This is a genomic window from Paenibacillus lycopersici (assembly GCF_010119935.1).
GTDB lineage: Bacteria > Bacillota > Bacilli > Paenibacillales > Paenibacillaceae > Paenibacillus_Z > Paenibacillus_Z lycopersici.
In genome coordinates this window covers 6,215,343-6,273,013 of record NZ_CP048209.1, presented here as the reverse complement: position 1 = coordinate 6,273,013, position 57,671 = coordinate 6,215,343, and the positions used below count along the sequence as shown (strand labels likewise).

General features: G+C 55.8%; 56 protein-coding genes and 1 pseudogene (2 of these 57 cut by a window edge). 33 read left to right on the top strand and 24 right to left on the bottom strand.

The window, feature by feature from the left end:
* The 4 genes from GXP70_RS27410 to GXP70_RS27395 form a co-directional block, all read left to right on the top strand.
* A protein-coding gene (locus GXP70_RS27410) for a helix-turn-helix domain-containing protein (protein WP_162359765.1) crosses the window boundary here: on the top strand, positions 1–2,103 show its 3' portion. 237 nt of this gene lie to the left of the window's left edge; the window shows 2,103 of its 2,340 coding nt (coding positions 238–2,340); its start codon lies beyond the left edge, outside the window; the stop codon is at positions 2,101–2,103.
* Positions 2,104–2,348: 245 nt separating this feature from the next.
* A complete protein-coding gene (locus tag GXP70_RS27405; protein WP_162359763.1) occupies positions 2,349–4,022 on the top strand; it encodes an extracellular solute-binding protein in 1,674 nt (557 codons plus the stop codon).
* An 86-nt stretch (positions 4,023–4,108) separates the two neighbouring features.
* Complete coding sequence (locus tag GXP70_RS27400; RefSeq protein WP_225442578.1) at positions 4,109–5,038, top strand: ABC transporter permease; 930 nt, start codon at positions 4,109–4,111, stop codon at positions 5,036–5,038.
* A gap of 13 nt (positions 5,039–5,051) precedes the next feature.
* Positions 5,052–5,942: a carbohydrate ABC transporter permease gene (locus tag GXP70_RS27395; protein WP_162359761.1), complete on the top strand. Its 891-nt coding sequence runs from the start codon at positions 5,052–5,054 to the stop codon at positions 5,940–5,942.
* A 214-nt stretch (positions 5,943–6,156) separates the two neighbouring features.
* Here GXP70_RS27395 and GXP70_RS27390 read toward each other — a convergent pair whose 3' ends face one another.
* The 4 genes from GXP70_RS27390 to GXP70_RS27375 all read right to left on the bottom strand — a co-directional run bounded on the left by GXP70_RS27390 (position 6,157) and on the right by GXP70_RS27375 (position 10,483).
* Positions 6,157–7,197, bottom strand: a complete 1,041-nt coding sequence (locus GXP70_RS27390) for an NAD-dependent epimerase/dehydratase family protein (protein ID WP_162359760.1) — start codon at positions 7,195–7,197, stop codon at positions 6,157–6,159.
* 61 nt (positions 7,198–7,258) lie between these two features.
* Positions 7,259–8,548, bottom strand: coding sequence for a glycoside hydrolase family 140 protein (locus tag GXP70_RS27385; RefSeq protein WP_225442577.1), 1,290 nt, complete (start codon positions 8,546–8,548; stop codon positions 7,259–7,261).
* Positions 8,549–8,561: 13 nt separating this feature from the next.
* Positions 8,562–9,623, bottom strand: a complete 1,062-nt coding sequence (locus tag GXP70_RS27380) for a Gfo/Idh/MocA family protein (protein ID WP_162359759.1) — start codon at positions 9,621–9,623, stop codon at positions 8,562–8,564.
* Positions 9,620–10,483: a phosphogluconate dehydrogenase C-terminal domain-containing protein gene (locus tag GXP70_RS27375; protein WP_162359757.1), complete on the bottom strand. Its 864-nt coding sequence runs from the start codon at positions 10,481–10,483 to the stop codon at positions 9,620–9,622. Before GXP70_RS27375 ends, GXP70_RS27380 begins: the two co-directional genes overlap by 4 nt.
* Before the next feature lie 118 nt (positions 10,484–10,601).
* Between GXP70_RS27375 and GXP70_RS27370 the strand changes: the two genes are divergently transcribed.
* Both GXP70_RS27370 and GXP70_RS27365 read left to right on the top strand, forming a co-directional pair.
* Positions 10,602–11,414 (top strand): sugar phosphate isomerase/epimerase family protein, encoded by an 813-nt coding sequence (locus GXP70_RS27370; RefSeq protein ID WP_162359755.1) that lies wholly within the window; start codon positions 10,602–10,604, stop codon positions 11,412–11,414.
* Between the two features lie 9 nt (positions 11,415–11,423).
* Positions 11,424–12,065: a GntR family transcriptional regulator gene (locus GXP70_RS27365; RefSeq protein WP_162359754.1), complete on the top strand. Its 642-nt coding sequence runs from the start codon at positions 11,424–11,426 to the stop codon at positions 12,063–12,065.
* A 168-nt stretch (positions 12,066–12,233) separates the two neighbouring features.
* On the opposite strand, the gene GXP70_RS27360 is transcribed toward GXP70_RS27365, so the two are convergent.
* The 5 genes from GXP70_RS27360 to GXP70_RS27340 all read right to left on the bottom strand — a co-directional run bounded on the left by GXP70_RS27360 (position 12,234) and on the right by GXP70_RS27340 (position 17,249).
* Entirely contained in the window at positions 12,234–12,977 is a 744-nt protein-coding gene (locus GXP70_RS27360; RefSeq protein WP_162359752.1) for an amidohydrolase family protein, read from the bottom strand.
* A 108-nt stretch (positions 12,978–13,085) separates the two neighbouring features.
* Entirely contained in the window at positions 13,086–14,189 is a 1,104-nt protein-coding gene (locus GXP70_RS27355) for a GerAB/ArcD/ProY family transporter (protein ID WP_162359750.1), read from the bottom strand.
* A 23-nt stretch (positions 14,190–14,212) separates the two neighbouring features.
* Positions 14,213–14,440: a hypothetical protein gene (locus GXP70_RS27350; RefSeq protein WP_162359748.1), complete on the bottom strand. Its 228-nt coding sequence runs from the start codon at positions 14,438–14,440 to the stop codon at positions 14,213–14,215.
* A 1-nt stretch (position 14,441) separates the two neighbouring features.
* The gene (locus GXP70_RS27345) at positions 14,442–15,674 is read right to left on the bottom strand and encodes a Ger(x)C family spore germination protein (RefSeq protein WP_162359747.1); all 1,233 of its coding nucleotides are present in this window, start codon (positions 15,672–15,674) and stop codon (positions 14,442–14,444) included.
* Between the two features lie 15 nt (positions 15,675–15,689).
* Positions 15,690–17,249 (bottom strand): spore germination protein, encoded by a 1,560-nt coding sequence (locus tag GXP70_RS27340; RefSeq protein ID WP_162359745.1) that lies wholly within the window; start codon positions 17,247–17,249, stop codon positions 15,690–15,692.
* 291 nt (positions 17,250–17,540) lie between these two features.
* Between GXP70_RS27340 and GXP70_RS27335 the strand changes: the two genes are divergently transcribed.
* Complete coding sequence (locus tag GXP70_RS27335) at positions 17,541–18,440, top strand: GNAT family N-acetyltransferase (protein ID WP_162359743.1); 900 nt, start codon at positions 17,541–17,543, stop codon at positions 18,438–18,440.
* 71 nt (positions 18,441–18,511) lie between these two features.
* Here the strand turns inward: GXP70_RS27335 and GXP70_RS30390 are convergent, their stop codons facing one another.
* From GXP70_RS30390 to GXP70_RS27315, 4 genes and pseudogenes are all read right to left on the bottom strand, one after another.
* A complete protein-coding gene (locus tag GXP70_RS30390; protein WP_404822372.1) occupies positions 18,512–18,592 on the bottom strand; it encodes an IS3 family transposase in 81 nt (26 codons plus the stop codon).
* A 281-nt stretch (positions 18,593–18,873) separates the two neighbouring features.
* A pseudogene (locus GXP70_RS30385) lies at positions 18,874–18,966 on the bottom strand (hypothetical protein); the annotation flags it as partial.
* Positions 18,967–19,102: 136 nt separating this feature from the next.
* On the bottom strand, positions 19,103–19,543 hold the full coding sequence (locus GXP70_RS27320; RefSeq protein WP_162359739.1) for a helix-turn-helix domain-containing protein: 441 nt from the start codon (positions 19,541–19,543) through the stop codon (positions 19,103–19,105).
* A 213-nt stretch (positions 19,544–19,756) separates the two neighbouring features.
* Entirely contained in the window at positions 19,757–20,230 is a 474-nt protein-coding gene (locus GXP70_RS27315; RefSeq protein ID WP_162359737.1) for an SRPBCC family protein, read from the bottom strand.
* Positions 20,231–20,342: 112 nt separating this feature from the next.
* Between GXP70_RS27315 and GXP70_RS27310 the strand changes: the two genes are divergently transcribed.
* Positions 20,343–20,771, top strand: a complete 429-nt coding sequence (locus GXP70_RS27310) for a winged helix-turn-helix transcriptional regulator (protein WP_162359736.1) — start codon at positions 20,343–20,345, stop codon at positions 20,769–20,771.
* A 103-nt stretch (positions 20,772–20,874) separates the two neighbouring features.
* Here the strand turns inward: GXP70_RS27310 and GXP70_RS27305 are convergent, their stop codons facing one another.
* The gene (locus tag GXP70_RS27305; protein ID WP_162359734.1) at positions 20,875–21,957 is read right to left on the bottom strand and encodes an AraC family transcriptional regulator; all 1,083 of its coding nucleotides are present in this window, start codon (positions 21,955–21,957) and stop codon (positions 20,875–20,877) included.
* A gap of 136 nt (positions 21,958–22,093) precedes the next feature.
* Here GXP70_RS27305 and GXP70_RS27300 point away from each other — a divergent pair, with 136 nt between their 5' ends.
* Both GXP70_RS27300 and GXP70_RS27295 read left to right on the top strand, forming a co-directional pair.
* Entirely contained in the window at positions 22,094–22,342 is a 249-nt protein-coding gene (locus GXP70_RS27300) for a hypothetical protein (RefSeq protein WP_162359732.1), read from the top strand.
* 149 nt (positions 22,343–22,491) lie between these two features.
* Positions 22,492–23,199: a histidine phosphatase family protein gene (locus GXP70_RS27295; RefSeq protein ID WP_162359730.1), complete on the top strand. Its 708-nt coding sequence runs from the start codon at positions 22,492–22,494 to the stop codon at positions 23,197–23,199.
* Positions 23,200–23,427: 228 nt separating this feature from the next.
* Here GXP70_RS27295 and GXP70_RS27290 read toward each other — a convergent pair whose 3' ends face one another.
* Entirely contained in the window at positions 23,428–24,633 is a 1,206-nt protein-coding gene (locus tag GXP70_RS27290; RefSeq protein ID WP_162359728.1) for an RNA polymerase sigma factor, read from the bottom strand.
* Between the two features lie 79 nt (positions 24,634–24,712).
* Positions 24,713–25,360, bottom strand: coding sequence for a class I SAM-dependent methyltransferase (locus tag GXP70_RS27285; RefSeq protein ID WP_225442576.1), 648 nt, complete (start codon positions 25,358–25,360; stop codon positions 24,713–24,715).
* A gap of 371 nt (positions 25,361–25,731) precedes the next feature.
* On the opposite strand from GXP70_RS27285, the gene GXP70_RS27280 reads away from it, so the two are divergent.
* Together GXP70_RS27280 and GXP70_RS27275 are read left to right on the top strand one after the other, a co-directional pair.
* On the top strand, positions 25,732–25,956 hold the full coding sequence (locus GXP70_RS27280; protein ID WP_162359726.1) for a hypothetical protein: 225 nt from the start codon (positions 25,732–25,734) through the stop codon (positions 25,954–25,956).
* A gap of 48 nt (positions 25,957–26,004) precedes the next feature.
* Positions 26,005–26,211 carry a CopG family transcriptional regulator gene (locus GXP70_RS27275; protein ID WP_162359725.1) on the top strand — a complete coding sequence of 69 codons (207 nt, stop codon included), beginning with the start codon at positions 26,005–26,007 and terminating at the stop codon, positions 26,209–26,211.
* Between the two features lie 97 nt (positions 26,212–26,308).
* On the opposite strand, the gene GXP70_RS27270 is transcribed toward GXP70_RS27275, so the two are convergent.
* On the bottom strand, positions 26,309–26,854 hold the full coding sequence (locus tag GXP70_RS27270; protein ID WP_162359723.1) for a DUF6199 family natural product biosynthesis protein: 546 nt from the start codon (positions 26,852–26,854) through the stop codon (positions 26,309–26,311).
* A gap of 112 nt (positions 26,855–26,966) precedes the next feature.
* Positions 26,967–27,233, bottom strand: coding sequence for a hypothetical protein (locus GXP70_RS27265; RefSeq protein ID WP_162359722.1), 267 nt, complete (start codon positions 27,231–27,233; stop codon positions 26,967–26,969).
* A gap of 117 nt (positions 27,234–27,350) precedes the next feature.
* On the opposite strand from GXP70_RS27265, the gene GXP70_RS27260 reads away from it, so the two are divergent.
* The gene (locus GXP70_RS27260) at positions 27,351–27,587 is read left to right on the top strand and encodes a response regulator transcription factor (RefSeq protein WP_162359721.1); all 237 of its coding nucleotides are present in this window, start codon (positions 27,351–27,353) and stop codon (positions 27,585–27,587) included.
* An 18-nt stretch (positions 27,588–27,605) separates the two neighbouring features.
* On the opposite strand, the gene GXP70_RS27255 is transcribed toward GXP70_RS27260, so the two are convergent.
* Together GXP70_RS27255 and GXP70_RS27250 are read right to left on the bottom strand one after the other, a co-directional pair.
* Entirely contained in the window at positions 27,606–28,547 is a 942-nt protein-coding gene (locus GXP70_RS27255) for a hypothetical protein (RefSeq protein ID WP_162359719.1), read from the bottom strand.
* A 264-nt stretch (positions 28,548–28,811) separates the two neighbouring features.
* Positions 28,812–29,456, bottom strand: a complete 645-nt coding sequence (locus GXP70_RS27250) for a TetR/AcrR family transcriptional regulator (RefSeq protein WP_225442575.1) — start codon at positions 29,454–29,456, stop codon at positions 28,812–28,814.
* A 121-nt stretch (positions 29,457–29,577) separates the two neighbouring features.
* Here GXP70_RS27250 and GXP70_RS27245 point away from each other — a divergent pair, with 121 nt between their 5' ends.
* The 3 genes from GXP70_RS27245 to GXP70_RS27235 all read left to right on the top strand — a co-directional run bounded on the left by GXP70_RS27245 (position 29,578) and on the right by GXP70_RS27235 (position 32,625).
* Complete coding sequence (locus GXP70_RS27245; protein ID WP_162359717.1) at positions 29,578–30,150, top strand: cysteine hydrolase family protein; 573 nt, start codon at positions 29,578–29,580, stop codon at positions 30,148–30,150.
* Positions 30,150–31,358 carry a multidrug efflux MFS transporter gene (locus tag GXP70_RS27240; protein ID WP_162359715.1) on the top strand — a complete coding sequence of 403 codons (1,209 nt, stop codon included), beginning with the start codon at positions 30,150–30,152 and terminating at the stop codon, positions 31,356–31,358. The genes GXP70_RS27245 and GXP70_RS27240 overlap by 1 nt, the downstream gene beginning before the upstream one ends.
* A 172-nt stretch (positions 31,359–31,530) precedes the next feature.
* On the top strand, positions 31,531–32,625 hold the full coding sequence (locus tag GXP70_RS27235) for a glycoside hydrolase family 172 protein (RefSeq protein WP_162359714.1): 1,095 nt from the start codon (positions 31,531–31,533) through the stop codon (positions 32,623–32,625).
* Positions 32,626–32,842: 217 nt separating this feature from the next.
* Here GXP70_RS27235 and GXP70_RS27230 read toward each other — a convergent pair whose 3' ends face one another.
* The 3 genes from GXP70_RS27230 to GXP70_RS27220 all read right to left on the bottom strand — a co-directional run bounded on the left by GXP70_RS27230 (position 32,843) and on the right by GXP70_RS27220 (position 35,403).
* Complete coding sequence (locus GXP70_RS27230) at positions 32,843–33,025, bottom strand: twin-arginine translocase TatA/TatE family subunit (RefSeq protein ID WP_162359713.1); 183 nt, start codon at positions 33,023–33,025, stop codon at positions 32,843–32,845.
* 74 nt (positions 33,026–33,099) lie between these two features.
* Positions 33,100–33,657 (bottom strand): RidA family protein, encoded by a 558-nt coding sequence (locus GXP70_RS27225; RefSeq protein WP_162359712.1) that lies wholly within the window; start codon positions 33,655–33,657, stop codon positions 33,100–33,102.
* Between the two features lie 138 nt (positions 33,658–33,795).
* Entirely contained in the window at positions 33,796–35,403 is a 1,608-nt protein-coding gene (locus tag GXP70_RS27220; protein ID WP_162359711.1) for a flavin monoamine oxidase family protein, read from the bottom strand.
* Between the two features lie 369 nt (positions 35,404–35,772).
* Here GXP70_RS27220 and GXP70_RS27215 point away from each other — a divergent pair, with 369 nt between their 5' ends.
* Positions 35,773–36,003, top strand: coding sequence for a MerR family transcriptional regulator (locus GXP70_RS27215; protein WP_162359710.1), 231 nt, complete (start codon positions 35,773–35,775; stop codon positions 36,001–36,003).
* Positions 36,000–36,752: a twin-arginine translocase subunit TatC gene (gene tatC / locus GXP70_RS27210; protein WP_162359709.1), complete on the top strand. Its 753-nt coding sequence runs from the start codon at positions 36,000–36,002 to the stop codon at positions 36,750–36,752. Before GXP70_RS27215 ends, tatC begins: the two co-directional genes overlap by 4 nt.
* Before the next feature lie 2,201 nt (positions 36,753–38,953).
* Here the strand turns inward: tatC and GXP70_RS27205 are convergent.
* Positions 38,954–39,859: an AraC family transcriptional regulator gene (locus GXP70_RS27205; RefSeq protein ID WP_162359708.1), complete on the bottom strand. Its 906-nt coding sequence runs from the start codon at positions 39,857–39,859 to the stop codon at positions 38,954–38,956.
* Positions 39,860–40,493: 634 nt separating this feature from the next.
* On the opposite strand from GXP70_RS27205, the gene GXP70_RS27200 reads away from it, so the two are divergent.
* The 15 genes from GXP70_RS27200 to GXP70_RS27130 form a co-directional block, all read left to right on the top strand.
* The gene (locus tag GXP70_RS27200; protein WP_162359707.1) at positions 40,494–41,336 is read left to right on the top strand and encodes a sugar phosphate isomerase/epimerase family protein; all 843 of its coding nucleotides are present in this window, start codon (positions 40,494–40,496) and stop codon (positions 41,334–41,336) included.
* A gap of 4 nt (positions 41,337–41,340) precedes the next feature.
* Positions 41,341–42,363: a Gfo/Idh/MocA family protein gene (locus GXP70_RS27195; RefSeq protein WP_162359706.1), complete on the top strand. Its 1,023-nt coding sequence runs from the start codon at positions 41,341–41,343 to the stop codon at positions 42,361–42,363.
* 1 nt (position 42,364) lies between these two features.
* A complete protein-coding gene (locus GXP70_RS27190; protein WP_162359705.1) occupies positions 42,365–42,994 on the top strand; it encodes a carbohydrate-binding family 9-like protein in 630 nt (209 codons plus the stop codon).
* Between the two features lie 542 nt (positions 42,995–43,536).
* Positions 43,537–45,207: a DUF4091 domain-containing protein gene (locus tag GXP70_RS27185; RefSeq protein WP_162359704.1), complete on the top strand. Its 1,671-nt coding sequence runs from the start codon at positions 43,537–43,539 to the stop codon at positions 45,205–45,207.
* 967 nt (positions 45,208–46,174) lie between these two features.
* Complete coding sequence (locus GXP70_RS27180) at positions 46,175–47,104, top strand: methylenetetrahydrofolate reductase (protein ID WP_162359703.1); 930 nt, start codon at positions 46,175–46,177, stop codon at positions 47,102–47,104.
* 45 nt (positions 47,105–47,149) lie between these two features.
* The gene (locus GXP70_RS27175; RefSeq protein WP_162359702.1) at positions 47,150–47,431 is read left to right on the top strand and encodes a hypothetical protein; all 282 of its coding nucleotides are present in this window, start codon (positions 47,150–47,152) and stop codon (positions 47,429–47,431) included.
* Between the two features lie 186 nt (positions 47,432–47,617).
* Complete coding sequence (locus tag GXP70_RS27170; protein ID WP_162359701.1) at positions 47,618–48,616, top strand: type I glyceraldehyde-3-phosphate dehydrogenase; 999 nt, start codon at positions 47,618–47,620, stop codon at positions 48,614–48,616.
* Between the two features lie 260 nt (positions 48,617–48,876).
* Positions 48,877–49,923, top strand: a complete 1,047-nt coding sequence (locus GXP70_RS27165; protein WP_162359700.1) for a zinc-dependent alcohol dehydrogenase — start codon at positions 48,877–48,879, stop codon at positions 49,921–49,923.
* Between the two features lie 507 nt (positions 49,924–50,430).
* Positions 50,431–51,234: a ChbG/HpnK family deacetylase gene (locus GXP70_RS27160; protein ID WP_162359699.1), complete on the top strand. Its 804-nt coding sequence runs from the start codon at positions 50,431–50,433 to the stop codon at positions 51,232–51,234.
* Positions 51,235–51,340: 106 nt separating this feature from the next.
* Positions 51,341–52,696: a glycoside hydrolase family 28 protein gene (locus GXP70_RS27155; RefSeq protein ID WP_162359698.1), complete on the top strand. Its 1,356-nt coding sequence runs from the start codon at positions 51,341–51,343 to the stop codon at positions 52,694–52,696.
* Positions 52,697–52,918: 222 nt separating this feature from the next.
* Positions 52,919–54,163 (top strand): MFS transporter, encoded by a 1,245-nt coding sequence (locus tag GXP70_RS27150; protein WP_162359697.1) that lies wholly within the window; start codon positions 52,919–52,921, stop codon positions 54,161–54,163.
* 120 nt (positions 54,164–54,283) lie between these two features.
* A complete protein-coding gene (locus GXP70_RS27145; protein WP_162359696.1) occupies positions 54,284–54,835 on the top strand; it encodes a glutathione peroxidase in 552 nt (183 codons plus the stop codon).
* Positions 54,836–55,197: 362 nt separating this feature from the next.
* Positions 55,198–55,929, top strand: a complete 732-nt coding sequence (locus GXP70_RS27140) for a PEP-utilizing enzyme (protein ID WP_162359695.1) — start codon at positions 55,198–55,200, stop codon at positions 55,927–55,929.
* Positions 55,926–56,840: a PEP/pyruvate-binding domain-containing protein gene (locus GXP70_RS27135; protein ID WP_162359694.1), complete on the top strand. Its 915-nt coding sequence runs from the start codon at positions 55,926–55,928 to the stop codon at positions 56,838–56,840. Before GXP70_RS27140 ends, GXP70_RS27135 begins: the two co-directional genes overlap by 4 nt.
* Before the next feature lie 181 nt (positions 56,841–57,021).
* Positions 57,022–57,671, top strand: partial view of a DUF7507 domain-containing protein gene (locus GXP70_RS27130; protein ID WP_162359693.1) — the start only. It continues 4,240 nt past the right edge of the window; 650 of the gene's 4,890 nt are visible here — the first part of the coding sequence; it begins with the start codon at positions 57,022–57,024; its stop codon lies beyond the right edge, outside the window.

Here is a 57,671-nt window from a genome sequence, read left to right as displayed (position 1 = left end):
AACGTTATCGCACAATGCAATCTTGTCGAGCCTATACAACCGGCTTACCGTTTATCCATGTTGCAAGTAATCAGTACCATTGGGATCTCTAAGGTCACCAATAGCTATATTAAGGATGTCTTCATCTATATTCCTAAAAGAGATCTAATCGTGTCCGACAAAGGGACAAGCAGCGGTATGGAATATTTCAATTCTTATTATCCGAATGAAGTGCATGATAACGATGCATGGATTAATTTCTTGAAAAAGCTGCATAATAGGGATTTTTACCCAATGTCAGCGAGAAATACGGAATACCCGAATTTGGGGGGCGTAGTGCTTCTTCAATCGATACCGTCTTATGGAGTCGAGGAAAGTAATGCAACGCTGGGGATTATTCTTGATCATACATTTCTAGAACAATCATTAAGTAATTTCAATAAAGGCTTAGGAGGGAACTCTATCATTATAAATAGCCGGAATGATGTAGTTACGGCTTTAAGCAATCAGAGCGATCTTAATATTCCCGCTTTGAACCTCATAGGCAATCAAGGTTCGTTAAAATTAAAGCTTGGCAGCTCCAAAGTTGAATTAACGTATATCAAATCCGCGAATGTAGACTGGAGCTACATTAACATTGTGCCGAGATCGGTTTTTTCTAAGCAAGCAAAGGACGTTATTAAAGTCATGGTATTATGCACCTTTCTATGCCTGATTGGAGGGACATTCGTAGCGCTGATATTTGCCAGGAAAAATTATAATCCAATCGATAATATAATGATCATGTTTTCGAAAAAAGGAAAAATTAACTATGATCATCGCTTAAATGAGTTCAAATTGATTGAAAAATCGATGCTGAGCATTATCGATGAAAACGAAAGCATGACAAATACATGGGAACAGCACAAGGAAACGCTTAAGGATAATTTTCTCAACAGATTAGTAAAAGGATATATCAAAAGCAGTTTGCCTCTCGATGATAAATACAGTACTTATGGCATCGATCTCAATGGTGATCATTTTGTGGTAATCGGGTTTTACTTGGAGGATGTAGGAAAAATTCATTTTTCCGAAAATGATGAAAGCGATGACAAATCCATAGAACTTGCACAGTTCATCGTTCGAAATATAATGGAGGAATTGGTTGGCAAGCATTTTAACTGCGTCTTTTTCGAAGTAGATAAATCCATTGTGTGTATAGCGAATATTGATAAAGCTTCTGAGGACACCGTCTTCATTCAGAATGAAATAATCAGCGGGAAAAACTTGATTTTCGATAAATACGGAATCCTTTTAACGGCCTCAATAAGTAATGTACACTCTACGATTAGCGGTATACCGGAAGCATACAAAGAATGTCTTGAAGCTGCGGAATATAAAATTGTCGTAGGCGATAACAATATCATCCTGTATAGCGATATTTATTCTCCTGACAGAATGCACTTTACCAATACGTATCCGATCGAGGTTCAGCAACAATTTATTAATAGCATACGAGCCGGCGACTTTGCACATGCAAAACAAGTCATGCAGCATGTATTCGACCAGAATTTCGCGAATCCCAATATTTCGCTGGATATGGCTAGATGCCTGATGTTTGCTATCGTGAATACAATGATAAATGCATTTAATGATATAGGCTTGATTTATGATAGCAAGTTTATTGAGAACCTTAATCCGTTTAGAAAATTAATTGAATGCAAAACGATTTTTAAAATGGAAAAACAAATGACGGATATCTTATTGAAAATAGAGCAGGCTTACAATGAAAAAAATAAGCTGGTCAATTCCATTAAAAGCAAGGAGATTGTTGCCTATATTGAACGCCATTACAGTGACCACTCCTTAAGCGTTTCGTCTATAGCTTCGGAGTTCGGGCTGACACCTGTTTATATATCGAGATTTTTCAAGAATCAGACAGGAGAAGGTCTCTTGTCTACAATAAACAAAACCAGATTAGAAAAGGCGAAGGGTTACCTATTGGATGATAAATTGAATATCAAGGATATTGCCGAATTGACAGGATTTTTGAACAGCAATATGTTTATTCGAACCTTTAAAAAACATGAAGGGGTAACTCCGGGGAAATACCGTGAACTAAATAATGTTTTGGAACAATGTTAAATTTGGTTGATCGTTTAAAAAGTGACGATTTACTAATTCAGGAGTTCCTTTTTTGCCTGTGAATGTTATGAAAAGTGTTTTAAAAGGGAGATAAACGTCGTTAGTTTGACTATAGGCGATGAAGATTAAAGTGACGATTTACTGTCCCTCCTTACCTGACTTACAGTTTATCCAAGGTAACCGAGTTAGAACGTTATTAACTTGCTGCCCGGATTCGAAACACAATAATCTAAGGGGGATTGGCAATGAAGAAATTGAAGAAAATGAAAAAAGTAAGTCTGACGCTATCTTCAGGGATACTTATGGCTTCTATGGTTCTTTCTCTTGCTGCTTGTGGAAAGGATACAAACACTTCCGAAAACACAACAGACAGCACTGCACCAAAGGGCTCTTTAGCAGAGTTCGCGGATTATCAAGGCACCAAGCTCACTTACTGGCACCCGTTTAGTTCAACTTATATCAAAAGCATAAACGATAACATGGTTGTTCAGGAAATGGAGAAAAGAACGGGGATCAAGATAGATTATATTACTCCGCCTTCCGGTCAAGAAGGAGAAGCGTTTAATTTAATGATAGCCTCCGGGGAGCTACCGGATATTATTCCTGATTGGGGCTATAAAGGCGGCGGACTCAAAGCCGTGCAGGATGGCGTATATTTGAAATTAAATGACCTTATACCGAAGTATGCTCCAAACTATGCGAAGGTGTTGGCTCAGAACCCCGATATTGCTAAACAGGCCAAAGAAGATGATGGTACGATATGGAGCTTCAAAATGCTGCAGGCAGACGAAGAGCCTTCGTGGGCAGGTCCTGCAATCAGAAAAGATTTCCTGGACGAATTGGGACTGCAGATGCCTAAGACGATAGACGATTGGACGAATGTTCTCAGAGCGTTTAAAGAGAAGAAAAAGCTCGAGACGCCAATGCTCCTACAATTCAGCAAGTTTGGTGCTGCAGAAGCTTTTGCGGGTACCTATGGTTCTTCCTATTCCCAATTCTTGAACAAAAACGGGACTGTTGTTTACGGCCCGATCGAGCCTGGGTTTAAAGACTTTCTTACGTTAATGAATCAATGGTATAAAGAGGGGCTAATTGATAAAGATTTTGCAACACGTGATGATAAAAGCAGCGATGCGCAGATTACTTCCGGAAAAGCCGGTTCGGCTGCTGTTGTTTATTACGGAAGTTTTGGTCCGTGGGCTACTGCCGGCAAATCAACAAACCCGAATTACAATTTAGTGCCGACTACATATCCCGTCCTTAAAGAGGGGGATGACCCTGCTAAGACCATACACATCGGAAATAAGAATTGGTATTCAAAAGGAAGCGATATTGCGATATCCGCAAAAAGCAAAAACGTTGAAGCCGCAATGAAATGGCTTGATTACCGATACTCGGAAGAAGGGTTTATGTTATTCAACTATGGAGTTGAAGGCGTATCGTACAACTGGGTTGACGGGCCTGTGGAGCAGAAGGATGGCCCCGGTTTCTTCCCTCCATCCTTGAGCGAAAGAATTAAAACGCAACATCCTGAGTTTACGGAGCTTCTAACGAAGAATCCGGATGGAGTGGATTTCTGGACTGCAATTGATAAATATAAAACCCTGTATGAGGCATCGCTTAGAAATCCTCTATCTTATGTAATGGCTCCTGAAGTTTATGATGCCATGGACAAATGGAGCACCCCCGGAAAGGATTATATCTTGCCTCCTTTGTCCTCAACCGATGAAGAGGTCAAAGTAAATGCTGAAGTGATGACTCAAGTCAATACGTATCGGGAAGAAATGGTATACAAGTTCATAATGGGTGAAGAACCGATTAGTAATTTTGATAAGTATGTCGCGCAAATTAAAAAAATGGGTATCGACAAGATTATAAAAATTACTCAAGATCAGCTTGATCGGTATAACAAGAGATAGCAAAAACACAATTAATTATGTGGGATGGAAATTCAAAAGATAGCCATCCCACATCGTTTTTATTTTGGTAGGAGGGATGATTCGTTTTGATCGCAAAAGCTCATAACAGAAAAAAGAACATCATAAAATCAGACCTTAAAAAAAATAAATACATCTATTTGATGGTTTCCGTAGTTGTTGCATGGTATATGATATTTTGTTATATACCTATGTACGGAGTGATTATTGCTTTCAAGGACTTTTCTCCAGGGCGTGGAATTCTCAATAGTCCATGGGTCGGATTCGACAATTTCAAATCATTTTTCATGGATCCAAACTTTCGGCGTGTCATTACAAATACGTTTCTCATCAATATATATGACATCTTATGGGGGTTTCCCGCCCCAATTATCCTTGCATTGTTAATAAATGAAGTCAAAAGTAAGGTGTTCAAAAAAACGGTTCAAAACTTAACCTATCTGCCGTTTTTTATATCAATTGTAGTTGTATGCGGTATCATTATCGATTTCACCTCTACCAATGGCCTAATCAACCAGCTGCTTTCTCATTTTGGTTTTGAAAAAACGAATTTATTAGCGAGTAAGGAACTATTCAGAACCATATTTATCGGTTCCGGAATTTGGCAAGGCGTCGGTTGGGGGAGCATCATATATCTTGCCGCCTTGACAAACATAGATCAGCAACAATATGAAGCGGCTACGATTGATGGAGCAGGACGTTGGAAACAATTGCTTCATATTACTTTACCGGGCTTATCCTCTACTATCGTGATCCTATTAATCCTTAGAATGGGTTCCATTATGAGCGTAGGGTTCGAAAAAATCATTCTTCTATACAATCCTTTAACCTATGATACGGCCGATGTTATTTCCTCCTATGTCTATAGAAGAGGGCTCTTAAATGCCGATTATAGTTATAGCACGGCAATCGGTCTGCTAAATTCATTGATAAATTTCTTGTTTCTTATTGGGGCCAACTGGCTTTCCAAGAAATATTCGGAAAATAGCTTGTGGTAAAGGGTGTGTTAAAATGGTTCATAAACGTTCAATAAGTGAAAAAACATTCGATTTGTTTAATATCATTTTCTTGGCGGCGCTTTCCATCGTATGTATATATCCTATGCTATATGTTATTTTTGCTTCATTTAGCGATCCGAAGCTGTTGATGCAGCATCAAGGCATATTGCTAAAACCTCTCGGGTTTACCTTGAAAGGCTACTCGTTGGTGTTAAAGAATCCCAATATTAGCATCGGATATTACAATACCGTTTTTTACGTTGTAGTCGGAACATTTATTAGCATGATTTTTACTTGCTTCGGTGGATATGCGTTATCAAGGAAAGGGGTTCTATTTTCAAAATATATATTGATGCTAATAACAATAACGATGTTTTTTAGCGGAGGCCTTATTCCGTTTTACTTGTTAGTCAAAAATTTGGGCATATACGATACGAGATGGGCCATTATTCTCCCGAGCGCAATCAATACATGGAATCTTATTATCATGCGAACATCATTTATGCAGATTCCCGAGAGTCTTGAAGAGTCTGCTAAAATTGACGGTGCAAATGACTTTACGGTATTGTTTAGAATCATCCTTCCATTATCAATGCCAATTATTGCGGTCATGGTGTTATTCTATGGAGTAGCTATGTGGAATTCATGGTTTAATGCGGCGATATTTCTTAGAGATCGAAATACGTTCCCTATTCAACTGATCCTTAGGGAAATACTGATTCAAAATGATAAAGGCAGCATGTTACAAGTACAAAACGGGATCAGTGGTCAAGCGGAGGACATGTATAGAGCACTCATTCAGTATACGACGATTGTAATAGCTACGCTGCCGATTCTCTGCGCATATCCGTTCTTGCAGAAATACTTTGTCAAAGGTATTATGGTAGGCTCATTAAAGGGCTAGCAATAACAGCAAAACATTTCGGCAAAGCTTAGACCAGGACCCCTTTCGGTCCAGCTAAGCTTTATTTGTTGTTACGAAGCGGACGCCGCATTGGATTGACTATGATTGACGATGGCGGATTGCTTCTAAGCGTAAAAAGGAACCATGACGAAATATCGCCATGGTTCCTTCGATTAGTGTCGCATCCTTTAGAACGTGGACGGTAAAGCGCGATTCACGCGCCGCTATCGACGATATCGAATCTATTGATTTCATTAACCATCATGGCAGCATACCGATCCCATGAGGCCAATACGGCATCATAATACGGAAGCTCCTCGCTGCGCTCGATCAACCCTTTGCGATCTAGGTCCCCGATGACTTGCCTTATGCCGTCTTCCCAGCCGATGGTGTAACGGAATCCAAGCTCCCGCTTCGCCTCGCCGTTATCGAAGAGGTTGTTGTAACGGAAGTTCTCGGCGCACCAGCTTGCTTCATTCGGCAGCATCCTCGCCAGCAAATCGGTCGGAATGTGCTCGATTCGCGGTTCCGGTGCACCGAGAGCGCGGGCGACGCAGTGCCAGTAGCGGTCGAACGTCATCCATTCCTCGCCCGTGACGTTGTAGGCTTTACCGATGGCAGCCGGGTTGCCGACGGCGTTGGCAAACGCCCGGGCGACATCGTTCCTATGGCAGGCGCTCCAGATGGACGTCCCGTCTCCGTGCACGATGATGCGCCTTCCTTCCCGGAGCCGCCTCATCTGATAGAAGGGATTCCCGATCGACGGCACGGCGGAGGCTTCCCCGCCATACGTCTGGGCGGGGCGTAGAATCGTAACGGGGAAATCGGAATCGTCATGCGCCTCGAACAGCCGGTTCTCGTAGGCCGCTTTATGATAGGCGTATGGAAAAGAAACAAGAGGGTGCCGGCTATGCCCTTCGTTGATCGGGTAGGAGTCGGCTTGTTTCGAATAGACATCTACGGTGCTGCAGAAGACGTACTGGCCGGCGCGCCCCTTGAAAGCTCTGATCGCGCTCTCGGCCTCGTCTGGCGTAAAGCCGATCATATCGATGACGCAATCGAAATATCCGGCTTCCTCCATTTGGCGCTCGAAAGCGGCAATGTTTCTTCTGTCCCCGATCATCGTCGTTACGCCTTCCGGAACGTCTCCGGTGCCCCGATTATAATGCCAGACTTCCGTTCCTCCATGGGCAAGCAGCTGAGCGGTTATGGCCGTACTAATCGTACCCGTCCCGCCGAGGATCAACACTCTCATGGCAACGCTCCTTAGGCTTCGATCATTCGTAACGCCTGCTTATTCGTTCGCGATTTCCGATCTATCTGCTCTCCAGGATCAGCACCCAATCGCCGTCGCGTCCGGATGAAGGGGGAACGACGCGTTGCACGCCATGGTTGGCCCACTCGCCGGCAGCCGCTCGTTCGCCTGAACGAGGGTCGTACCAGAAGGCGGCGACCCGCTCGCCGTCGATCTTACCCAATGCGACCCGGAACGGAATCCCGTTCGGACTGTAGACAAGCGCATAACGTTGGCCGCGCGTTGCGACCATGTAGTTCGCGGCGGCGAATTGATCCGCGATCAGGCTCTGGTCCGGCACTCGTTCAAGGAATGGGTACGATTCGATCAGCGCTCTGAGGTGCTGCATTTGCGCCGCTCCCGGACGGACGATGGCGTCTTGCCAATGCATGATAAAGTAAGGCCCGGGCTCCGTCGTCATCGACCATATCGAATGATGGCCGTAGGTATGGCCGAAGGCCCCGGAGAATACGCCGTAATACGCGCCGATCCGGACGTCTTTCTCGTCGAAATAGCCGTTCTCGGCGTTGAAGTTAATCGGATGATCCTCGTAGCAGGGCTCGGCGTCGAGGGTGGGCTTCGTTGGCAGTTTGCCGTAGTCCGCGGCAACTTCCTCGTAGTTCTTCCGAATCGTGTCGTGATGGCCGGACTGGATCATGTTGAAGGCGAGCCAAGGCTCGTCGTGCAAGGGCGTCGATGACGAACAATCCCCCGGAGGATGGAACGTGATCAGATGGCTGCCTCGGTCTCCTTCGGACAACCCCGCCGCCATCGCCCGAATGATCTCGAAATGGCGTGCAGTCTGCAATGGCCGGTCCCCGCCCAGCACCCACACGATGTTGGGCCGGTCGCGATAACGTTCCCCGAGCCAGCGTCCGAATGCCTGCGCGTTCTCTTGCGTGAAGATATCCGGACCTTTGCCCCAGACGACATTGTATTTATCCCCCCATGTGGGAAGGAGCGCGATGTAGATTCCGAGCTCTGCTGCGCGATCCACGATGTAATCGACATGCGTCCAGTAGTTGTCGGCGCCATTGGTGTCCGGCAGCGATGGATCGTAGACGCCTTGCGCGTTCTTCAGCAGCGGAAGTCTGCCGTAGGCATTCGGCGACATCACGCCGTCCAACTCGGCCAGCGCGACGGCTTGCACGACATTGAATTTCCGCTCCGCCCGATTGCGAAGATAGAGGTCCGATTCCTCGCGATTCAGCTTATGGAACAGCTCCCACGCCGTATCTCCCAGCCAAAAGAACGGCGACCCGTCCTCCAACGTCAAAAACCGCTTATTATCGCTTATTTTCAAAAGGGACATGTTCACGATCTGCTCACTCTCCATTACGTGATTGAATAGTTATCGGCACATGCAGCGCCGCGCTCTCGTATACGCCGAAGGTCATCCGCAGCGTCACGAGATTGTGTTCTCCGCTCGTTTGGAACGGTTCGCCCGATCGCAGGCAATCGACGAAATGCGATTGTAACCGGAAGTGGCTCTCCTCGTGGTCGAGCCCGCTCGGATCCATGACATGCGATTCGAACGAGCCGTCCTGGTTGACGATCGAGATCGCGCCGGAAGTGTACATTTTCAGCGTGCCAAGCTCTCCGTCGATACTTAGCGTCTCTAGATGAAGGGGACCGACGTTATGGCCGAGCGGCACTTCGAGATTCCGCCGGGTCGCCCAGCTCATGTCGAGCACGCCGTAGAAGTCGTCGTATCCGAGCACGACGATGCCCGAATCCTCGCCCTGAATATACGGGCTGATCCGCTGGGTTTCGGCATACAACCGATGAGGCGTACCGAACAGAAAGCGCCAGGTATCGAACCAATGGACGCCCATTTCGTAAAATAACAGCTTCGGCATCTCTCGGAAGAATGGCTGGGGAAGCTCGGTACCCGGTGTCATTCGCGGCGTGTAATAGTCCGTGTGCGTGTATCTGGCGACGCGCAGCTTGCCAAGCTTGCCTTCGTCGAGGACGCGCTTGATCGTTTGAAACGGCTTCAGCCAACGCCAGTTTTCGGTCACCATGAGACGGACGCCTGCCTCTGCGGCGATGGCGACCATTGCTTCCGCTTCCTCCAGGGAGCGGGCGAATGGTTTCTGGCACATGATGTGTTTGCCCGCCGCGGCCGCCTTGCGAACGAATTCCAAGTGCGTCTCCGGTCCGGTCACGATGTCGACGATATCGATGTCGGCCCGTTCAAGCATGTCATCGATCGAATCGTGCAATCGGTCATGCGGTACGCCGTATTCGGCTGCCTTGGCCTCGAGCTTGGCGCTGCTGCGATTGCACAAGGCCGCGATGTCAACGCCGGGAATGCGCTTCCATGCCTTCAAGTGTTTATCGGACCACCAGCCGGTGCCAACCAAGCCTACCTTCAATGTGTTCATGGTTGACCCTCGAATTTCAGCTTCGACATTTTCTCCGGATGGAGCATGACGTCGATTTGCTCGTGCAGCTTATCCGGGTCGAAGAGCTGCCGCCAATCTTCCTTGATCATTGCCTTGCGCCCGTATTCGATCGCAATTAAGCAGGCGTCGGAGAACGGATTCACCTTCTCGAACACGATGCCAAGCTGAATGTTGATATGTCCCAGCATGAAATCCTTGGCTGCCTCGTAAGGGACGCCGCGGTTCACCGCTTCTTCCATGGCTTCCCCGAGAACGGTCACCATCATCGAGCTGATCGTCTCGGCCATCGCCGGCTCCAGCATCGCCATCTGCTCGACCGTGATCCGGTGAGCGCGCATGACCGGGGCATACATCTCGCGGGCGATTGCTTCTCCCTTGGCGTAATCTTCGTCCGGTCCTTGCATGAGCGCGCACACGATCGCTTGTTTGGCCGCCACGCCGCCGAAGAAGTCGCTCTTGGCTTCCGGCGTCGTCTCATCGTTGAACACGGGAGGGTGGCACGGATGCGCGACGAAATACGTCACGTCGCCGCGCGCGGGCAGCTTTCCGAGGTAAGCCGCGGCGGGGTCGAGCGTGATGAGCATCGCCCCGGGTTTCATGTCCGGCACGACCCGTGCTGCCACTTCGCCGATTGCGACATCCGGCACGGCCAGCACGACCACATCCGCGCTGCTCACCGCGCGCTCTTGGGATGTCGGCTGCACGCCGCGCTCCGCGAGCCGCGCGATGCCTCGCTCGCTAATTTCCACATAGTGGACCCGATTCGTTCCTTTAAGCAAATTGTCCGTGATGCGGCAGCCCATCTTGCCGCCGGCTCCGATCAAAGCGATCGTTGTCATGGATGGCAACCTCTCTTTCTAGTCCGATATATCCCCAGCCTATCACAATCGAGTATTGTATACAATATAAATACAATGTAAAATAAGATTATTATGAACGATAGCGGAGGCGGGCAAAATGAAGGTAGGAATCGGTTCGTATACGCTCACTTGGTCCGTCGGGGTACCAGGCTACGAAACGCCGCAAGAGCCATTGACGGCTCGCGGCTTGCTGCTGCTTGCAAGCGAACGGGGAATCAAACTCGTGCAAATGGCGGACAATATGCCGCTTCATCTGATGGATGACGGCGCATTGCGCGAACTCCGGGACCTGGCCGAAGAACTTCGGATCGAACTGGAGATCGGGACAAGGGGAACCGAACCCGGCCATCTGCTAGACTATCTGCGCATCGCCGATCTGCTCGGCGCGCGTCTCGTACGCACGTTGATCACGATCGCTGATTTGGACGTCGCGGCCGAGCAGCTAAGGGAAGCATTGCCGAAGTTCGAAGCGGCGCAAGTTACGCTTGCGATCGAGAATCACGGGCTGCATACGACGAAGCAGCTCTCCGCGCTATTCGACGTATTGGAGAGCCCGTACGCCGGCTGCTGCCTGGACACCGTTAATTCATTCAGCGCGCTGGACAGTCCGGACACGGTCATAAGGGATTTGTCGCCTTATGTCGTCAATCTCCATGTGAAGGATTTCGATATTACCAGGGTCGATCATCAGATGGGCTTTGCGATCTTGGGCAAACCGGCCGGGCATGGCAAATTGAACATCCCCGGGCTGCTAACCGTTCTGGACTCGCTGGGGAAGAAGCCCAACGCGATTCTGGAGCTATGGACACCGTATGCGGGAACCGTCGAGCAAACGGTCGCCATCGAACGGCAATGGCTTGACCAAAGCCTGGCATACTTGCGTACGCTGCCTTTATTGAACATGGAATAGGAGCATGTCATGGTGGAAACAGCCGTTACATTAAAGGAGAAAGCTTACATTCATCTTCGTAAGCTCATTCTGGAAGGAACGCTGCAGCCGGGCGAAGTGTTGACCGAGCGCATGCTCGTCGAGCGGCTGAACATGAGTCGTACGCCGATACGGGCTGCCCTCGAGCGGCTCGACGTCGAAGGATTAGCGAAGTACACGCCGAATAAGGGGCTCGTCGTAACTGAGCTTTCGGTCAACAAAGCCATCGATTTGTACGACTACAGAATGGCGATGGAATGCTTCGTGGTCAGTAAATTGGCGCAGCGAGCGTGGGGAGAAGGGGATCGGTCATGGTTCGAGGGCAATTTGAAGCGCCAGCTTGCGTGCGCCGAAGCCGACGACCATGCGGGATTCACGGAAGCCGACGCCGAATTTCACCGCAAATTAGCGGAGATATACGGCAACTCCGAGATTCTGCATGCCATGGAACAGCTGCAAGACAAGCTCTATCAAGTGGCGCTAACCGTGCTGCGCAAGGAACGCGCGCGGATTAAGGTTTCATACGAGGACCATTGGCGAATATACGAGGCCATTCAGGCACACAGAGGCGCGGAGGCCGCGATGCTGATGGAAAGGCATCTGGAATTCGGCAAGCGGATCTTAGTGTTCTAGCTTCCCGAATACGACATTGCCGGATATATCGAAACCGGATATATCGGAGCTATCCTCCGTCGCTTAAATAAGCGCTGCCTCGCTAAAAATGCGACACCTTTCGGAACAACGAAAGGTGTCGCATTTTTGGCTGTCTTGGGAGGATCGGGACTGACAAGCCTTGGCTGCTTACGTTGCCAGCTTATACAGCTTTTCGGCGCTTCGACTAAAGATCCACGCTTGATCGTCTTCCGTAAGTCCGCAGGTTTTCACCTTGGCGATTTCCGTCCCTGCATTGTCCGCATGATCCGAGCCGAACAAGAAGCGATGTGCGCCGAACTCTTCGCACCAGTGCCGTAAATTGAAGCCGGCAGTCCAGGTAATATCGGCGTAGAGATTGCCGGCTGCCCGTAATGCGATCGCCGCTTCGCCCGCCATGATCATCATTCCGCAGTGGGCCATTACAATGTTGACGTCCGGGTAGCGTAATGCAATGTCGATCAAGTTGGCCGGATTCGCGAATGGAATGCCGGCCCCCGTGTGCACCATGACCGGAACGCCGAGCTTCCGCGCCAATGCGAACACCTTAAGTCCGTCCCGGCTGGCCGGGTTCACGGCATGGGCGAAGGTGTGAAGCTTGAGGCCGACGAAACCAAGCTCTTCCACGCAGCGCCGAACCTCCGATTCGTACACGGCGTCGGCTAGGTGAGGATTAGGATTGGCCATGCCATAAAATTGACCCGGATAGGCGGCCATCACTTCGCTGATCCGATTATGCTGCGTCGTGACGGTGTCCAAATCGTGACAGGAAGCGGGTTGGAGAATCGTAGCGGTTACCCCGTGCGTAACATGCTTGTCCAATAGTTCAGGCAGTGTGAAATCCTCGTCGAACACGCTGTCCCAGCCTAGATGCGCATGCGCGTCAATGATCATGAATGCTTCCCCCATTCGGAATGTACAAGTGCGCGTTACATTATTGTATACATTTAAAATACAATATAAGGCGTACGATACGCAATGGCTCGGGGGAACGAAATTCCGTCATCTCGGCTGCTTGCCTGCCGACGGCCTGAACCAGGAGATCACGAGCAGCATGAGCGGCAGGAAGAGCCCGAAGGTCATTGCATAGAACGGCCAGATCTCTTCGGCGAACACCCGGAAGTAGACGATATTGGGATAGACGATAATCGACAGTACCGTGATGATGATCCCGCAGGGTACGATCAAGGGACGGTACGAGCTCAGCCGGAACACTTGGGCGAGTCCCAGCACCGCGGCATAGAAGCATAGCGACAGCTTGTAGAAGATGGTCAGGAACCAAATGATCGCCACCAGCACTTCGATCCGCTGCAGAAATTCGCCGACCTGGATTTTCTTCGCCAGCGTATAGCTGGGGAACGTATGCCGCGACGAGAAATCCCAGCCGAGGACGAACACACACAGGATCGTAATGATGACGATAACCAGCCCGCCGAGCACGCCGCCCTTCAGGAAGGCGACGCCGACGTTCTGCGGCCGGTTGACGTAAGGGATGATCATCAGGAAGACGGTCAGCTCCAGATATGGAATGCTGATCACGGACAGACTGGCGCGGACGATGGCTTTCGCCCCCGATTCGAAGATGGGTTGGATGCGGTCGTAATCGATTTGCGGAACCAGGAACACGATGAGTACGAGCAGCAGCAGCGTAACCCAGGGCAGGAAGACTTCCGATGAACGCGCGATCACTTCCAGACCCAGGCTTACGCTCATCAGAATGGCCATGACGAACAGCAAATGCACGATTTGAAGCGGCGTTTCCGGCATGACGATCGTGGTGATGAAGTCTCCGACGTTCCGCAGCACCAGCGAGGCCAGCAGGAGATAGAAGGAGAAATACAGCAGCCCGACCAGCTTTCCGAGCCAGGCGCCGAGCAGAGCTTCCGAGTATTCTACCAAGGATAGACCGGGATACCGGTTGCTAAGCGCAACGTAGAGTCCGATCAGGAGCATGCCGCCCAGGACGCCGAGGATCGCCCCCAGCCATCCGTCCTGCTTGGCAACGCCCGTGAGACCCGAAGGGACGATCAGAATCGAGCTCCCCAAGCTGAACAGCAGCGTCAGGATCGTGAATTGACGCAGGTTGATTTTGCCTTCCTCGATCATCGCTCGTAGGCTCCTTTCTGCGGTTACTTCAGCGTGGATAGAACGGCCCTGCTCATAGGCTTGTAGATGACGGTGAGCCAGTCGAGCGGATTGGGCAGCTGGACATGGAAGCTCTGGAGGAAGGTCAGCGTCACGCCGATAATCAGGAGGCAGGCGGACAGCGCCAGCTCCTTCAGCTGTCCGCCCCTAAGAAGCTTCGGGTATTCGAATCGAACTACGCCTGCCGCCATAATCAACACGATCCAGATCACGCTAGTTCTCCTCCTCTTCCATCCGCTCCAGGAACGACTGCATAACCGAGCCGGTACGGCGAAGCTTCGCATGTACGACGACATGAACGGGAAGATCGACGAACTTCTGCTCCCAACGGTCCTTCATCCGGTTCCAGGCTTTATAGTCGGCACGGTGGATGACCGACCCGAAGCCGAATATATCCGACTGGTAGAACTTCGCCCGCGCGATGGAAGCTTTCATGATATTTTCGATTTGGTCGCTCAGCTCTTTCTCGAGCAGGCTGATCGCCTCGTTGGTGCCGATGTCCATGCCGCATTCCACTTCCCCGATGTTCCCTTCCGCCCTGACTGTCACCGTGACTTGCGGTTCGCCGTTCACGACTTTCCCTTTGATCCGGTGGCTCGTGCGGATGAGCTCGACGTTCAGGTTGCCGCCCGCCGGACAAGGAAGCGAGACGATCGTGCTGCGGATATTGCCGCGGATGAAATTATAGCCCCTGCTTTGTTTGTCGTTCAGCCAGCCTACGAGCTTGTCTTTATGGAATACGGCCATTCCGCGATACTCCAGCAAGGCGGGCGGAGTGACGGAGGTCAAATTTTGACGGGTCATGCCCGCGCGCTTGTCGCCCAGAATGCGAACGCCGGTCAGCACCGGGTCTTTCCCCTGATCGACCAGATCGTAGATCAGCTGATGCAGATCGACCTTCGCCGTGGATCCCCAATTATGCATGGCGGCTTCGAGCGAGAAGAACATTTTGTCCGCCGGCAGCTTGGCGAGCGGCGTGAGCACCTGCAGGACCTCTTGCGCCGTTGCATCCCGGGCGACGATGATGTAGAAGTCCGTTCGCAGCTCATGGTCCCGGGACAGCCAATCGAGCACCTTGGCGATCCCGGCCTTGGCCTGGTCCTCCCCGATCACGAGGAGCCGCAGATGGGAGGCGTACATCTTCCTGGGCGCAGACGTGGTCATGGCGCGCATGGCTTCGAAGATGGAGTTCTTGCCGGTCGCCTGCAGCGTAAGGACAGGAACGCGTCCGCCGCTGCCCTGGGTCGTGGCGATTTCGGTGGCATTGATGATCTGAACGGTTACCTTGTATTGATCGTTCCCCTTATCGAAACCGAACGCGGTCGCGATGGCGAGTTCATTGAGCTCTTTGCGATTCCAGCAGCCCGTCAGCATGAGCGCGAGCAAGAAGACCAGGGAGAGCTTGATGCCTTGTAATGCCGTGATGTCGAATGCATCCCCTTTCAAGGCCTGGAAACACCGCTATGGAGCGGGTTTATGAGGCGGATTGTCCTTCTGCCGCTTCCGGTTACGGGGGCTGACCAGACGCGGGCGGGTCAGCATGGCCCACTGCGGAAGCCGGAATAAGTTGTCCTTCTGGTCCTCGGCGATATAAGGGGCGAACGGTGCCAGGTAGGGAACGCCGAAGGAACGCAGGCTGCATAAATGCAGGACCATTATGATGGTGCCGACGAGTATGCCGTATAAGCCGAACGTAGCGGCCAGCATCATGAACACGAAACGGATCATGCGAATGGAGATGCCAAGGTTGTACGACGGAATCACGAAATTCGAAATCGCCGTGATGGAAACGACGATAACCATGGCCGGACCGACAAGCCCGGCGTCGACGGCCGCCGTCCCGATGACGAGCGCGCCGACGATCGATACGGCTTGGCCGACCGTCCGCGGCATACGGACGCCGGCTTCCCGAAGAATCTCGAAGGTCACTTCCATCAATAACGCCTCGACGAAAGCCGGGAAGGGAATTTCTTCGCGCTGGGCCACGATGCTGATCAGCAGCGGCGTCGGAATCATTTCCTGATGGAAGGTCGTGATCGCAATGTACGCCGATGGTCCGAATATGGCGATGAACAGGCACACATATCGAAGAATGCGAATCAGCGTGCTGATATCCGCACGCTGGTAGTAATCCTCCGGCGTCTGGAGGAAATGGGTGAACAGCGCGGGCACCAAGAGAACGAAGGGGGTCCCGTCCACCAAGATCGCGACGCGGCCTTCCAGCAGCCCGCCGGCGATCGAATCCGGCCGCTCCGAATTGTACACCGTCGGAAACGGCGAATACGTCTCGTCTTGAATGAACTCTTCGATATAGCCGCTTTCCAGGATCGCATCAATATCGATGCGCGCGAGCCGCAAACGGACCTCATCCACGACTTTCTTGTTTACGATGTTCTTGATGTACATGATGGCGACGTCGGTCTGGGTCACCGTGCCGATCTGCATCGTCTCCATCCAGAGATGGGGATCCTTGATCTTCCTGCGGACCAGCGCCGTATTCGTGCGCAGCGATTCGGAGAATCCTTCGCGCGGCCCTCGGACGACCGTCTGCGACATCGGCTCGGTTACGCCTCTTTCCTGCCGATGGCGCGTGGCGGCCGCGATCGCTTCGGGGAAGCCGTCCACGATCACGGCGCTGTCGCCCGATAGAACGGCATGCAGGAGGGTATCCATATCGGAGACGCCGTTGAGGTCGCCGATGTTCAGCATGTAGTCCTGCAATAACCGCAGAGGGGGAAGCTGGCCGGCGGACCGGAGATTCGCCCAGGCTTCGCTATTGTCGTCCAGCAGCGACTCCAGAAGGTCCTTCGGATTGGACAGGCCCTCGATATAGACGACCGCCGCATGGTACGGCCGGCCGTTCGCCCGGATGATAAACCTGCGGATGACCAGATCCGTGCTGCCCCCAAGACGTTTAGTAATGAGAAGCAGGTTTTCCTCCAAACCGGCTTTCAGGCTGCTAGCGGGCGCCGTCCCGGCGGAAACCTGCGATTTGGATTTCAAGGCACTATTAGCGCGCATCTTGCGGAACGCTTTGAAGAAGAACGAGACCATCTGCCATCACCCGGACGCTTTACTTTTTACCACTATCTCCATAACCGGGTGATTTAAAACCCTCTCGCGGCTGCCGGCTGCCTCCTGGTGAACCTTATCGTAAACGGCGGTAAAGCGGAAGATAGCGATTGCGGTTAGCTTGATGATACAATATCGTCAGAATACCCGTGATATGGACTCGTAACGGGGAATCGCAAATAGCGGTAAAGCGGCAATCCATTACAAGGATGCCATTTATGGAGCGTTAGGGGGAATTCAATGAGTAGCCAATTAGACACGTCAAAGCTTTCTATTATTAGTAACTATAAAGACGATGAGATCCTGAGGAAAAGCTTTAATGAATTAGCAAACGATGTTTTCGGAATCAACTTCGAGCATTGGTATCAGAAAGGCTTCTGGGATAGCAATTATATTTGCCACTCCGTTGTAATTCACCAGAAAGTTGTTTCTAATGTTTCGATAAGCAAACTGAACTTAATTATGGGTGGAGTAAAACGCAGAGCAATTCAGATTGGGACCGTTATGACGCACCCCGACTATAGAGGCAGCGGATTGTCTGGCGTATTAATGAAGCATGTTTTAGAAGTTTATCAAGATGAATGTGAACTGTTCTATTTGTTTGCGAACGGCAGCGTGCATCAATTCTATCCGAAATTCGGGTTCACACCTTGTAGCGAAGCGAACTTCAGCATGAAAGCTGCTCCAATCTCAATCGTTAATAACGGTTTGAGACTAATAGATTGCGCTAATGAAGAGGATCTAGCGATAATCCATAAAATTCTTCAAGTCCGCGCTCCTGTTTCAAATCAATTTGGCATTAGCGATAATCAGGGGATCTTTATGTTCTATGCCCTAAATGTGTTTCCGGATTCGATCTATTTATGGGAAGACGAAGAGGCTGTCATCGTTTATCAAAATGAAGGCAATGTGCTCCACCTGTATGATGTGGTAAGTAAGTACAACGTCGATTTAGTAAAGCTGCTTTCTCATATTAGTAAGAGTGATACCGAAACCATTCAATTTCACTTCACGCCTGATCGTTTTACTGAACTTGTGAATTGTGAACGTAAGAGTCAAAGTGACTTATTATTTATTAAGTCGAACAATGAGTTGGACTTAAACTTCGCATTTTGCGCCCCTCTGTTATCGCATGCTTAAGAACATTTCTACTAAAGGCTGCTGGATCTGAACAGCACCCCGTCAAGTAGACAGTACAAATAATTAATCATTTAAGCGGCCTTCGTCCGGAACTCCATTGGACTGAGGCCGTTTAGTTTTTCCTGTAGTCGTTCGTAATTGTAAAAATAAATGTACGCATCGACGTCCTTTTGAAGTGCTTCAAAGGTTGGGTATTTGCAACGATGACGTTATCATGAAGGTCTAATATTGCGCTCAAATAAGCCTTCTGACCGTTGCCGTACTTGAACTCCGTCACATCAGTTAGCCATTTTTCATTGCGCCCCTCAGCATTAAACTCCCGGTTCAGCAGGTTTTCAGCGACTTGTTCCGGAGAGGCATAGAGGTATTTCTTCTTCTTTCTACGGATGACCGACTGGATTCCCTCTATCTTCATCAGGCGCTGTATGCGCTTGTGGTTGATCTGTTTCTTTGCTCGCCTACTCAGGTTGAGGGTCAGCCGACGGTATCCGTAGATGCCATGAACTTCTTCATGCAGAGCAAGCATGTCCTGTGCCAGCTGTCGGTTCTCCATTTCACGAGTGCTAGCGGTATGCTTCAACCATTTGTAATAGCTGGACCTCGCAATATCTGCGATCTCACACAACGTCTGCACAGGAAATAAGCCTTCCTGCCCCACGGCTTTAATAGCAAGGTTCTTCCAGGGGCTTTCTACGCCCACGGCCATCTTTCAGCGCATCTTGGCCGCCTTCTGCATACTTCTTAACCCACTGGTATACCTGATGGTAGGAGACTTGATACTGATCCGCTGCCATCCGGTAGTCAGGGTTATGTGCTTGGCAATAGAGCACAATATCGATTCGCTCTTGCTGAGTGGTGGTTCGCCCCTTAGTGAAATAATTTTGAACTGCCTTAAGCTTGAGCTCTGCGGAATAACTGTTGTTACGCGTGCGGATAGCTAAGCCCTCAACCCCGTATAGCTCATATTGATGACGCCATTTCACCAGTGTGCTTACACTAATGTTATGCTTTCGAGCGACCCCAACCCGGCTCATCTTACCCGACATGAGCGCCTGTACAATAGTGAGCTTCTCCGCAGAGTTGTGTTCATTCTTTTTGGACACAAAAAAACACCCCTTCAAGTAGCGGTTTATTTATTAAACCTGTCTACTTAAAGGGGAGCATATCAATCTGCAGTAGCCTTTTACCTATCAGGTACGATAGTTTATCGAAAGGGCTGCTGATCCGCGGCTCGACGCTCCCGGAAGAGGCGGCGCACGCTCTTGGCACAGCCTCGGATGCTTAAGCGCCGAGCTTCGGTCTGTGGAAGGAGATTTCTACGCGTTCGCTAAGCCGTGTCTGTCTATAATTTGCTCGCTTTGGTTGGGCCGGCCCTTACCCTTGGCGATCAAGTCGCGAAGGCTGCCGTTTATGTAGATGCCCCAGGAGTCCGTGCAGACGGCATAACACTCATACGCGGGAACGAGGCCAACATGCGTAAATCGAACTTCTGTTTTGCCGTCCTTCTTGGCAATGTCAAAGACAATGTCGGTATCCTTCCATTCGCTCTTGTCCTTAACGAAGTTAAAGTAGTTATCCGTAACGCACCAGACCACCTTGTTACCGGGAACAAGCTCGGTGACTTGGATGGTGCAGCGGTGAATATCCTGGTAGCGGTACTTGAATTCGCCGAGCTCGTCGGTCGTGCCCTCAATGTCCTCCGACCACCATCCGCGGACGTTATTGATGGCAGCGAAGACTTCCTCGGGGCTTTGGTCTACCTGAAAAAGAGTGCTGTAACTTTGATTCATGCAAGCGATCTCCCTTCGTGAATGGTTGACTACACACCGAGTATATAGATCATACTTGCATAATGCAAGTATGATCTTGCGAAATGCAAGCACGAATTGTATAATCAGTCTCATGAAAAAGCGATCTTCCACCGTCTGTCCAATCGTATATGCGCTCGATATATGGGGCGATCCCTGGAGCCTGGTCATCCTTCGCGACGTCCTTATTCATAACAAGCGGCATTACCGCGAGTTTCTTGCTTCACGCGAGCGGATCTCGACGAATATTTTGAGCGCCCGGCTCCAATCGCTCGTTGAAGCAGGCCTGCTCGTCAAGATCGAAGGGGACTCAAACCGCGCGCAAACGATGTACCGGCCAACGCAAAAGGCGCTTGACCTGTTTCCGGTCGTCTTTGCCATTATGCACTGGGGCTTGAAATACAACCCCAATACCGATATGACGATTCCGATCATGCAAGAACTCGCGACAGACGACAAAGGGCTGGAGCGGCGCCTATTGCAGAATTTCGACGATGTCACATCAGACGATGTCACATCATAGGCAACGCTTCGCAACGCTATCGGTCAATATAAGCTGGTAACAGTAGGAAGGGCACTCGAATGAGTGCCCTTGTTTGTTTTAGGCCTATCATCGCGTGCTTGGCCTATGAACCATCGCTTTGCATGACCCGTCTGCGGTATTCCTTAGGCGTCACGCCGTACAAGGAATGAAATTTCTTATAGAAGAAGGATAGATTGTTATAGCCGATCTCCTTGGAAATGTCCTCGACGGTTCGATTCGTTAGCTTCAGCTGCAGCGCGGCATGCATGAATTTCTGCTCTTGCACTAAAGCGGAGAAGGTTTTTCCGGTCACGTTTTTGATGATCCTGCCTAAATGCGCGGCCGAATACCGAAAGTGCGCGGCCGTTTGTTCCAATGTCGCGTTGAGATAGTGGTTGTTAATGTAAGCGAATATTTCGATGACGGAGATATTCGATTTTTTAGCTCCGTCGTTCAGAAACATTTCGTAGCTTTCGCTTTCCAATAGTCGGCTGAACAGAATGGTCAGATAAGATTTGATAATCTCTCGGTTCGCCTGTTTGCTTCCGAATGACTCGCATAGTATGTTTTGGATCGTTTGTCTGATTTGCCAATTATTCGCCGTATGGAATAATAGAAAATTTTTCTCTCTCGAAGCATCCGCGATAATCGAGGCCATGGTTTTACCGAGTATCGTATCCCCGAGAATGTTGTAGATGATCGAGCTGTCAAAAAACTCGTTCTTAGCCAAGAAGTTAATGAGGATGTCGTTCTCGCCGCATTTCTCAATGGCATGCTCCACGTTCTTATTGAGAATAATCAAATCCCCTTCTTGTAATTCAAACCGCTCGCCCTGAATCTCTTGATAGAAGGTACCGCTATAAATGTAATTCATCTCGAACAAGTTATGCGTGTGATTGAGCATTTTGACGAATCGGGTATGTCTGGAGATGGCGAAGATGTCTCCGGTGACATTCAATCGCAGCACATCCCCCTCCAATGTGTAATGGTAGATGGAAGGGTGAGTAATGGCCGTGGACGGAGTCGTCGCACCGCCGGCATTGCTTGGGACGGGGAATCCTTCCTCTGGCAGCGGGGGAGTGAGTATCCGTTTTCGAATGGTTTCATCCGTCAGCTCGGTATCCTTTAATTTCATCTCGATCTCCGTCAATTCGAATAGCATCCGGTCCAATTCATCGTAATCCATGAAACCGCCTCCTCTGGATAGTATATCAGTTTTGGTTAGTAAAATCGGCAGTTATAGACATTGGATATGGAGGAGTCATACGTTACGATATCTGAAAAGGTTAGTTTAATTTGCCCCTTGACCGGAGGTAATCATGATGAAACTTGGGTATGCCGCGGATGCGTCATTGTATTCCAACCAAGCCATAAGAAGCGTTGTCGAGGAAGTGCGCATAGAAGGCGAGACGCTGCTTCGCGTTCATTCGGCCTGGCAGCTGGAGAATGGTCAGATTCTGCTCTACGAGTATTCGCCGAGAAACAATCCCACCAGCAGCTTTTGCCTATACGATTGCATCGAGGAATATAACGAGCTGTGCAATGAGTTGGAATGGGTGCATGGTAAGTAGACTTGTCATTAGGACAATCAGCGGGGATTATGAAACGTTTCGTCCCATTAAGAATAATCGAAGTAAAGAGCCATCCGGCATTGTTCGCGCTTGCCGCTTCCCCTATACTAGGGGTAGAATCGCAGCCAGCGCTAGTGTGGAGGGCCGTTATGAAATTGTATATTATTCGTCACGCGGAGCCGGATTACCCCAACAATACCATCACCGCGCCCGGGCATTCGGAAGCGAAGGCATTAGCCGAGCGGCTGACGGGCACGCGCATCGACCGGATTTACAGCTCGCCGCTGGGACGGGCGCTGCACACGATGCAGTACACCGCCGATGCGCTCGGCATGACGCCGACCGTACTTCCTTGGACCGCCGAATTGGACGGCTGGCAGATCACGCAGCCGTCCGGCGAGCGCCTGGTCGCTTGGAACAGCGACCATACCTGGGTGCGCGAGCAGCGGCCGTTCCCGTCCAGCGAGGACTGGCACGAGCGGGCGCCCTTCAACGATCCGGGATTTCACGCGAAATTCCGACAGATCCAGGATGACTCCGACGCCTTCTTCCGGCAGCACGGCTACCGGCGCGAAGGCGGGCGCTACCGGATCGTCGAATCGAATCGCGAAGCGGTCGCAGTCTTCTGCCACCTCGGCTTCGGCCTCGCCTGGCTGTCCCATCTGCTCGAGCTGCCGCTGTCGATGGTATGGTCCGGCTTCTGGATCGCGCCAAGCTCGGTCACGACCGTCGTCATGGAAGAACGCGCGCACGGCTGGGCCGCGCCGCGCTGCTACGGCGTCGGCGATACGTCGCATCTCTACCGGGCCGGATTGCCGACGAGCCGGGCCGGGTTGTACGCCGACAACATCGACTAAGGACGGGCTGTCGCGAGAAGGATACCGTGGGAAGGCTGTCCTGAGCGTGAATCACTCCGCCATGACGTAATCAGCCAAGCTCATGCGCGAGCGCCAAGGCGGAAGACGAACGAAGGCCCGCAAATTCCCGAAGAGGAATTGCGGGCCTTCGTCGATTGCAATAGCGGCTTAGAAGCTAACGATCGCAGGGTTCCGCGCCGGAACGGTCATCGGGATTGAATGATCCCGCTATGCGCTGCCGTTCAACCGCATTCTCATGTCGGCTGCCCACCGATCATGAAACTCCTCGACCGTGCAGCGGAAGGCGGCTTCGAAGTCGTTCGGCGTTCGGATCCACTGGTTCATGGCATGAACGCCGTAGCGCGTCAGGACGAACTCGCATAGCAGATAGGTGAACTGGAAGCCCTTCTTCGTCTCGAAATCCCATGTCTGGTCTTCCAGCTCCGCGAACGTCGGGATATCGCCTCGGCCAACCAGCGGCGCAACCGATTCGCGAATATAGTCCTTCGTCATTAATCCGGCCTCATATCCGCCGATCCCTTGGTAGATCCACTTGGGCACGGACGGATTGATGTCCTTGACGAGCCACATCGCGAAGAGGTGGACCGTCGATTTGAGAATGGATTCGTAGGTGTGCTCCGGACCGGGATGGAGCGGAGAGGCGATTCGGATCGTATTCCCGTCGATCGTTCCCATGAACCAGTTCGGAGCGTCGGGCTCATGAACGGCTTGATGGAAGGCGTGAAGGTCGGGATAGACTTCGATCGTTAACCGCGTTGAAGGCCGGTGCCGGAATAGCGCGCAGATCCGATCCACATGGCCGCTTAGCTGCGCAATGACAGCTTGATCGGGCGTCCGGTCGGCGGCATTCGCTTGGCGGCCGCCGTCTTTATTGACAATCGAAATCGAATCAATGATCGACATGATGCCCTGATCCTCCCCGTGCTGCAGTTCGCTTCGCAGCTTGGCAAGCGCGCGGTACAAGCGGTTCTTCACGGCGCTTGTCCGCAAGCCAAGCAGCTCCGCGGCTTCCTTCAACGTGCATCCGACATCGTAATGCAGCGAGATGATATCGCGATCGAGCTGGTTTAACCGCACGAGCGCCCGGCTAATATCGATTCGCAATTCCACGTTGCTCGTGAACGCGACGGTAATATAGCGCTGGTCCATGTCCGATAGGTTCGCCGGCGTTTCGACGCTCCGATGCTTGCGCCGGTATTCGTTCTTCAACGTATTGGCGGCGATGGTGCTCAGCCACGTGAACAGGCTGGACTCGCCGCGGAAGGCGCTCAGATTCGCCATGGCTTTCATGAACGTTACTTGCGCGAGGTCCTCCGCTGTCTGCATGTCGGCCTTCAGCGAGAGGAAACGGCGGATTTGCGGGTAATAGAGCTCGTATAGCTTGTCGAATTGGTGATCATGGGGCCCTGACACGACATGAACCTCCTTTGCTTTCACATCCCATTAGACGCCATCTATGCCTAAATGGCCATATGAACGCATGAAAGGGCAGTTATTTTATCGCTACCGCTGTGAATGTCTTCGGTATTCCTTTATCGAATACGTCCGAAGACATATTGGGAAGCTCCTCTAATACTTGAATCGTTAAGCCTGCGCCGGCAATGGCGGTGATGATTTCACCCAGCGTCCAATGACGCAGATACACCTTACGATCGGCTTCGTCGTTGAGAGCGGAATCCGAATATTTGGCATGCGATACTTTCGTTTCGGTCAGCGTGGCGGCAAAATAGTCGCCTGTCACCTTATGCTTGCGAATGGCTGCCGTTGTGCCTCTGGAAGTGATCAGCTTCGTCGACACCGGGTGGAAATCCTGCAAAATCATCATTCCGCCTTCGTTCAGAAGGCGATGAACCAAGCCGAACAAGGGGTTCAGGTCCGTGAAATAATGAAGGATGCCCATTTCCATATATACGATGTCATACGGGGCTGATAATTCATGCGGCGAAAGTTTCAGGACATCCGCTACGAGGTAGCTCAACGCAACGCCTGCGCGATCGGCCAGTTCGGCGGCATAACGTTCGTTCCCGGAAGAGAAATCGACGACCGTGACGATTGCGCCCATGTGGGCTAACGCGACTGCTTTCATGCCGTTAGAACCTAGCAAATTGACGATTCTCTTACCTGCTATGGGCTGCTCCATATACTTGAACGCGGTTCCGATACTCTTGATCGGGGCTTGCTGGATCCGCTTGGCGGCTTCCTCCGGCGTACCGAACCGATTGATCCACGATTCGTAAGCGCCGGCGTTCCATGCTCTCCGATTCTGTTCCGATGCTTGCATCATTCAACCCTCCGTGATGTTCTGTTGACAAATGACTGCCTTCACATGGTTAGACACCGGAAACGGCCAAAAGGCCACGGGCGCAGGAAATAAAAGCACGCGGAAATTTATAGGGCGACGAATAAGCGAAACTCTTCTTTGTCTACTCATTAAGGAATATATTGGTAGGAATCAGGATAGAAGAGAGGAATAAGAATTGGGAGAGCTGGGAGACTTCATGAGCGAGACCGATGCGACAGCCAGCATGCGTCTGGAAATCGAGAGCAGGCAGCAATACCTGGACGAGCTGCGGAAGACGCCTAAACAATGCCGACATCTTGAAGAAGACGGTCGATTTCATCGAGAAAATCCCGACAAAGAACGTCGACTTCGTTCGCTGGAACATGCGCGGCCTCAACTCGTTCCAAACGATATACGACGAGCTGGCGAACGAATACGCTTGGATCGCCAAATAATATCGAAAAATGCTGGACCAAGAGTCCGCAGTTAAAATTGCCACAGACTTGAAAAAAGCAGTCGAAACCAAGAAAATGCAGCACGGAGGCGCAAGGCCGGGCGCTGGACGGAAATCCGAGGGCGACAAGAAGGTCGTCACGATCACGCTGCCCACCGAGGATTGGGCGCTGATCGACGCGGCCATCGAGCAAGGGGCGTACAAAGGTTACGCAGACTACTTCCGGCAGCTGCAGGAGCGCCACGGCCGCCCATAAAAAGAAGCCGACCGTAGGCGACTCCCTAAATTTCCTATATTACGGTTATCGCTCCCAACCGCTGCCGCAAGCACGAGGCTGCGATTCACTCCAGCCCTTAACCGCTACGGCTCAGCCACGAGTGGAACAAGCTTTCCAGCTCGTCGCTTTGAAATAGGTACGCCTTGTCACCCGTTCTCGGAATCAGCTCGATGCCGCCCGAAGTAGTGATAAGCAGTTCGTCCGTCGTCCAGTCCTTGTAAACGATTGTCGCTTCGCCCGCGCCGCTGTAACTCGAACCTAGCGTAAAGCCTTTCATCTTCGCATGCGCCATTAGGTCGACGGCATGAGCCACTTCTTCCTTGCTCAATACCGAAGGCAAATCGGCCGACATCCCCATCTTAATATCCCGCACTTCATCGACGAATAGTAGCCGTTTTTGAAACGCAGACGCAGCCTCGGAGCTCCCGCCGCCTAGCGAACAGCTCGAAACCATAATAATGAGGCCAACAATGGCCGCGACTACGCCGACCGCACGGTTCATGAACAGCGCCGCTTCGGATGGCTCGGCATCCTTGATGCGCCAGCCGATCGATAGATACCACGCCGGATATGGAAATAACGTACTAAATAACCCGAACAGCATAAGCAGAAACCCGCCCATAATTGCTAAATCCCCCTTTTCATCTCCAAGAATATACGGGGATATTTGAGATGCGTTGCCGAATTAGGTTCTCATATCGTGTATGTCACGGCCTTCAACGCGATTGACTCGTTCATTTGCTGCCTCCCTGATCACCGCCGTCGATGACCTTGAACCGCGCGCGCCGCAGAATCGGTGGCTGTAGATCGACGATCGACTCGCGGATCGATCTGGTCGTATCGACCATCCCTTTGAGTTTATCCTCGATCCGATCGAACCTCTCGTCCATACTGTTAAACCGATTATTTATACGATCCAAAACCTCGGTTATCTGGCGGAGCCGCTCCTGCTCCTCTGCGCTTAACTCCGCAGGCTGCCCGTTCTTCGTCTCATCGCTCATCGTTATGCCTCCCGTCTGCCAGCTGGCGTATCGTATCCTCCTCGGTTTTCGCGCCTACGTGCTTTACTTCGACCTCGTCTGAGGCTTCCATGACATCCATCAAGCGCTCCGTGGGCGTTGCATAATGCCGGCGATGAGCGGGTTCGAGGTGCTGGCGCGCATGCGCGACGAGGCACGCGTCCCGGCCATACCCAAATCATGCTGCTGTCGGGAAGGACGAAGGACGAGGACGTCGAACAAGGGCTGATGCTGGGTGCGGATGCGTATATGTTCAAGCCGTTCTCTCTCGTCAACGTGGAAATGAAAGTAGCGGAGCTGCTTGCGAGGCGCGCAGGCCGAGCCGACCCGGGATGAGTCCCGGGTCGGCTCGTTTTACTTCAAATATCGGGTAATAAACGTAAACGCATGCTCCTGCCGGTCGGAGTTGACGCCGATCCCCGCGATATACGATTTGCCGACGAGGGGGAGTCCCTTCAGGAGCGGGCTGGCGGAGATGTCGACCCCGTAGACATGCTCCTCGAGGCCGTCTTCCGTCTTCGCCTTCAGCAGCAGCCCCGGCTTGAGACCCGGGCCCAGCTTAGCGGCGTCCGCGCCTTCGAGCGGAAGCAGGGCATAGTACCCGGCCAGCCTGGCGAAGCTCGCTTTATCCATAATATAGATGTCCGATTGGTGGTCGATCATCCCCATGCTGCTTTCAAGGAGTATTTCGTCCAGCCCCGTCTTGACTTCCGAAGGCGCGTAGGCGTAGAAGGCCTGGACTGCTTTCCATTGCGGAAATTGGGACAAGAGCTCCGCTTCCAGCGGCTTCAGATCGCTGACGTCGGGCATCTTTACTTGGTAGGACTCCCCCATTACAGGGAAATCGAGATTCTTGGTCGAATAGGTGCCGTCCCTGTTCATAAATTCGCCGAAGAAGGAGATGCTCAGATCGACAGGCGGGAGCTTGGCAAGCATGGCCGTATGGTGGCGGTGGTCGATAAAGCCTTTGATGCCGTAAATAATGACGAAAATCATGACGACGGAAAAAAAGATCGCGCCGATCATGGGGAACTTATAATTTTTGTTGTATTTGCCGTAGACGGCGGGGTTGAACTGCGCCATGATCTTCTGTCCGTCATACGCCAAAATCGTGTTGTACGCTTTATTGATTTCTTCGAAATTAACAGGCTGCCCGCCGGTTTGTTCCGATCGTTGGCGTAGACGAATCGCGCGCTCGCGGCGAATCGATAGAAAATACCGTTTCTCGACTTCTTCCCTCGGCGCGCCTTCCGGCAGGCGGAGCAGCTCGTAAGCTTTCTTCAACTCATCCATCATGGATCAACCCTCGCTTTTCTGTAGGATCGTCCTTATATAGAGCCTTTATGCTTTATTCCTTCATTTCCATAATATAGCATATAGAAGAGCGGGCATAGAGGGGGTTCTGATCCTTTTCGGCATGGATCTGTTCTGTTTCCGGCATGATTGCCAACGCCGTCTGTTGTAGCGTCGCTGCTGCCCGCAGCACGGCAAAGCCGTGCTTCTCTCCATTACCGGAGGCGAGGCACGGCTTCTGTGCGTACATGTGGGGAAGCATTAGAGTTAAGCGAGGGGAATGAACGTCAAGCAGAGCTGCTCGACGATCTGCTCGGATGTATAGCCGCGCACTTCCCGTTGGAAGAAGTAGGCATCGCTGCTCATCGCCATTAACAGCATATCGGCTTTGAAAATGCTGTTCGGCGGGATTTGACCGTCTCCGTCTCTTGCGGCGTCCCGGGCGATCTCGTCGAGCAGCTCGACGAGCATGTCATGCAGCTCGTTGTACAGCGGGCCCTTCGTCCGCGACTTCGGGCGGTTCTGGGAAGACGCGTCCTCCACGCCGATCAGCAGCTGCGCCTTCTTCTCGCGGAACCGCATGAACAGGACGATCAGTCCGCGCAGCCTGACGGTGGGGGAATCGTTCCGATTCTCTTCCAAGTAGGCTTCGATATCGTCGAATACTTGCACGAGGTTGTCCTTGATGAGGTCAAGGCACAGCTCGCTCTTGTTGCGGTAGCGGCGGTAGAGCGTGCCCGGCCCGATCTTCGCCTCCGTGGCAATCTGGTTCATGCTGACCTGCTCGACGCCGTGGCGCTCGAACAGGTCGAGGGCCGTTTGCAGGATGCGCTGGCGGTTCTCGGCGGCATCGCGGCGCTCGGGGCGCGGCGGGGCTGGCTCTGCTTCGTTCATCGGTTCTGTCTCGTTCATGGCGCATTGCCTCCTCGTCGTCGATAGAAAGCGGTTGTTGACAAACGGAGATCGCTCCGCTTAATATCAAGAGGAGAGTTCTCCGCTTAATACTATCATAGGAATAGGGAGTGTTCAATGGATGTCAACTAACCAAACTACCGCCCTGCTGGTCATGGATTTGCAGAACGGCATCGTCTCGCGTTTCCCCGACAAGGAGGCGGCGCTCGAGCCGTTCCGCAAGGCGTTGGAAACCGCCCGGCAACATAACATGCAAGTCATCTATGTACGCGTCGCGCTCCGCGAAGGCTACCCTGAAGTGAGCTCGCGCAACAAGTCGTTCTCCGCGATCGCCAGCCACGGCGGCATGACCGAAACGGATGAGGCGACGCAAATCTACGCCTCCGTGCAGCCGCAGCCGGGCGAACCGCTCGTGACGAAGCGCCGCTTCAGCGCCTTCACCGGCAGCGACCTGGAAGTGCTGCTCCGCGGCCGCCAGATCGACTCGCTGGTGCTGAGCGGCATTTCGACGAGCGGCGTCGTGCTGTCGACGCTGCGGGAAGCGGCGGACAAGGATTACAAGCTGACGGTGCTCGCCGACGCTTGTCTGGACGGCGATCCCGAAGTTCACCGCGTGCTCACCGAGAAGGTATTCCCGCGCCAGGCGGACGTGATGACCGTCGACGCATGGGCCGATACGCTGCGGAACCGCTAATGCCTGTCTGGAAGCGCAATCTGATCGTCTGCTGGTTCGGCATGTTCATGACGAGCGTCGGCATGAGCCAGCTTGCGCCGGTGCTTCCGCTCTATATCAAGCAGCTCGGCGTGGAGGATGCGGCGGCCATTGCACAATACTCGGGACTGGCTTTCGGGATTACGTTCATCCTGTCCGCGCTGTTCTCCCCGATCTGGGGCCATGCCGCGGATAAGTTCGGCCGCAAGCCGATGCTGCTGCGGGCAAGTCTGGGCATGGCGGTCGTCGTGTTCAGCATGGGTTTCGCGCACAATGTCTATGAATTGGTCGGGCTGCGCTTGCTGCAGGGGATCATTACCGGGTACAGCACGGCTTGCACGACATTGATCGCGACGCAGACGGATAAGGATCACGCCGGCTGGGCGCTCGGCACGCTGTCGACGGCAGGGATCTCGGGCTCGCTGCTCGGCCCGCTCATCGGCGGGGCCATCGAATTGAAGTTCGGCCTGACTTACGTATTCTTCATTACGGGCGCCATGCTGATGATCGCCTTCCTTACGACGCTACTGTTCGTGAAGGAAAACTTCGTCCGCCAGCAGAAGAAGGTACTCGGCATGAAGGAGCTGTGGCAGCTGGTGCCGGAGAAGAGCTTGACGGTCACGATGTTCGTCACGTACTTCATCCTCACCGTCGCCCTGTATTCCGTCGAGCCGGTCGTCACCGTCTTCGTGACGAGCCTCTCCGGCGGCGGCCGCCATGTCGCGCTGCTGTCGGGGCTGACGTTCTCGGCATCGGGGCTGGCGAACATTATCGCCGCGCCCCGGCTCGGGAAGCTGTCGGACCGCATCGGCGCGCACAAGGTGATGCTGTACGCGCTGCTCGCGGCGGGGGTGCTGTTCGTGCTGCAGACGCTCGTGCGAAGCACCTGGGAGCTGATCGCGCTGCGTTTCTTGTTCGGCTTGGCGGCGGGCGGGCTCTCGCCTTCCGTCAACATCCTGGTGAAGAAGATTACGCCGGCAGCGCTGACGGGCAGGGTATTCGGCTTCAACATGTCGGCCGGGTATCTCGGCGTCTTCGCGGGCGCGCTGCTTGGCGGGCAGGTGGCGGCGTTCTTCGGCGTCCGGTACGTCTTCTTGATTACCGGCGTGCTGCTGTTCGTCAACGCCGCATGGGTCTATGGCAAAGTGTACCGGAAGCTCAACGCGCTTCGGCCTCAGCCATCGCATTGAAGAAGAATCCGCGGCGGACCGCAATCCGCCGCGGATTCTTTTGCATCTAGGATCATATAAGATCATGAAAGATTAACATGAATAACTTCCGGCATTCACGTCGTTTCTACCGGGCCGTGCGCTTAGCCTTGCGGAATTAATAACGCTTTCATGGAGGAAATACGGGCGCCCCGTGGAAGTATTCATTCAGATCGCGCTGCTCTTCGCTGCGGGCGAAATCGCGAATTTGGATGAATGGAGACGAGCCGAAATGTTTACCAACCTGTCCGACCTGCGTCATGTAACGTCGAAGCAGTTTACGACGTTCGATCCCGTTACGAGAAGCAAAACGAAAAACGTGCTGCCGGGCGGCCCCGCCGTTACCTTGGCCGAAAGCGGCAAGCCGGGCATGATTACCCGGATGTGGCTGACGTTCCCGGGTTGGTTCTGGCGCCACTGGGATACCGCGTCCGTCAACGAGCCTTCGACCTTGAAGAAGCTCATCCTCCGCATTTATTGGGATGGCGAAGCGTCCCCGTCCGTCGAGGCGCCGATCGGCGACTTCTTCGGCAACGGCCATTGCGAATTCCAGCATTACACGTCGCGCTATCTCGGCATGTCGAGCGGCGGCTTCTACAGCTATTTCCCGATGCCGTACGAGAAGGTGCGGATCGAGGTGCAGAACCTGCACGACAGCATTCCGGTCGACGTGTTCTTCAACGCCAACTACGAGGAATACGACGAGCTGCCGGCGAACGCCGGCCGCTTCCACTGCCTGTTCCGCACGGGCCGGCTGGGCGCCGAAGATCCGCTGCGGATGGCGGACATCCGGGGGCGGGGCCATTATGTCGGCTGCAGCCTCTCCATGCAGGGCGAACCGCTGAATTACCTGTCTTACCTGGAGGCGCCGGAATATATCTACATCGACACGGAGGACCGTGAGAAGCCGACGATCGTCGGCACCGGGCTCGAGGATTATTTCAACGGGGGCTGGTACTTCCGCGACGGCGATTTCCATGGCGATCTGCATGGCGTGCCGGTGAAGGATACGCTGCGCTCGATGATCAGCATGTACCGGTTCCACGAGCGGGACGCGATCGCGTTCCAGGAAAGCTTCAGCCTCGCCTTCGTTAATCCGTGGGCAGGCAGCCACTTGAAGCCGTACTGGTTCGCATCGACGGCGTACTGGTACCAGGACCGCGCGGCGGCGCTTCCGGACCGGCTGCCCGTGGATAAGCTGATGAGCATGTACCGCATTCGCGACACGGACCATCAGTCGATCCCTTAAGCGAGGACCGGGCGAGCAGCGGGATGACAACGACCCGTATGCGATTACGCCGCGTATGCGTCAGTGACAGGCGATTCGCCGGCTGCTTGTTGGCACGGCGATAGAAGTTAAGGATCATGAGGAAAGGCCGCTCCCTAGCCTGCAGCCAGCAGGAAGGGAAGCGGCTTTTTGTTTGCGGCGGGGGAGATGAAGCAGGCGCGGCGGGGATCGGACGGGTTTACGACTTGTTCTCGGTCGGTTCTTCCTTGCTGTCGGAGACGAGCTCCTTGGCGGAGGATTTGAATTCGTGGAGGGTGCGTCCGACCGCGCGGCCCAGCTCAGGCAGCTTGGAAGGTCCGAAAATAATGAGCACGACGACGAGGATCATCATAAGGCCCGGGAAGCCTACGTTTTGCAGCATGCGAATCATCTCCATTTCATTTGATTGTCCTTGCGGGTTGCGGATCGCGTGACGGCTGCTGCCGGTTAAGCGGGTTAATCCTGATTATGATTGCTCGGATAGGCGGCAACCGCTTCGATCTCGATCAGCCAATCGGCGTTGACGAGGCCGGAGACGCCGACGGTGGAGCGGGCCGTCTTGGTCGGATTGTCCTGCGTAGCGAAGAACTTCGCGTAGGCGCTGAACCAGCCGTCGAAATCGAACTTGCCGCCCTTCGCCGCATCCGGCGCGATATAGACGCGCAAGTATGTCACGTCCTTCAGCGACAGGCCTTGCTCCTTCAGCTGCTTCTCGATGTTCTGCAGGATGCTGATGCCCTGCGTTTCCGTGTCGCCGTACCGCTCGTAGACGGTCTTGCCGTCCTTGTTGATGAGCGCCGGCGTCGTGCCGCTCGTCTCGAAGGTGGCGGTGCCGGCGGGCATGGCGACGGCGCTGGCGATGGACGACTTCGGGCTGCCGTAGAATTCCGGCTCGTAGATCGGCGCGAGCGGATATTTGTTCGGCGTGATCGCCGCGTAGACGCTCGCGGTCGCGGCCAGGCAGGAAACAACGATAACGCCGGCGGCGATTTTGACTTTGCGGGTAAACTTCATGGTTCTTCCCTCCTGTAAGTGTGGGTGACGGATAATAATGGCGGCGATAGAAGCGGCAATCAGGGCGGCAATAAAAGCGGCAATAAAAGCGGCAATAAGAGCGGCAATAGCGGCAAACAGGGCGATGAAAGGGCAGGGCTATTCTTTCATGACGCGTTCGTGGATGTCGGTGACGACGGATCTTGCGGATTCGATGGCGCCTGCCATCCAGGCGGTGATGTAGCTGATGTGCTCGCCTGCGAGGTAGACGCGACGGTCCGGCCGGCACAGTACCGGATAGTTCGTCTTCCGGTCGTCGGCCGAGTAGGACACCCAGCTGCCCATGTTGTATTTGATCGTCTTCCAGTTGACGGAGAAGGAGGATTCGAACTCTCTGTAGTATTGCGGGTGGATCTTGGAGCCTTGGGCCAGGGCAAGCGCTTCTCGCTCCTGGAAGGACAGCGCGCCGATCTTGTCGGCTTTGGCGCCCATCGCATAGTAGCCCAGCAGCAAGCCTTTCTTGGCAAAGTAGTTCGTCGGCGGGTAGTAGATGGAGGAGATGTCCATGTTCGTCAGCGTGTTGCCGCCGAAGATGAGATCGTCCTCTTCCCAGAACCGGCGTTTGAACTGCAGGCCGATCTTGCCGGCGTTGGCGTATTTGGTGTTGTTGATCGCCGTCGTCATTTCCGGCGACAGGTCGTGCTTGATCGTCTTCAGCACGGACAGCGGAATCGTGCAGATGCAGTAATCGCCTTCGATTTGCTTGGCTTCGCCGCTGATCAGGTCCTTATAGGAGACAATTACCTTCTCGCCGACATGCTTGATCTCGGTGACCTCCATATTGTGCTTGATCCGGTTGCCGAGCCGCTTCTCGAACGCCTTCGGAATGGCATCGATGCCGCCGACGGGGTGGAACATCATCATTTGCTGATCGTACTCGTACTCGCTGCTGAAATAGCTGGCGAAGCCCGAGTTGATGATCGCCTTCATGTCGAACGGATCGCGGATGACGCCGGCGTCGAGCCGCGAGCCCGGTTCGTCCTTGTAGCCGCCGCGGGACGAGCCTTTGTAGAACAGATCGGCGTCGAGGTTGCCCTCGGAACGGAGATAGGCGACGACCTTCTCTTTCTCCTCCGGCGTGATCGGCAGATCGAGGCCGGGCTGATTGACGGCTTTCGCCAGCAGCTCGCTGATATAGCCCTTCGCGTCGGCTTTCGCGGCCCGCTTGCGAACCGGCGTGTCGGACAAGGAGCCGCCCACGCCCGTATTATAGTAATAGGCGCTCTCGTTCACGTTGTTGAAGGGCTCCATCTGGATGCCGAACTCCCGGCAGTATTCCATCGTGACATGGAATTGCGGGATGCGCATGCAGCCGGCGTTCAAGTAATGGCCGTCGTCGAATCGCGCGACCTGCTTCTGACCGCCGACCTCCGTCACGGTCGTGCCGCGGCGGACCGACCAGTTCCGGCCGCCGGTGCGGGCACGGGCTTCGAGGATGGTACAGTCGTAACCGGCCTTGCCAAGCTCGTAAGCGGACGTCAAGCCCGCAAGACCCGCGCCGAGAATGACGATCTTCTTGCCGGAGCGGTTCGTCCCTTTCAGATCCCAGCTGGAAGGAGGCTCGTATTCCGCCGCTTTCATCGTCTCCGGCGTGAACAGCCCCATCGTGCCCATAACGCTGAACACGGCAGCGGCGCCGCCGATCTTGCCCACGGTCGTCAGGAATTGTCTGCGCGACCATTCGTTTGGCGTTTCTTTCGTTTCCATGCGCTTCAGCTCCTTTTGCGGTTCGTCTGTCCGACTTGAGAGCAATGTAGCATGGATTTTTCAACGGAATCCAATATTTTGTAAGAATATCTAACATAAATAAAATTTATATATCCGATAAATAATTTAGATCGAAAAGCGTGAGTGAGAGCCATATTCGCAAATTATCAAGCGTTTAGCCATTTCGGAAGCGCATTCCTTCCTACGGAACTGGAAAATCGCAGGCCATCTGACCCATTGAATAATCGCCAATCTGCTGTTATCATTTCGACCTAAGAAGGTTATGTTAGTTTTTCTGACATTACTGGTGTTTGGAGGCGTCAGCTGGATAACGACCACTACAAGCGCGATAGGGAGGCTGGTTGGACGATGACAGACAAGGTGATGAGCATCGGAATCGTTTGCGATTTGACGGGATTGACAGAACGGCAAATCCGGTATTACGAAGAACGGCAGCTCGTATTTCCGGTTCGTTCGAAAGGCGGGGCGCGCAAGTATTCGTTCGAGGACGTGGCGCGGCTGAAGGAAATTAACGATAAGCTGAGGGACGGATTCCATACGTTCGAGCTGCGCAAGGCCGGAAGGATGTGCTGCGAATGAAACGAATCGAAGAGACGATGACGCTCATCGGCCATCTGACCGAGCTGAGAGCCCGAATCTGGCGCATCTTCGCCGTCTTCCTTGCCGCGATGGGCGGGGGGCTCTATCTCTCGCCGAAGGTGCTGCACTATTTGAAGTCCGTTCCTCCCGGCTCGAAGATGACGTGGAACGTGTTCTCCCCTTGGGACGGTATCCGCATGTACATGACCGTCGCCGTCGTGTTCGCGCTAGCGGTATCGCTGCCGTTCCTGCTGTACCAGCTGTGGGGCTTCGTGCGGCAAGGGCTTCATCCCGACGAGCGCTCGGCGGCGCTGCGGTACGTGCCGTACAGCATCATCTGCTTCCTGACCGGGCTCGCGTTCGGCTATTTCGTCGTCTTCCCGATGAGCTTCGCGTTCACCTCGCGAATCACGAGGAGCATGCAGCTGGTCGAGACGTACGGCGTCGCGCAGTATTTCGGCTTCATGTGCAACATCATCATCCCGCTCGCCGTCGCCTTCGAGCTTCCCGTCGTCGTCATGTTCCTGACGAAGATCGGTCTGCTGACCCCGAAGGCGCTGCACAAAATGCGCCGGTACGCGTATCTCATCCTCGTCATCGTCGCCAGTCTCATATCGCCGCCGGAGCTGATCTCCCACATGATGGTCTTCATCCCGCTCGTCCTGCTCTATGAAATCAGCGTACTATTGTCGCGTTTCGTGTACGGGCGCAAGAAGAGCGCAGTGCTCGTCGAGAACGCGGGCGCGTAGCAGATCGATATCGCATGTGCGCATGCGTGATTGCGTGATTGCGTGATTGCGCGATTGCGCGAACATAATGGAAATGCCGCGCTCCCGAGGGAGGCGGCATTTTTGCTTTTGCAGCGCTGACTGACGGCTGGCGGTGGGCGCTTGGGTAAGGTGAGCTGACTGACGGCTGGCGGTGGGCGCTTGCGTAAGGTGAGCTGACTGCCGGCTGTCGACGGGTGCTTGGGTAAGCTGAGCTGACTGCCGGCTGGCGGTCGGCGCTTGGGTAAGGTGAGCTGACTGACGGTTGGCGGTGGGTGCATGCGTAAGGTGAGCTGACTGACGGCTTACGGTGGTTGCATGCGTAAGCTGGGCTGCCTGACGGCTTACGGTGGGTGCATGCGTAAGCTGGGCTGCCTGACGACTTGTGGTGGGTGCACGGGTAAGTTGAACTGCCTGACGGCTGGCGGTCGGCGCAAGGGTAAGGTGAGCTGACTGACGGCTTACGGTGGTTGCATGCGTAAGCTGAGCTGACTGACGGCTTACGGTGGTTGCATGCGTAAGCTGAGCTGACTGACGGCTTACGGTGGTTGCATGCGTAAGCTGAGCTGACTGACGGCTGGCGGTCGGCGCATGGGTAAGTTGAGCTGCCTGCCGGCTGGCGGTCGGCGCATGGGTAAGTTGAGCTGCCTGCCGGCTGGCGGTCGGCGCAAGGGTAAGGTGAGCTGCCTGACGGCTGGCGGTCGGCGCAAGGGTAAGCTGGGTTGATTGACGTCTGGCTGTGGTGCATGGGTAAGCTGAGCTGCCTGACGGCTGGCGGTGGTCGCATGCGTAAGGTGAGCTGATTAATGGCTTGCGGTGGATGCATGTTTAAGCTGAGCTTCTGACGGTTGGCGGTGGGTGCACGGGTAAGTTGAGCTGATTAATGGCTTGCGGTGGATGCATGTTTAAGCTGAGTTGAATGACGGCTGGCGGTGGGAACATGGGTAAGCTAAGCTGCCTGAAGGCTTGACGGTGGTGCATGGGTAAGCTGAGCTGCCTGCCGGCTGGCGGTCGGCGCAAGGGTAAGCTGAGCTGCCTGCCGGCTGCCCCGTCGGCGCTAAAGAATCGAGATGGCGCTATTCGTGCCTTTTGTCTGCTTTCAAAATCGTAACGAACCCCAGCGTCGTTAATCGGCTTCTCAACCCTATCTGGGAGCCGAATTGGCCGAAATAAGGTGTCTTAGATTCGTTGCTCCTTGTACAGCGTTAGATTGATCCATATAAGGCGTGTACGATTCGTAAGGCTAGCGGACAGACTAGCTGGCCAGTCTGTTCAACGGATCGACCAGCAGGCCGCTCATCGTTTCATCCAGCAGTCCGTCCTACGTTACCGTCCAATTTCTCCATCCAATGTCCCCGTCCAATGCCCATGTCCAACGTTCATGTCCAACGTCCCCATCCAATGTCCCCGTCCAACGTCCCCGACCAACGTCCATGTCCAACGTTCATGTCCAACGTCCCTGCCCAACGTCCCCGTCCAACGTTCCCGTCCAACGTCCCCATCCAACGTCCCCATCCTACAGCCCGCCCATCTGCCGTGAACCTTCGATCCCGTCTGCGTCGGAAAATCCGCAGCCCGTGAGCGCTCGCACTACCTCTAGAATCCTGCCGAACATCGGCTCACTCCAACTTCCCCCGGTCGTCCTGCGGTGAACCACTAGCAGCTGGGGCGAAAAGCTTTCCCCCGGAAGGAATCCCGAGGGAATCGCCCGCAATCGAGGCGAAAAGCTTTCCCCCGGAAGGAATCCCGAGGGAATCGCCCGCAATCGAGGCGAAAAGCTTCCCCCGGGAAGGAATTCCCGGTGAATCGCCCGCAATCGAGGCGAAAAGCTTCCCCGGGAAGGAATTCCCGGTGAATCGCCCCCAATCGAGGCGAAAAGCTTCCCCCGGGAAGGAATCCCAGGGGAATCGCCCCCAACCGAGGCGAAAAGCTTCCCTCGGGAAGGAATTCCGAGGAAATCGCCCCCAACCGAGGCGCGAAAAGCTTCCCCCGGGAAGGAATTCCGAGGAAATCGCCCCCAATCGAGGCGAAAAGCTTTCCCCGGGAAGGAATCCCAGGGGAATCGCCCTCAATCGAGGCGAAAAGCTTCCCCCGGGAAGGAATTCCCGGTGAATCGCCCCCAATCGAGGCGAAAAGCTTCCCCCGGGAAGGAATCCCAGGGGAATCGCCCGCCCCGCGATACGCTATTCCCGCCCCTCGGCACGCGCCTTGACGGAGCGGGCATACTCCGAGGGCGACATGCCGGTCGCCCGCTTGAAATCGCGCGAGAAATAGTGGATGCTCCCGTACCCGAGCCTGGCGGCGATTTCCGTATGGTTGAACTGCATCTCGCGGATTAAGGACTTCGCCTCCTGAATCTTTAACTGCTTGAAGTACTCCATCGCCCCCGTGCCGACGCGCGTCTGAAAAATCTCTTTCAGCCGTGTTTTGCCCAGATGAACGGCCTGGCACAGCTGGTCGAGCGTCAGGTTGTCGGCCAGATGCTCCTGCATGTAGGCGATGATCCGCTCCTCGATGCGCTGCTCGGCATTCTCGCGCTGGAGCGAAGCCAGCTTCGGCGTTTCCTGGGCGGCGGCAGGCCCTTCGCCGCGCAGCAGGAAGACGAGCAGCAGTTCCAGATACGCCTTGATCACCTGCTCGCCGGCATAAGGAGCGCTCTCTTGCAGCGTCAGCCGGTGCGAGCGCGGATCGTCGAACGGAGGCAGGAACGTGCGGAAGCCTTCCTGGAGGATGAGGGCGAGCAATTCCGCTTCTTTCTTGCCAAGTGCCAGTACTTTATCCTCGAAGCGCGCCATATCGGGCGAGCGGGATTCGAACGAGATGACGATCAGGTTCGGCGGCTTATGGTGGTGCGCGACCTGAACGGTATGGAATTCGCCGGGCTTATGGAAAATCATCTCCCCCTGCGAGAGCTTGATCGTCCGGTCATCGGCGCGGACCTCGACCTCGCCTTTGTCCACGTACAGCATCTCCCAGAAGTCATGCTCCTCGCCCTCGAACACGAACCCTTTGGCATATTCGAAATAATGAAAGGAATAGAGCTTCGTAATGGTAATGGATTCGCTGAGCGTCAGCGACGGGAAGTCCATGGCGGTCATCCTTTCGTCAGGTGAAAGCGGTCATCGGAGCGAATTCGTCGCGAACCGGCTCCGCAAAAACATCATCGGCGGTGCAGGCTGCCAATTGCGCCTTGATTCTCGCAACGGTTCAGGCCAGCCAGAGGGCAACCGGCACTAGCAGTCAGTACTAGCGACCAGCACTAGCAGTCGGCACCAGCGGCCGTCACTAGCAGCAGCACCAGCGGCCGTCACTAGCAGCAGCACTAGCGGCTGTCACTAGCAGCAGCACTAGCGACCAGCACTAGCGATCAGCACTAGCAGCCAGCACTAACAGTCGGCACTAGCGGCCGTCACTGGCAGCAGCACTAGCGACCAGTACTAGCAGCCGTCACCAGCGGCCGTCACCAGCGGCCGTCACTAGCAGTCAGTGCTAGCGACCAGCACTAGCGACTAGCACTAGCAGCAGCACGAGCAGTCGGCACCAGCGGCCGTCACTAGCAGCAGCACTAGCGGCCAACTCGCAGCCATTGGCGCCTGCAGGAATTCCTCTTCCGGCTCTTCCATCTTAGCACAGCCGCCGCAGTGCAAAAACTCCGGCCGTATTGCTAAATCTACGCCGCCCCCCAGCTTCTATAATAGAACCATAACCAGGAGGTGGACCGCCATGAAAAAAGGAATCAACATTTGGTCGTTTCCGGAGCAGACAAGCATTGCGGAAGCGATCGCGATCGCGAAGGACGCGGGCTTCGAGGGCATCGAGCTGTCGCTGAACGAGAACGGACCGTTAAGCTTGGAGAGCAGCGCGCGGGAAATCGAGGAGATCCGCAAGCTGGCCGAGGATGCGGGCATTGATCTGACTAGCCTCGCGAGCGGCCTGTATTGGAGCTATTCGATGACGAGCTCGGACGCCGCGAACCGCGAGAAGGCGCAGGATATCGCGAAGAAGCAGCTGGAAGCCGCGGCGATCCTCGGCGTGGACACGATCCTCGTTATTCCTGGCGCGGTCGGCGTCGATTTCATTCCGGGCAGCGAGGTCGTACCGTACGATCAAGCCTATGATCTTGCTTTGGAAGCGGTTACGAAGCTGGCGTCATCGGCCGAAGCGGCAGGCGTCTCCATCGGAATCGAGAACGTGTGGAACAAATTCCTGCTGTCGCCGCTCGAGCTGCGGCAGTTCATCGACGCAACGGGCTCGGACTATGTCGGCGCGTATTTCGACGTAGGCAATGTCGTGTTCGCCGGGTACCCGGAGCATTGGATCCGGATCCTGAACAAACGCATCAAAAAGGTGCATTTCAAGGATTACCGCCGCGAGAGCGGGGGACTGTCCGGCTTCGTCGACCTGCTCGCAGGGGACGTGAACTATCCGGAGGTCGTCAAGGCGCTGGAAGAGGTCGGCTATAACGACTACGTGATCGGGGAAATGATTCCGCCGTACACGCATCACGGCAAACAGATTATTTATAACACGTCCGCGTCGATGAGCGCGATTCTGGGGAGGAACTAACGTTATGCTGAAAATTGGCTTGATTGGACTCGGGTTCATGGGCGGCGCGCATATGGACAACTATCTCCGGCTGGAAAAGGAAGGCTTGGATGTTCGTCTGGCGGCGATCTGCGACATTAACCCGGCGAAGCTGGAAGGCCGTGCGGCCGTCGGCAATATCGAGACGTCGTCCGAGGAAGCGATCGATTACGGGCGGTTCGCCAAATATTCGTCGATCGCGGAAATGCTGGAGCGGGAAGAGCTCGATGCCGTCGACATTGCGCTGCCGACGTATTTGCACAAAGAAGTCACGATTCAATGCCTGCAAGCGGGCGTTCACGTTCTGTGCGAGAAACCGATGGCGATGAACGCGGCCGACTGCGAGGCGATGATCCAGGCTGCCGATGCAAGCGGCAAACAGCTGATGATCGGGCAATGCCTCCGTTTCTGGCCGGCCTATGTCTATCTGAAGGAACTGATCGACAACAACACGTACGGCAAAGTGACAAGCGCTTCGTTCTTCCGCGGCGGCGGTACGCCGACATGGGGGCCGTGGCTGATGGAGGCGGAGAAGGCCGGCGGCGCGCTGCTCGATATGCACGTGCATGACGTCGACGCCATCAATTGGCTGTTCGGCCTGCCGGAAGCGGTATCCTGCCTGGCGAGCAACCTCATTCCGGGGTCGGGGTACGACGTCGTCTCGGCGAACTTCCGCTACCCGGACGGCAAAGTTATCAATGCCCAGGTCGACTGGACGCTGCAGGGCGATTTTGGCTTCGAAATGAGCTTCCGGGTCAATTTCGAGCAGGCGAACGTGCTGTTCCGCGGCGCAGACGTGAAGGTCAACCCGAACAGCTCCCCAGGTTTCACGCCGGAACTGTCTGCGGATCAAGGCTACTATTTCGAACTCAAATATTTCGTGGAATCGCTGCTGGCTGGCCGTTCGATCGCGGAAGCGACGCCGCGCAGCACGCAGGACACGATCCGCATCAGCGAAGCCGAGATCGCCTCGGCCGGACGTGCCGGCGAATGGGTCGCGGTGAACTAAGATGTTCCTGGCCGAAGTCCCGACTTATCGCTGCCGTTTCGTAGAAGCATCGCCGGACGGTTCCGTGCCTTGGGAGCGGATCGCGTCCGCTGGGCTGGCGGATGTCGTCTCGGGCGGGCGTCCGGTGCTTGCGACGTCCGTGCAAGCGTGCTGGACCGCTGCCGACCTCCGATTCCGTTTTGAATGCGAGGACGATCATGTGGTGGCAACCATGCCGGGCCACGACGATCCGATCTACGAGGAGGACGTCGTGGAAGTGTTCCTCGATGAGACCGGCGGGGGCACGGAATATTACGAGCTTGAAGTCAGTCCGCGGAACGTTGTCTTCGATGCTATGATCCGCAACAATCGGCAAGGGGCGAAGGAGATCGATCTGGCGTGGCACCCCGTCGGCATGACGACCAGCGTAACTGACATCGGCGATGGAACCACGGTATACGAGATCCGGCTGCCGCTAAACAACTTTAAACGCATGCCGGCCGAGGGCTCGGTCTGGCGCTGGAACGCTTACCGGATAGACGAGGATCGTCAAGGCATCCGCCACTATTCGGCCTGGAGCCCGACAGGGGCGGTCAATTATCACATCCCGCAGCGTTTCGGCGTGCTGGCGTTCGTGCAGGACATGGACTAGGGCGCCTTGCGCATGCGGCGCAGCTCGGCTAGGCGTATGCGGCGTAGCCCGGCCAGGATCGGCCAAGCCACGCGCATATGGCGCATCACGCCAATCCCGGTCAAGCCCGGCACATGTGGCGTAGCCCGTCCAGGAACGTCCAAGCCATATTCGTATGGCGCAGCCCAGACCTAGTGCATGCAGTGCAGCCCGTCCAGGATCGGCCAAGCCACGCGCATATGGCGCAACACGCCAATCCCCGCCAAGCCGGCGCATGTGGCGTAGCCCGGCCAAGCCCGGCGCATGCGGCGCAACCCGGCTTGGCGCATGCGGCATAGCCCGTCCAGGAGCGGGCAAGCCACGCGCATATAGCGCAACACGCCAAGCCCGGCCAAGCCTGGCGCATGTGACGCAGTTCGGCCAAGAAGCCGCCCGGCCTGGCGCCGCCAAGCAAAACGCTCGACCAGCAATACGTCCGACAAGCGGTCAGGACCACGGCGTCCTGACCTTTGCGATTTTCGCGATTTACAATCAATTTCAAGCCAAAGGGAGAACCGACAACAATGGGGAATGATTCCATGCAGCTGGAGCTGCGATGCATCAGCTCGCTTGCCAAAGTGTTTGCCGACGAGGAATTGCACGAGAAGCCGTATTGCCAAGCGAGCGCGCTGGCGAACGAAACGGCGGCTTTTCAAGTGGCGTACCGTTCGAACCGCCTGATCAAAGGCATTCGCGCGACCGCCGAGACCAAGCTCGAAGCCGCTATTTCATTGCGGCCGGTAGGACTCGTTCCTTCCGAAATGCCGGTGTACCCCGACCATGACGAGCATGTGCTGCGCACGACTCCGGGGCTGTACCCGGACCCGCTCTTCCCGCTGTCCGAAGCGGAAGGACTGACCGCATTGCCCGGTCAATGGCGTTCCTTATGGGTGACGGTCGAGCCGGGCGCCGGCGTCAGTCCGGGGGCGTACGACATCCGGATCCGTTTCGCATCGGAGCAGGACGAGGAGTACGGCGAAGTCGGCTTTGAATTGAGCGTGCTGCCGCTTGCCCTCCCGGAACAGCGGCTGATCCATACCGAATGGTTCCATACGGACTGCCTCGCCACCTACTACAAGACGGACGTGTTCAGCGAGCGGCATTGGGCGATCATCGAAAGCTTCATAGGGACAGCCGTCAAACATGGCGTCAACATGATATTGACGCCGATCTTCACGCCGCCGCTCGATACGCAGATCGGCGGGGAGCGGCCGACCGTGCAGCTGATCGACGTCGAGCGGACGGGGGACGGGACGTACCGGTTCGGCTTCGACAAGCTGGCAAGATGGGTCGAGCTATGCAGCCGGCAGGGTGTCCGGTATTTCGAATTCTCGCATTTGTTCACGCAGTGGGGAGCGATGCACGCACCCAAAATCATGGCGACGGTCGACGGCGCCTATACGCGCATCTTCGGCTGGGAGACGGACGCGGGCGGCGACGCATACCGTTCGTTCATCGGGCAGCTTCTTCCTGCCCTGACGGCCTGGATTAAGGACAACGGCTTGGCGGAGCGCAGTTATTTCCACGTCTCCGACGAACCGTCGATGCAGCACCTGGAGTCTTACGAGACGGCAAGCCGGATGGTGAGCGAGCTGCTGCAGGATTTTCCGGTGATCGACGCGCTGTCGGACTATGATTTCTATGCTCGCGGATTAGTGAAGAATCCGATCCCGGCGAACGATCACATCGAGCCGTTCCTCGAGCATGGCGTCGAAGGGCTGTGGACGTACTATTGCTGCGGGCAGTACAAGCAGGTGGCGAACCGGTTCTTCAGCATGCCGTCGGCGCGCAACCGGATACTCGGCATACAGCTGTACAAGTTCAACATGGCCGGATTCCTGCAATGGGGCTATAACTTCTGGTATTCGCAGCAGTCCCGCCACGAGATCGATCCCTACCGGGTGACGGACGCGATCCACGCGTTCCCTTCGGGCGACGCCTTCCTCGTCTATCCGGGAACGGACGACAAGCCGGTCGAGTCGATCCGGCTGGAGGTGCTTCGCGAGGCGCTGCAGGATTTGCGGGCGCTGCAATTGTTGGAAGAGCTGTACGGCAGGGAGTACGTGCTGGCCGGTTTGGAGGAAGGGCTGGACGAGCCGATCAGCTTCAGCCGTTACCCGCGGGAGGCGGAATGGCTGCTCGCGAAGCGCGAGTGGGTAAACGCCAAGCTGGTGGAGAAGCAGCCGCAAGCATAGGGTTGGAATGGCTGATGCAAAGAGGTGCACCCGGTGCACCCCATGCGCAGCAACCGGCTGATTACGCGCAAAGAAGTGCACTCCGTGCACCCCATGCGCAGCAACCGGCTGATTACGCAAAGAAGTGCCCCCTGTGCACTACAAGTGGAGAAAACGGCCGAGTGCGCGCAAAGAGGTGCACCCGGTGCACCACATACGAAGCCTGCCGCTAATCGGCAGGCTTAGATTATTGAGAACTATACGCTGCTTCGAGCAGGCTCGTGACATACCACGCCTTGGAGCGCGAACAAATCCTGTTGGCGCTTCGCCGGCATGTCGCGGACTGCCGTGACCGTTTCGAACCAGCGGGCTTCATGACGGCTGGATTACGGTGCGTCCGTTGATGCAAGGAAGCGGACAGGAAATCCGTTATTCGCAGCTTGATGACGCTTTTTCGTGTGCTCGCGGACAAGAGATCCTTTATATCGGCTGATCAGCATGTTTTCAATGTCATTCGGGGACATTAACGGATCCTGTGTCCGTTCGCTGCCCCGAAAGCCCGATTTCGCCAAAATAACGGAGCGTCTGTCCGCTGGTCTTAGAGGGGGATCCTGTCCTTTACGTATATGCGACATATGCGGCGTTGAACTTTTTCGACAGCCTGAGCCTGCCGCTAATCGGCAGGCTATTTTGCGTTTCTGCCATTGCGTTTCCGCCATTTCATTTCTGCCCATTCCAATTCAGCCAGAAAACCATAGCCGGACGATTCCGTACCTCTAACGTCGTCTAACGTCCTCTAACGTCGTCTAATGTCATCGCCTAACGTCGCCGCAAGCAACAACGGACCGACGCAATACCGCTAGTTCACGTCGAAAATCATTCGCCCCGCGAAGGAATCGCCGCCCCGAAGTCGAATTCATTACCTTCGGCAACTATTCCGATCCGAATTTATTGCGGATAAATTTAATGACATCAAGGACGTGAACCGATGCAGCTAAGCGATAAAATACGCAATCGACAAACCGGCATAATCACATACGGCATGACGCCGCCGAAGGCGTCGTATCCGCCCGAGCAGATCGCGGAAATCGCGCGCAAGCAGTGCGAGCGGCTGGAAGGGCTGCCGATCGACGGGCTCATTCTGTACGACGTGCAGGAGGAGAGCGACCGCATCGAGCAGGACCGGCCGTTCCCGTATTTGCGGACGGTGGAGCCGACCCGATACAGCAGCGAATATTTATCCCGCTTGAAGCTGCCCAAGATCATTTATCGCTGCGTCGGCAAATATTCCGGCACCGAACTGGCGGAATGGCTGCAAGCCGAGCCCGAGCAGGAGCGGTTCTCCGTGTTCGTGGGGGCCTCCTCCGGCAAGCAGGAAGTCACCATGAGCCTGCCCGCGGCCTACGAGCTGAGCCGTACGGCGAATCCGAAGCTGACCTTCGGGGGCGTGGTCATTCCCGAGCGGCATCAGACGAAGGGCGACGAGCATCTCCGCATCGCGGCCAAAATCCGGGGGGGCTGCCGGTTCTTCATCTCCCAGGCGGCCTACAACGTGGAGGCGGCGAAGGACTTCCTGTCGGATTACTATTACTACTGCCAGCAGCATGACATCGACATGGTGCCGATTCTGATCAACCTGGCGCCCTGCGGCTCCGAGAAGACGCTGGACTTCATGAAATGGCTCGGGATCAGCATGCCGAAGTGGCTGGAGAACGACTTGAAGCACTCCAACGACGTGCTGGACAAGTCGATCCGGCTGTCGCAGAAGATTTTCGAGGAAATCTTCGAGTTCGGCCTGGAGAAAGGCATTCCGCTCGGCTGCAGCGTGGAGAGCGTCTCGACGCGGAAAGTGGAAATCGAAGCATCGATCCAGCTCGTTCGCGACATCAAGGCGACGATCGAGAGACGGCTGCGATAAGCCGTTCCGTGCCGGTCGGATCGTTATAGGGGAGGGGAATCGAGGATGGCTGTCTTGAAGAGCATGGTCTGCGCAATGCTGGCGGGAATCGTCATGTATCTGATTGATATGTTCTACTATTACGAGCACAGGCAGGCCGTTCCCGTGGATCTCCAGGCGGGCAGCGGCGCGGAATACGTTCCCGAGACGTTCAAGTCTTACCTCATCACGAACTCGCCATGGCTGGATGCGGCGCTGATAGCCTTAACGGCCTTGTTCTTCTTCTACGCGGCCTCCCGTGCCTCGCGCAAACGCCGCGCCGCCGCTAAGGGACGCGATCCGCGTTGACCGTCCGGATACGGTGGTCGGTTTGAATCTGATCGGAGAGAGGCTGGAGCAGATTTCGTAAGCGGGAGCGGGCGAACGCCGGTTTACGCGATCTTAACGGACCGGGCCGTTCGGCAAATGGACATTCGCATCCGGGATTAGTAAACTATATCCGACTGCCATCATGCATAATGGAGGTTGGAGAGTATGGGGAAAATAGCGGTTTTCGGTTTTGGGCGCATCGGCAGGCAGCTGCTTCGGGCGGCGCTGCAGGACGACCTGTTCGTTCCGGTTTCGGTCTCGGATATCAAGGACGAGGGCACGCTGGCGGCGCTGTTCGAAGTGGACACCAATTACAAGCGTTGGCCGGAGGCGGTATCCGCCCGGGAAGGCGCGATGGTCATCGGCGGACGCGAGATCGCGTACATCAACTCCGCCAAGGAAGTGCCGGATTGGAAGGCGCTCGGCGTCGATCTCGTGATCGATTGCACGGGCCGAGCCGTCACGCGTTCCGTCGCGCAGGTTCATCTGGACCGCGGCGCGAAGCGCGTGCTGGTCAGCGGGCCGAGCAAATCGCTCGACGATTGCGACGCCGTGCTGCTGAAAGGCATCAACCTGGACAGCTTCGATCCCGACAAGCACCGCATTATCAGCATGGCGAGCTGCACGACCAATGCGCTGGCGCCGGTCGTCAAGCTGGTCAGGGCCAATTTCGGCATCCGCTACGGCTTATTCTCCACCGTCCATTCCTATACCAACACGCAGTCGCTGACGGACCAGCCGATGAAGGATCGCCGGGATTCGTGGGCGGCGGCCGAGAACATCATTCCGTCCTCGTCGGGCGCGGCCAAGGCGCTCAAGTTCATTTGGAACGACCTGCAGATTACCGGCAAAGCCTACCGTATCCCGACGCGCACCGGCAGCATCGCCGAGCTGAATTTATTGACGGAGCAGCCGGTCACCGCGCAGCAGGTCAACGATATGTTCCGCGCGGCGGCGAAGGAGGGCGAGCTGAAAGGCGTGCTGGACGTGCTGGAAGGCGAGTGGGCGTCCTCGCGCATCGTGGGCGATTCGCATTCCTCGATCATCGATCTTCCGCTGACGCAGGTGCAGGGCGAGCTGTTGTCCGTTGCGGCGTGGTACGACAACGAATGGGGCTATGCTTCGCGCCTGGCGGAAGTTGCCGCTTTCCTGGCGAATGCCTGAGCTTGAAGCCAGCAGGCTTGGCGGACGGCATCGTGCAGCCGAACCCGCACGGCCGAACCGCGCTGCGGAGGCAGCTTTGCTGGTTGCGATCGTATCGCAGCTTGACGATTTTCCGCGCCGAGCCGCTCGTAAGAGCGGCTCTTTATTTTGGTTCATAACACCTGTAGGAATGACAATAAACGCTTTCATTAGGAGATGGAGATCGCCCGCTGCGGATGGTACGATAGGCCTGTAAACGAGGAGGAACGGGAGGTTATCGCATGGGCAAACGACTGGATTTTATCGCGCCGAAGGAAATCGCGATTCATGAGGTGGACGAGAAGCCGCTGGCGGCGGACGAGGTCCGGCTGACGACCCTGTATTCGGGCATCAGCGCGGGCACGCAGCTGACGGCATACCGCGGAATCAATCCGTTCGTGCACAAGCAGTTCAATGGCGAGCTGCGGATATTCGAGGCGCGCACGGAGCCGGCATCGTCGCTCTACCCGGTTCACGGCGGCTGGGGCTATGAGGAAGTCGGCGTCGTCGCCGAGATCGGAACCGAGGTGACGGGCGTTAGCGAAGGCGATATCGTGTACGGCACATGGGGGCATCGAAGCACGAATGTCGTGAGCGGGCAGTTCGCCAAGGACCATCTGCTGCCGCAAGGTCTCGATCCGATCGCGGGCATCTATTCGCAAATGGGCGCAATCGCGCTGAATGCGATTCTGGATGCGGACATTCACGTCGGAGAGACGGTCGCCATCTTCGGGCAGGGCGTGCCCGGCCAGCTTGCGGCGCAGCTGGCGCGGCTGAACGGCGCGCGCGTCATCGCCGTCGATCTGGACGACTACCGGCTGGGCTTCTCCGAACGGCTCGGCGCGGACGTCACGATCAATTCGCGAGAATGCGATGCCGCCAGACGGATCAAGGAGCTGACGGGCGGCAAAGGCGCGGATACCGCGATCGAGTTCACCGGCGTGTCCGCCGCGCTGCACGAGGCGATTCGCTGCCTCGCGTACAACGGACGCGTCGTTACCGCCGGATTCTATCAGGGCGGCGCGGCGCAGCTCATGCTGGGCGAGGAGTTCCATCATAACCGCGCGCAGCTGATCGGCTCCCAGATCAGCGGCATCAATCCGCAGCTCGCCCATCGCTGGGACCGGCTGCGCATGGAGCGTACCGTCATGGAGCTGGCGCAGTCGGGCCGGTTGAAGCTGACGGAGCTGATCACGCACCGCGTACCGTTCGAGCAGGCCGCGGACGCGTATCGGATGCTGGACGCGCAATCGGAGCCGGCGCTGCAAGTCGTGCTGCAATTTCAATAAGTTGTCGAGCCTCGGGAGCGGATGCCGCTCCCGAGGTTTTTCGTCCATTGGACGGGAGAACGCGCCCGGTAAGGCAGCCGTGTCAGGCTGACAGCTGCGTTTTGCAGGAATTCGGATCGGCGGGAAGCTGTGCCGGGCTGCGTCTGCTTCCGGCAAGAGTATCCGGCATGGAGGACGAATTCAGCAGGGCTGCGGCCGGCAGTCATGTCCGGGATGGAGGACAAGCTCAGCAAAGCATCGGCAGGAAGTCGTGCCCAGCATGGAGGACGAGCTCAGCAAGGCTGCGGCCGGCAGCAGCTTCGCCTGGACAGACGTTTCCGGCCGACGGCGTCCCCATACAAACAGCGGACGGGAGTCCCCCTATTTCGGACAGCTTTCTCTCCCTCCGCCGATTGCCCGGCCTTTATAATGGGAGGACAAGAAGCGCTCGGGGCATAAGCGGCGGCGTGGCCGATCCGCATGCCCGGAACGCATATCAGGCATGTATGACATGAAGGAGGAACCGGAATGAACCGATCGACTGAACCAACCATCCGGCTGATCACGAGAGCCGACGACGCCGGCAGTGCGACGACGGCGGACCGCGCCATTCTGGAGACGATCGAGCGCGGCCTTGTTCGCAACGTCTCTCTCATGGCGGTCGGACCGAGCATTGCGCATGCGGCGGAATTGCTCGCAGGCAAGCGAGAGGTCTGCTTCGGCATCCATGCAACGCTGAACGCGGAGTGGAGCGACGTCCGCTGGGGACCGTTATCGGCGGCAGGGGCTTCGTCTTCGCTGGTCGAGCCTGGCGGCATGTTCGCGCCGACGCCGCAGGCGTTCCTGCAGCGCCAACCGGCGGTGGACGCGGTGATGACGGAATTGCAGGCGCAGCTGGATCGCCTGCGCGGCTTGGGCTTCGCTATCGGCTACGCCGATACGCATATGGTTTTTGAATGGGCGATGCCGTATATCGAAGAGCCGTTCGACCGCTGGTGCGAGCGCGAAGGCATCCGCAACTACAAGCTTTACAGCCAACCGCTGCCCCAAGCTGCGGGAGCGGACGACAAGGCGCGGCAGGCCGATCCTGTCGCAGCGTTCATCGCGCGGCTGGAGAACGCGCAGCCGGGCCAGTACCTCGTCGTCGGCCATCCCGGTTATGACGATGCGGAAATGCACCGAATGGGCTCGGAGGACTATCCGTCCGAACGGGTCGTGGCGGACCGGATCAACGAACGTTTGCTGTTCACGCATCCGGACGTACTCGCCTGCTGCGAGCGGCTCGGCATTCTGCCGATTCGTTACGACGAAGCGCAGCTGCCGGGCGCCTAGATTCGGATGCATGAACTTGCGGAATCAACCAACCGCCGGCTGCATGGCGTAAGCCGTGCAAGCGCATGCCGGCGTCATTATCCATTAAAGCGAGGTAGAACGATCCATGGCCAATAACGATACGCAGGACCAGGGCATCAGCGCCGGCATCGATCCGGGTTTGCCCTTGGCAAAGGATTGGAAGCCTTCCGCGGACTACCGGGTGTTCGCCGGCGGACGCGAAGCGGCCGTCCACTGCAGCGAGGGCACGAGCTTCGCGATCATCGTATGCCCGGAGGCGGAGGAGCTGGCGCTCGAAGTGGAGGCGGCAGCCGCCTTCGACCGCGTCGTCGTACGGCCGCTGAGCGCGGGCATCGTGCCGTCCGCGGACGGCGGGAAGCTTCGTTTCGCCGTGCGCGCCGGCCATAAGCTGAGCATCGAACCGGACGGCGATACGAAGCGCCCGCTGCTGCTGTTCGTGCAGCCCGAAGAAGCGGCGAAGCCGAATGCGAACGATCCCCAGGTGCACTATTATGGCGGAGGGCGCGTATACGACGCCGGACGCATCGTGCTGCGCGCGAACGAAACGGTGTACATCGAGGAAGGCACGATCGTGCGCGGCACGATTTTCGCCGAAGAAGCCGTCAATATTGCCGTCAGGGGCAGGGGGGTGCTGGACGGCTCAGGGTGGCGGGGCGTGCGCGCGTCGGACGACGAGCGCCGCAACATGATCAAGCTCATTGGCTGCGAGCGGGTCGTGCTCGAAGGCATCACCGTGCTGGACGGCGACAGCTGGCATGTGCTGCCGATCGCATGCCGGGACGTGACGGTTGTGGGACTGAACATCGTTACGTTCGAAGGCACCGGCGACGGCATCGACATCGTCGGCTGCGAGGACGTCGCGATATCAGGCTGCTTCATCCGTTCGAACGACGATTGCATCGCGGTCAAAGCCGTCGATTATTTCCATCCGTCCGGCTGCAAGGACGTGCGCAACGTGCATGTCTCGGACTGCGTCATGTGGAACGCCCCCTGGGGCAACGCGCTTGAGATCGGGTACGAAACCCAGTGCGAGACGATCGAGAACATCGTGTTCGAGCATATCGACATCATCCGCTGCGAATTCGAGGGCTGGCAGTCCGGCGGCACGTTCACGATCCATAACGGCGACCGCGCCATCGTTCGCAACGTGCGCTACGACAACATTCGCATCGAAGACTCGCAAGAGAAGCTGGTCGACATCAAAGTGCTCCATTCCAAGTATTCCAGGGACGCGGAGCGGGGCTTCGTTCGCGACATTCGCTTCAGCAACATTCATATCGTGGACGGACCTTTTCCCGTTTCCGTCATTCGCGGCTTCGACGAGGCGCATCTTATCGAGGACGTGTCGTTCACGAATCTGACCGCTTACGGGCAGCGGCTGCGCAGCGCGAACGAGGCGCGGATGGTCGTAGAGCTGGCGAAAGGGATTACGTTTGAATAACGCTGCCGATACGAGGCCTCGCCGATTCTCGGGAACCGGCATTGCCGAGAACGAGACGATGCTGTTCCAACCGGCCGGCGTTCGCGAATTGGCGGCCGACGCCGGGCGGTCGGCTGCCCGAATCCGATAATCAGGATTGACAAAACGCCCCAGCTGGGCGGATTATGAAGAGGGCTCCGCGGGCGACCGCGGGGCTCTAATTCATTGCGAAGAGGTAAACGCTTGCGAAAACATACGGAACGATTCAACCATCTGCTTCTATTGCTCGTCGTTTTCGGCGGATTCCTGGTCTTCGGCTTCTCCGAAAATATTAAAGGGCCCGCGATCCCCCGCATCCAGGCCGACTTCGGCTTGGACGAAGGCCAGCTCGGCGTACTGCTCGCGCTGAATTCCCTCGGTTATCTCGCCGCCTGCACGTTCACGTCGGCGTTGTCCAGACGGGTCGGCATCAAGTGGACGGGCATTGCGGCGTTCGCCTCCATGGCGATCGCGGGCGTGCTGATGCATGCGGCATCCGGCTACGCGTTTCTCTCGGCCTCGTACTTGCTGATGTATATCGGGAACGGCATGCTGGAGATCGGGCTGGCGATCATGGCGGCCCGGATTTTCACCCGCAACACGGGCACGATGATGAACATGGCGCATTTCTTCTACGGGCTGAGCTCGATCGTCGCCCCGATCATCGCCTCGGCGATGATCGGGTGGCATGCGCCAGGCGGCGGGACCCTCGGCTGGCGCGGCATGTATATGATCATGCTGTCGCTCTCTGTGCTGCCGATTCTCCCTTCGCTCTGGGGCAAGTTCCCGGAGGAAGCCCCGCATGAAGCGGAAGAGCGGATCTCCTACCGGGCGCTGGTGCGCGATCCGGTTGCCTGGCTGATCGTTGCGCTGCTGTCGTTCGGCGTCATCTCCGAGCTGGCGGTCGGGAACTGGCTGGTCAACTTTCTGGAGAAAGCATACGGCTGGAGCATGGGCAGCGCATCGGGCATGCTGTCGGTATTCTTCCTCTTCTTCACGCTCGCGCGGCTGTTCCTCGGTCCGGTGACCGACCGGATCGGCTACACGTTGTCGGTGATGATTTTCGCGGCGTTCTCCGGGTTATGCAGCTTGGCAGCCATCGCGATCGGCGAGGGAGGGGCGATTCTGTTCGCGATCGCGGGCGCAGGCATCGCGCCGATCTATCCGACGGTCATGGCGATGATCGCGAAGCGCTACCCGCGGGGAACGGACACGGCGATCACGTTCACCGTCACGTTGATGGGCGTCGCCAGCGTGCTCGGCAATTTGTTCATCGGGTACATCATCGATGTCGTGCGCGCCTTGTTCGAAGGCAGCGACGGCTCGGACCGGAGCCGAATTCTCGGCCTTGAGGCCGGGTATGCGTTCATTGCGCTCATGGCGCTGCTCAGCGCCGTATGCTGCGCGGTGCTCTACGTGATGCTGCGCAAGCGGGGCGAAGTTATCTAAGGGCGCGGCGGGCGTTATTCGCGGCGCCTATATCGGCTATTCCGACGAGGTATTGGATTTCCGGCCTGTCACGGCTTAAGATGAGATACACATTCATCCAAGCTTGGGAGGTCGGGGCAAATGACGGTTTATACGTATACCCTCGGAGGAAACGGACGCGAGGCGATCGACTTGTCCGAGTATCGCGGCAAGGCGCTGCTCATCGTCAATACGGCCAGCCGCTGCGGCTACTCGCGCCATTTCGTAGGTTTGCAGCGGCTCTATGACGCTTATCGCGGTCAAGGCCTCGAGCTGCTGGGCGTCCCCTGCAACCAGTTCAACGCCAAGGAACCGGACGACGATGCGCAATTGCAGGCGTATTGCCGGAACGAACTCGGCGTCACGTTCCCGCTCGCGGCGAAGACGGACGTGATCGGGCCGAATGCGCACCCGCTGTTCGGTTATCTAACGGCCCGGCTGCCGTTCGCAGGCTTCGACGAGACGGACGAGAACGGGCGGTGGATGCGGGATTTCCTGCTGGCGAAGTATCCGGACGTGTATGCGGGCGACGGCGTCAAATGGAATTTCACCAAATTCCTCATTGACCGGGACGGCCGGCCCGCAGGGCGATTCGAGACGCCAGTGGAGCCGGATGCGCTGGCGCCCGCGATTGAGGCATTGCTGCGGAGATAGCAAGTCATACGCGGGTAACGGTCATGCCGCGCGCCGGACAGCCGTACATGACATAGCGCGCAGCGTACGCGATCCCGGCGGCCTCGAATAATCGCACTTGACGTTCGGGCGCGGAAATAATAAACTCAGGTTACAAATTACTGGAAGGAGTCGAGGTCGATGAAAAGCATGCGCGTTTCTCAAACATCCATTGTCATCATCGCTGCCTCGCTCATTCATCGGACGCAGGATTAGATCGCCGGATCCAATCCGTTATTTTGCGATGAATCGACCCGGGCAGCGGCTGCCCGGGTTTTTTGTTGTGTTTATTTTTGGCGGCCGTGCAGGCCCGATCATCATTCCGATATTAGAAGAGGTGTCCGATGAATACGATTCGCAATTTATTTCCCGAAGACGTCGAGGAGCTGCGGCTTCTGCTGCAGACGGTTTACCGCGCGATTCACGAGTATCAGAACGCCCGCACGGATAGTCTGGAAGCGGCCATGCGCGCCGCAATCCAATCGGCGATGCCGCTGCTGGAACGGTTCAAGCCGCACATTCCCGCTTATAAGCAGCGCTACATCGAACTGCTGAACGAGCCGGATCGGCTGCAGTCGTACGATCTGATCATCTGCTTCGACCGCGCGATCTACGAGCTGCATGCCCGCGTGAAGGCGGGCGAGATCGCGAACCGGCTGCCGTGGAGCAAGGCATTGCGGGATTTGTTCAATGAGCGGCAGGAGCCGGCGGATGCGAGCGCGGTCAGCGGCGAGACGGAGGAAAGCGTCGATTTCTTGACGAGCGGAGTCGGCGCTTCGAGAGGGCAGGCGGCCGGAACCGCCCGGATCATTCTCGAACCGGCGGCGCTGTCCGGCGTCATGCCCGGCGATATTCTGGTGACGCCGATGACCGATCCTTCGTTCCTCGCCGTTGCCGGCCGCATCGCCGGATTGATTACGGACCGCGGGGGCCAGGTCTGTCATGCGGCGATCCTTGCGCGAGAGTTCCGTCTGCCGTGCATTGTAGGCTGCAGGGATGCGACGCAGGTTATTCAAGACGGCGAGCTGATTAGGATGGACGCCCTCGCCGGGATCGTCACGAGGGTCGCGCAATGAGCATCGTTCCGTTACGCGATGCGTCGGACCGGTCCCAATATGGCGGCAAAGCGGTCCATCTCTCCGAATCCGTTCGCGCCGGGCTTCCCGTGCCGGCCGGCTTGGCGATCTCATGCGCGGCAGCCGAGCGGATCGCCGCCGGCCAAGCGGGTGCCGTGCGGCTGCTCTTGTCAGAGCTTGCGGCGCTTAAGCTTCCCGTCGCCGTGCGTTCCTCCGCCGCGGGCGAGGATGGGACGGATCGCAGCTATGCGGGTATTTTCAAGACGGTGCTTAACGCAGCAGATACGGAGGGCATTTTGTCGGCCGTGCGCGAAGTCTGCTCCTCGGCATATGGGAGCCGATCGATAGCTTATAGGGATGCCGGCTTCGGCGGCGCGGATGTGGATGCCCACACTGGTGCGAATGCCTGTGTCAACGTGGACGCGGACGATAGCCTGAATATCGAGATGGATGCTGGCCCCGACATGGAAGCGGCCAAGACTCGCCCGCGGATGGCGGTCATCGTACAGGAGATGACGGAAGCGGACATTGCAGGCGTCCTGTTCACGCGGCACCCCGTAACAGGCGAGGATTTACGTCTGGTCGAGGCAGGATGGGGACTGGGGGAGAGCGTGGTCGCGGGGAGAATGATTCCGGATCGGTATTCGTTTCAACGCGGCCGGGCTTTCGCCGTACAGGCCGATCTGGGAAGCAAGGAAACGGCGATCCGGCCGCTTCCCGGCGGGGGAACGATGGAGACGGAAGTGGCCGCGGCCGATCGGCGGCGCTATTGTTTGACCGCCGATCGTCTGCAGGCGCTCGACGAGCTGGCCGGCGCATGCGAGCGGCTATATGGCCCGGCGCTCGATATCGAATGGGCATATGCGGGCGATAAGCTGTTTCTGCTGCAATGCCGGCCGATAACGATTTGAACGGGCAGTTTTGTCTCATCGTTTCCGCGCGGATAGCCTTCTATACGATTGCGCTAACGGTACTAGTACAAGGATTTGCCGCAATACAATGACTAACAGGGCGAATGGCGCCAGTACGGCGCGTGAAGGAAGCGCAGGGCATCCGAAAGATCCAGTCTTTTGAAGAAGGCGGGGAGGGAATATGCCGTTCCTTTTGCGATATACGGCAAATATTGCGGGCGATATCGTCTTTACGGGCAACACGATCGGGCTCAGCCGGTCTGCCTCGACAGGCGTTCCAGGGACCGTCGATTCCATTGGTGCTTACATCACCACGGACACGCAGGAGCGTTTCGGCAGCTTTCCCGTGGGGACGACCAACAACTTCAATCTGAACAATTCCGCCGCCGTGCTGCGGCTGCCTCCGGGAAGCGAGGTTCTTTACGCGGAGCTCGTGTGGGCGGGGACATGCATCGCCGGCAACAGCAATCTGATTGCTTTCATCGATAATCCGGTTCGACTGACAACCCCCCAAGGCGCGATTATACCGGTCGCGCCGGATCCCGTGACGGCCGATACGTCGAGTACGATCTTAATCGACGGCGTCGCCTACGTCCGCAGCGCGAACGTGACCTCGATCATCCAGGCAGGCGGGGCGGGCGAGTATGCGGTCGGCGGCATCGTGGCGACGATTACCGTCACGGAAGCGAGCACCAGCAATTTCGGCGGCTGGACCTTGTGCGTCGTCTATGGGAATCCGGCCTTGGCTTTCGTCAATGCTTCCGTTTATGTCGGCCTTGTCGGCATCAGCCTGAGCAGCACGGTGACGACGACGGTCAGCGGCTTCGCGAC

Coding starts and splice junctions, on each gene's coding strand:
- GXP70_RS27335 (WP_162359743.1), top strand. CDS start 17,541: ATGAGTAGCCAATTAGACACGTCAAAGCTTTCTATTATTAGTAACTAT.
- GXP70_RS27305 (WP_162359734.1), bottom strand. CDS start 21,957: ATGGATTACGATGAATTGGACCGGATGCTATTCGAATTGACGGAGATC.
- GXP70_RS27215 (WP_162359710.1), top strand. CDS start 35,773: ATGACAGACAAGGTGATGAGCATCGGAATCGTTTGCGATTTGACGGGA.
- GXP70_RS27195 (WP_162359706.1), top strand. CDS start 41,341: ATGCTGAAAATTGGCTTGATTGGACTCGGGTTCATGGGCGGCGCGCAT.
- GXP70_RS27310 (WP_162359736.1), top strand. CDS start 20,343: ATGAAAAAGCGATCTTCCACCGTCTGTCCAATCGTATATGCGCTCGAT.
- GXP70_RS27340 (WP_162359745.1), bottom strand. CDS start 17,249: ATGCGCGCTAATAGTGCCTTGAAATCCAAATCGCAGGTTTCCGCCGGG.
- GXP70_RS27205 (WP_162359708.1), bottom strand. CDS start 39,859: ATGGACTTCCCGTCGCTGACGCTCAGCGAATCCATTACCATTACGAAG.
- GXP70_RS27405 (WP_162359763.1), top strand. CDS start 2,349: ATGAAGAAATTGAAGAAAATGAAAAAAGTAAGTCTGACGCTATCTTCA.
- GXP70_RS27190 (WP_162359705.1), top strand. CDS start 42,365: ATGTTCCTGGCCGAAGTCCCGACTTATCGCTGCCGTTTCGTAGAAGCA.
- GXP70_RS27315 (WP_162359737.1), bottom strand. CDS start 20,230: ATGAATCAAAGTTACAGCACTCTTTTTCAGGTAGACCAAAGCCCCGAG.
- GXP70_RS27225 (WP_162359712.1), bottom strand. CDS start 33,657: ATGAAGTTTACCCGCAAAGTCAAAATCGCCGCCGGCGTTATCGTTGTT.
- GXP70_RS27265 (WP_162359722.1), bottom strand. CDS start 27,233: ATGAGCGATGAGACGAAGAACGGGCAGCCTGCGGAGTTAAGCGCAGAG.
- GXP70_RS27370 (WP_162359755.1), top strand. CDS start 10,602: ATGAAGGTAGGAATCGGTTCGTATACGCTCACTTGGTCCGTCGGGGTA.
- GXP70_RS27280 (WP_162359726.1), top strand. CDS start 25,732: ATGCGACAGCCAGCATGCGTCTGGAAATCGAGAGCAGGCAGCAATACC.
- GXP70_RS27285 (WP_225442576.1), bottom strand. CDS start 25,360: ATGGAGCAGCCCATAGCAGGTAAGAGAATCGTCAATTTGCTAGGTTCT.
- GXP70_RS27365 (WP_162359754.1), top strand. CDS start 11,424: ATGGTGGAAACAGCCGTTACATTAAAGGAGAAAGCTTACATTCATCTT.
- GXP70_RS27155 (WP_162359698.1), top strand. CDS start 51,341: ATGGCCAATAACGATACGCAGGACCAGGGCATCAGCGCCGGCATCGAT.
- GXP70_RS27240 (WP_162359715.1), top strand. CDS start 30,150: ATGCCTGTCTGGAAGCGCAATCTGATCGTCTGCTGGTTCGGCATGTTC.
- GXP70_RS27170 (WP_162359701.1), top strand. CDS start 47,618: ATGGGGAAAATAGCGGTTTTCGGTTTTGGGCGCATCGGCAGGCAGCTG.
- GXP70_RS27200 (WP_162359707.1), top strand. CDS start 40,494: ATGAAAAAAGGAATCAACATTTGGTCGTTTCCGGAGCAGACAAGCATT.
- GXP70_RS27295 (WP_162359730.1), top strand. CDS start 22,492: ATGAAATTGTATATTATTCGTCACGCGGAGCCGGATTACCCCAACAAT.
- GXP70_RS27375 (WP_162359757.1), bottom strand. CDS start 10,483: ATGACAACGATCGCTTTGATCGGAGCCGGCGGCAAGATGGGCTGCCGC.
- GXP70_RS27175 (WP_162359702.1), top strand. CDS start 47,150: ATGGCTGTCTTGAAGAGCATGGTCTGCGCAATGCTGGCGGGAATCGTC.
- GXP70_RS27165 (WP_162359700.1), top strand. CDS start 48,877: ATGGGCAAACGACTGGATTTTATCGCGCCGAAGGAAATCGCGATTCAT.
- GXP70_RS27300 (WP_162359732.1), top strand. CDS start 22,094: ATGAAACTTGGGTATGCCGCGGATGCGTCATTGTATTCCAACCAAGCC.
- GXP70_RS27270 (WP_162359723.1), bottom strand. CDS start 26,854: ATGGGCGGGTTTCTGCTTATGCTGTTCGGGTTATTTAGTACGTTATTT.
- GXP70_RS27380 (WP_162359759.1), bottom strand. CDS start 9,623: ATGAACACATTGAAGGTAGGCTTGGTTGGCACCGGCTGGTGGTCCGAT.
- GXP70_RS27245 (WP_162359717.1), top strand. CDS start 29,578: ATGTCAACTAACCAAACTACCGCCCTGCTGGTCATGGATTTGCAGAAC.
- GXP70_RS27395 (WP_162359761.1), top strand. CDS start 5,052: ATGGTTCATAAACGTTCAATAAGTGAAAAAACATTCGATTTGTTTAAT.
- tatC (WP_162359709.1), top strand. CDS start 36,000: ATGAAACGAATCGAAGAGACGATGACGCTCATCGGCCATCTGACCGAG.
- GXP70_RS27355 (WP_162359750.1), bottom strand. CDS start 14,189: ATGATCGAGGAAGGCAAAATCAACCTGCGTCAATTCACGATCCTGACG.
- GXP70_RS27145 (WP_162359696.1), top strand. CDS start 54,284: ATGACGGTTTATACGTATACCCTCGGAGGAAACGGACGCGAGGCGATC.
- GXP70_RS27385 (WP_225442577.1), bottom strand. CDS start 8,548: ATGTCCCTTTTGAAAATAAGCGATAATAAGCGGTTTTTGACGTTGGAG.
- GXP70_RS27185 (WP_162359704.1), top strand. CDS start 43,537: ATGGGGAATGATTCCATGCAGCTGGAGCTGCGATGCATCAGCTCGCTT.
- GXP70_RS27180 (WP_162359703.1), top strand. CDS start 46,175: ATGCAGCTAAGCGATAAAATACGCAATCGACAAACCGGCATAATCACA.
- GXP70_RS27360 (WP_162359752.1), bottom strand. CDS start 12,977: ATGATCATTGACGCGCATGCGCATCTAGGCTGGGACAGCGTGTTCGAC.
- GXP70_RS27140 (WP_162359695.1), top strand. CDS start 55,198: ATGAATACGATTCGCAATTTATTTCCCGAAGACGTCGAGGAGCTGCGG.
- GXP70_RS27220 (WP_162359711.1), bottom strand. CDS start 35,403: ATGGAAACGAAAGAAACGCCAAACGAATGGTCGCGCAGACAATTCCTG.
- GXP70_RS27250 (WP_225442575.1), bottom strand. CDS start 29,456: ATGAACGAGACAGAACCGATGAACGAAGCAGAGCCAGCCCCGCCGCGC.
- GXP70_RS27135 (WP_162359694.1), top strand. CDS start 55,926: ATGAGCATCGTTCCGTTACGCGATGCGTCGGACCGGTCCCAATATGGC.
- GXP70_RS27160 (WP_162359699.1), top strand. CDS start 50,431: ATGAACCGATCGACTGAACCAACCATCCGGCTGATCACGAGAGCCGAC.
- GXP70_RS27390 (WP_162359760.1), bottom strand. CDS start 7,197: ATGAGAGTGTTGATCCTCGGCGGGACGGGTACGATTAGTACGGCCATA.
- GXP70_RS27255 (WP_162359719.1), bottom strand. CDS start 28,547: ATGATGGATGAGTTGAAGAAAGCTTACGAGCTGCTCCGCCTGCCGGAA.
- GXP70_RS27230 (WP_162359713.1), bottom strand. CDS start 33,025: ATGCTGCAAAACGTAGGCTTCCCGGGCCTTATGATGATCCTCGTCGTC.